Origin of the sequence: Dermacoccus sp. CCH2-D9, from assembly GCF_001556795.1 — a bacterium.
GTDB classification, from domain to species: Bacteria; Actinomycetota; Actinomycetes; order Actinomycetales; family Dermatophilaceae; genus Dermacoccus; species Dermacoccus nishinomiyaensis.
In genome coordinates this window covers 1-57,470 of the sequence record NZ_LSJT01000047.1, presented here as the reverse complement: position 1 = coordinate 57,470, position 57,470 = coordinate 1, and the positions used below count along the sequence as shown (strand labels likewise).

The window sequence follows — 57,470 nt, the reverse complement described above, 5'->3', positions numbered from 1 at the left end:
GCCGCGCCGATCGTGCTGAGCGTTCCTCACTCGTTCGGGATGTTGCGTTCCAGCTCGGCCAGCCAAGCGCGCGACGACGCGTCGGACGGCATGCGCCAGTCACCACGCGGCGACAGTGCGCCGCCGGCGCTCACCTTCGGCCCGTTCGGCAGTGCCGAGCGCTTGAACTGCTGGCTGAAGAAGCGCTTGTGGAACACCTCGAGCCACTTCTTGATCTCGGCGAGGGAGTAGGCGGGGCGCTCGTCGTCGGGGAAACCGCTCGGCCAGCGCCCTTCGTCAGCGTTCTGCCAGGCGTGCATCGCGAGGAACGCGATCTTGCTCGGGCGCGCACCGTGCGTCAGCACGTGGTACAGCGTGAAGTCCTGCAGGTTGTAGGGGCCGATGGAGTCCTGCGTCGACTGCGGCTTCTCGCCCTCCTTCGTCGGCACGAGCTCGGGCGAGATCTCGGTGTCGAGGATCGACAGCAGCGTCTCGCCGACCTCGGCGGAGAACTCGTCACCCGAGGCGACCCAGCGGATGAGGTGCTGCATCAACGTCTTCGGCACGCCCGCGTTGACGCCGTAGTGCGACATCTGGTCGCCGACGCCGTACGTGCACCAGCCGAGCGCGAGTTCGGACAGATCGCCGGTGCCGAGGACGATGCCACTCTTCTGATTCGCGATGCGGAACAGGAAGTCGGTGCGCAGGCCGGCCTGGACGTTCTCGAACGTCACGTCGTAGACGGGCTCGCCGCTGCCGGCGGGGTGGCCCATGTCCTTGAGCATCTGCGTCGCCATCGGCCGGATGTCGACCTCCTCGAACGTCACGCCGAGCGCTTCGGCGAGCTTGTACGCGTTCGACTTCGTGTGATCGCTCGTCGCGAAGCCGGGCATCGTGTACGCGAGGATGTCGGTGCGCGGGCGCCCGACACGGTCCATCGCCCGGGCGGCGACGATGAGGGCGTGCGTCGAGTCGAGGCCACCGGAGACGCCGATGACGATCTTCGGCGCGCCGATCGAGCGCATGCGCTGCTCGAGGCCCGAGACCTGAATCTCATACGCCTCGTAGCAGTCCTGCGCGAGCTGCGCGTCGTCGGCGGGGACGAACGGGAAGCGCTCGATCTCGCGGAGCAGGCCGCGGTCACCGTCCGGGGCGCCGAGTTCGAACGGCACCTCACGCAGCGGACGCGCCGGGCCGATGCCCGGACGGTTGTCGTCGTAGCTGTTGAAGCGCATGCGGGCCTGGCGGATGGCGCCCAGGTCGACGTCGGCGATGCTCGTGCGCGGGCCGCTCGGGAATCGCTCGGATTCGGCGAGCAGCGTGCCCTGGTCGTAGATCATCGTCTGCCCGTCCCAGGCAAGGTCGGTCGTCGACTCACCCTCGCCGCTCGCGGCGTAGACGTACGCGGCGAGGGTGCGGAACGACTGGCTCTGCACGACGAGGCTGCGCTGCGACGACTTGCCGATCGTGATCGGCGAGCCCGACAGGTTCATGAGGACGCTCGCGCCGGCCGCGGCGGCCTCGGACGACGGCGGGATCGGCACCCACACGTCCTCGCAGATCTCGACGTGGATCGCGAGGTCGGGCAGGTCGACGGCGCGGAAGATGAGGTCGGGCCCGAACGGCACCTCGCCCAGGTCGCCGAGGTCGATGTACTGCCCGCGCTGGTCGAGACCCGGTGCATACCAGCGCTTCTCGTAGAACTCCTTGTAGGTGGGCAGGTGGCTCTTCGGCACGACGCCGAGCACCTCGCCGTCCTTGATGACGACGGCACAGTTGAACAGCCGCGTGCCCTTGCGCAGCGGCGCGCCGACGGCGAGCACCGGCGTCAGACCTTCGGAGCCGTCGACGATCGTCTTGATGGCCGCGAGCACGTCGTCGAGCAGCACGTCCTGGAAGACGAGGTCGTCGATGCTGTAACCGGTGAGGTCGAGTTCAGGGAACACCGCCGCTGCGACGCCCCGGTCGTGCAGCTCGCGGGCGACTTCGAGCACGCGCGCCGCGTTCGTCGTCGGATCAGCGAGCGCGACGGGATGCGTCACCGCAGCAACGCGCGCAAAACCGTGAGCATAGAGCGAGCGGAAGTTCATGCCGTCAGTGTGTCAGCCGGGGGTGCCAACCGCGAGCGTCAGGCAGGCCGGACTCGTGGTGATCTCGGAAGCACGCAGCGACGGCGCCGTCGTCGTCGCCTGTTCAGGGGAGGCCGGGTGCGTGGCGAACCTCGCGAGCAGATGCGCCCGCTTCACTCCGCCGGCTGGCCCTCGCTGTGGCGCGTCGACCACAGACCCGCGGCGAGGCTTGCGCCCCACACCAGGAACAGCGGATCCCAGATCCAGGCGTGCCCGATCATCGCGGCACGGTCGAAGCCTCCGTCAGGGCGAACGGCGCCGAGCAACACGGCGTTGGCGAGCACCGTGTTCGCGCCACCCCACGCCACGAGCACGACGCTCCCTACCCAGCAGACGGGGCGCGTCAGACGACGCAGCGGCCAGCCCCGCCTCGCCAGCCAGAGCGGAGCGACCGCACTCACGCCCTTGACCAACGCCACCGGGTACAAGACCCACATGATGTCGGCGAACTGAGCCACGAAGCTGTCACCCATCGTCCACAACAACCCCCGCTCACCCAGCGCCCAGTAGAGCGTCACCGCGGCATGGATGACGCCGGCGAGTGCGGCGAGGACGAACCAGCACGACGCTGACGAGCGGCGACCTGACGGTTGGACGGTCACGCTCTCACCTGCCCGTCGAAGGGATGATCATGCCCGCTGAGTCAGCTGACGGTAGGTGCCGACGCTGCTGCCGGAACATGCAGATGGGCGTCGAAATAGTCGTGGATACGCTGCTAGGCGCGCTCGGCGTCGTCGCGGCTGCCGCCGAAGCCGGCCACGTGCCACAGCGGCGCGAGCGTCGGAATACAAATCGGGCACGATGACGACGTACCCCCACGACGCCATGCGTTCCGCGTGCGCACGCATGTCGTCGTTCACGCCGAAGATCTCCATCACCATGACGACGCCGGGCCACGGCCCGTCCCCGCCAGGGCGCGCAAGGTAGGCGGAGAGGCGCTCAGAGCCACCCTGCTGCCTCGAAGCCTGAGCCAGATCAACGGTGCGCATCAGGACGTCAGCCATGCCGTGACCGTACTCCAGAGGCCCCCACGCCCCGCTACGCCGCGACGTGAACATCGAACGAACACCCGTGCGACGAGCGGGCACAGCCGCGTCGAATGCGCCGTGCCAGAGCCGGAGCGGGCGACGTCCGCCGCCGATCAGCCGCGAGGTGTTCCGTCACCGCCCTACATCTGTAGTGTGACGTGAGACACGTTCACAGCCGTTGGAGGCCCCATGTCCACCCTCACCACTCGGATCCCCCGCCGCCTGGTCGAGCACGCCAAACCCGGCGTGCGCTGGAGCCTGCAGCACGCCATCCCGCGCAGGGCGCTGGTGCGCGTCGCGTCGCAGGGCGACCCGCAGGGGGTGCTGAGCACCGAGACGACGGGCCTGCTGGCGGAGGAGCTCGCGCCGATCCTCGCGCGCATCCGCAGTGGCGGAGCCATCGTGGGCGGCAAGCTCTCGACGCTGACAGGCGAGCACGACGCCGTCAACGAGGTGCTGACGAGCAACGACTTCCGCACCGGCTTCCCCGGCGACACCTCGCGCGCGGTCCGCGGCGCGCTGACGTGGGCGGCGAGCACGACGATCGGGCCGCTCGAGCCGCCGTCCCTGCTGGCCACGGACGGCCCCACGCACACGCGCAACCGCAAGCTCGTCACCCGCGTGTTCACCGCGCGCGCCGTCGAGGCCCTGCGCGAACGCACCGAGCAGGTCGCCACCGAGCTGCTCGACGACCTCGAGGCCGACGCGCGCGCCGGGCATGACGTCGGCTCGTCGCGCGCTACTGCGAGCAGCTGCCCGTCACCGTCATCGCCGAGATCCTGGGGGTGCCCGAGAGCGAGTACGAGACTGTGCTGCGTCTCGGCGGGCACGCCGCTTCGAGCCTCGACCTGGGGCTCGACTGGGCGACGTTCCGCCGCACCGAGAGCGCGCTCGACGAGTTCGACGCGTGGCTCGAGACCCACCTCGCCGCCAAGCGAGCGCAGCCGGGTGACGGCCTGTTCAGCGCGCTCATCCAGGCGCAGGACGACGGCGTCGGTCTCAGCGACCGGGAGCTCAAGTCGGTGGCCGGGCTCGTCCTCGCCGCCGGTTTCGAGACAACCGTCAACCTGCTCGGCAACGCCATCCGGCTCATCGTCGGCCACCCCGAGCAGCTCGCGGCGCTGCGCAGCGGCGAGGCGTCCTGGCTCAACGCCGTCGAGGAGACGCTGCGTTTCGACCCGCCCGTGCTGCTGACGGCGCGCACGGCGACGTGCGACACGCGCGTCGCGGACGTCGACGTCGCCGCCGGGACGCTCGTCGTCACCGTCCTGGCGGCAGCCAATCGCGACCCGAAGATCTTCGACGACCCCGACGCGTTCGACGTGCACCGCGAGAACGCGCGCGAGCACCTGGCGTTCTCGGCCGGGCGCCACTTCTGCCTCGGCGCGGCCCTGTCGCGGATGGAGAGCGAGGTCGCGCTGCGCGCGTTCTTCGACCGCTTCGACGTCGAACTGCTGCCGGGCGCCACCCGTCGGCCCACGCGCATCCTGCGGGGATACGCGACGCTGCCGGCGCGGTTGGCGGCGCGCGCCTGATCGGAAGGTACGACGAGAAGCACGCGAGGCCGACCGCGGCGCGATCGTCGCAGGTGCCGCGCACGACCCAGGCGCCCCGGCGGACAGCGCGGCCCCCGTCATCACCACCCTAGAATCAAGCGACCCCGACGTCAGCCGAAAGCAGCCTCAGTGACCATTCCCGACGCACCTCCCGGATCGACGAAGAGCCGCCGCATGATGGAGCGGCTGCTGGCCGCGCGTCAGCAGCTCATCAGCTTCGTCGTCGTCGGCGGGCTCGCCTTCGTCGCGGACGCCGGCGGGTTCAACGTGCTTCGCTATGCCGGCCCCGATGGGCACGGCATCATGTACGACCAGGCCGTCACGGCGAAGCTCGTCTCGACGGCGCTCGGCGTCCTCGTCGCGTGGCTCGGCAACCGCTACTGGACGTTCAAGGACACACGGCGCGAGCAGGTGCACCACGAGGTGCTCATCTTCCTCGCCGTCAGCGCCGTCGGCGGACTCATCGCCATGGGCTGCCTCGGATTCAGCCACTACGTCCTCGGCCTGACGAGCAAGCTCGCGGACAACATCTCTGCCAACGGCGTCGGGCTCGTGCTCGCGACACTGTTCCGGTTCTGGGGCTACAAGACGCTCGTGTTCGTCGCGGGCAAGCCTGCTGAGGACGTCGAGGTCGAAGCTATTGACGCACCGCCGGCCGCATGAGTGACGCGCACGGCGGGTGGACGACGACGGGCTCCCGCGAGGTCTACTCGAACCCGTGGATCGCCGTGCGCGAGGACGCCGTCCTACGACCCGACGGCGGCGAGGGCATCTACGGCGTCGTGACGATGCAGCATCCGTCGGTGTTCGTCGTCGCGATGGATGACGACGGGGCCGTGCTCATGGTGTCGCTGTATCGCTACGCGACGCGCGGCATGTCGCTGGAGGTCCCGGCAGGCGGGTGCGACGGCGACGACCCGCTCGACGCAGCACGCCGCGAGCTGCTCGAGGAGACCGGTTTCGTGGCATCCGAGTGGCACGAGATCGGGCGGATGAACGCGCTCAACGGCGTGTGCGATGCACCCGAGTTCGTCTATCTCGCAACGGGTCTGACGATCGGCGGCCGCGCGGACGTCGAGCCGCCCGGCAGCGTCGGTGCCCTGGGTGACGGCACCGTGGCCGACGCAGCCGACATCGCGAGCGCCACCGTCGACGTGGAAGCCGAGCAAGCTGCCGAGGGCATCGACGCCGTCCGCTTCGTACCATGGGACGAGGCGATGAGCCTCGTCCGTGACAGCACCATCAGCGACGGCGAGACCGTCGCGGCCCTCATGTACGCGGCACTCGCGACGGGGCGCATCTGAAACCCGGAGATCGTGTCCTGCGCGCCCTCGGAACGCAGCAGCACACTCCAACCCGGCCCACCCGTTCGCATCCGAACGACACCTTGCGTCAATCGCGCCCCAACTCGTCAGTAACGCTCTACCGTCGAGACGGACGCTCGCGCTCGGGCGTCCGACCTGCGCTTCACCAGACCCGAGGAAGACATGCCGACCGACGTCGAAATCGCCGCTGCCACACCGATGCTGCCGATCGAGGAGATCGCCGCGAAGATCGGCATCTCCGCGAACGAGATCTTCCGGTACGGCCCGCACAAGGCGAAGGTCTCGCTGCCATACGTGCAGGGCATGCAGCGACGCGAGGGCAGCAAGCTCATCCTCGTCACCGCGACGAGCCCGACGCCCGCCGGTGAGGGCAAGACGACGACCACCGTCGGCCTCGTCGACGGCCTCGCCCACATCGGTGAGACGGCCGCCGCTGCGCTGCGCGAGCCGTCGATGGGCCCCGTGTTCGGCATGAAGGGCGGCGCCGCCGGGGGCGGCAAGAGCCAGCTCAACCCGATGACGGACATCAACCTGCACTTCACCGGCGACTTCGCCTCCATCGCCGAGGCGCACAACCTGCTCGCGGCGCTGATCGACAACCACCTGCAGCAGGGCAACGAACTGGGCATCGACCCGCGCCGCATCACGTTCAAGCGCGTGCTCGACATGAACGACCGCGCACTGCGCGACATCGTCATCGGCCTCGGCGGCCCGACGAACGGCGTGCCGCGCGAGTCGGGCTTCGACATCGTCGTCGCCTCCGAGGTCATGGCGATCTTCTGCCTCGCCACGTCGATCGACGACCTCAAGGAGCGCCTCGGCCGCATCGTCGTCGGCCACACCTACGACACGGAGCCCGTGACGGCCGCCGACCTCGGCGCCCACGGCGCGATGACGGCACTGCTCGCCGACGCGCTCGCGCCCAACCTCGTGCAGACGCTCGAGGGCAACCCGGCATTCGTCCACGGCGGCCCGTTCGCGAACATCGCGCACGGCTGCAACTCGGTGACGGCGACGAACACTGCTCTCGCGCATGCCGATTGGGTCGTGACGGAGGCCGGCTTCGGCGCCGACCTCGGCGCCGAGAAGTTCATCGACCTCAAGTGCCGCTTCACCGGCCTGCGCCCCGACGCCGCCGTCCTCGTCGCGACGATCCGCTCGATGAAGTACCACGGCGGCGTCGCCGTCACCGACCTGACGAGCGAGAACGTCGACGCGATGCGCTCCGGCATGAGCAACATCGAACGGCACCTGCACAACCTGCGCGAGGTGTGGGGCCTGCCCGTCGTCGTCGGCCTCAACCGCTTCCCCAGCGACACCGACGCCGAGATCGCCGCGTTCGTCGAAGGCATCGAGAAGCTCGGCGCGCGCGTCGAGGTGTGCACCCACTTCTACGATGGCGGCGCCGGCGCGGCGGGCCTCGCGCGCGCCATCGTCGAGGCGACCGAGGGCGGCACGCCCGATCTCCACTTCACCTACGACGACGGTCTGACGCTCGTCGAGAAGGTCGAGAAGATCGCGACGACGATCTACGGTGCCGGCTCGATCGCCATTCCGCCGGTGGTGGCGAAGCAGATCTCACAGTTCGAGGCCGAGGGCTACGGCCACCTGCCCGTCTGCATCGCCAAGACGCAGAAGTCGTTCACGACCGACGACGCGATGCGCGGCGCCCCGTCCGGCCACGTGCTCGAGGTGCGCGAAGTTCGCCTCGCCGCCGGCGCCGGCTTCGTCGTGTTCGTCTGCGGATCCCTCATGACGATGCCCGGCCTGCCCAAGAAGCCCGCCGCGCTGGCCATCGACGTCGACTCCGAAGGCCACATCACCGGCCTGTTCTGACCAGCCTGTTCTGAACCGCCTGATCTGACCAGACGATTCCAGGCCTGCGCCGGGCCGGCCCTCGGCCGCCCCCGCCGTTCCGCGTCGCGTCGCGGCGCCGCCCGCCCTCTCGCGTGCAAGTGCACCCGGGTGCACTTGCACGCAGGTGCATGCGGGCGCATGGGTATAGGCGACGCGTCGTCAGGGAACGAGTTTGCGCAGGATCCGCGCGAGGTCGACGCGATCAGCCGCGTCGAGACGGTCGACGAATACCTCGCACACTCTCGCCACATGAGGGGGCGCGGCCTTCTCGATGGCTGCGCGCCCCTCACGCGTGATGACGACGCGCGCGCCACGCGCGTCCTCGGCCACGTCATGGCGCTCGACGAGACCACGCTTGGCCATGCGCGTCACCTGGTGAGAGACGCGGCTTCGTTCCCACTGCAACCCCGCGGCGAGTTCGGAGAGGCGACGTTGCCCGTCGGGTGCGTCGGTGAGATGAACGAGTACCTCGAAGTCAGGCTCGGAGAGGCCACTGGCCTTGAGGTCGCGCGCGATGACTACGTGCTGACGAGCATGAACACCCAGCCAGGCGCGCCACAACGCTTCCTCGTCGGAGCGCAGCCATCGACCGTCGTGATTCATACCACTCACCCTAGCGCCTGGTTGACACGTCACCTACCGAGCATGCCAAGCTTTAGGTGACACATCACCAACCTTGTGAGGGCCGATGCGCACCACCGGCAACCTGTTCACCCTGCCCGCCCCGATCCGTGACGCCGGGCTCCTGCTGGCCCGCGCCCTGCTCGGAGCCGTCCTCATCCGCCCACGGATGGCAGAAGCTGCACACGAACGGCATCGACGCCACCACCGCGATGTTCGAGAAGATGAGCGTCCCGGCGCCGCACGCCTCCGCATGGTTCGCGGCCCTCACCGAACTCATCGGCGGCGGCATGCTCGTGCTCGGCGTGCTGACGCCGCTCGCCGGCCTCCTCGTCGCCGTCGACCTCGCCGGTGCCTGGTGGTTCGTGCACCGCAGCCACGGCGTCTTCGTCGACGAGAGCGGTTGGGAACTCGTCGCCGCCCTCGGCCTCGCCGCCTTCGTCTTCGCGATCGTCGGCCCCGGCCGCTGGAGCGTCGACGGCCTGCTCAACCGCCTGCGCAGCCGCGGAGCCACCAGCGACGAGAGCCGCACTCCCAACGCCCTCACGCACGAGGACACCGCCGCGCGCGGCGCTCACGTCGCCGGCGCAGCCACCGACGGTACGGCTGACGACACGCGCGCGACGGCGCCGGCCTGAGTCTGCTCCGAGCCGGCGGCCCCACCCGCCGTACCGAAGAGACGAGGCCCCCGACCTGCACGAGCAGGATCGGGGTCTGGCGCGTCAGAGCCCGGCGCTGACGACGATGGGAATACTCACGCAGCGACTCGGTGGCCGATCGTCGAGGTAGACCCGACCCCAGCGGGGACGAGGGCGCTCACAGGTCGGTCAGACATCACGCCACTCAAGGCAGGACGCGGCTCAGGGCAGAACGCGCGGGCTGTATTTCGCCGCGCGAGCTTCGGCCAGCTGCGCCTGCTTGGCGCCGGCCTTCGCGAACGCCGCCTTGCGCGCCTTCGCCGTGTTCTGCGCCATGAGCAGGACGAGCTGTTCGGCGCGCTCGCGCCGGAACGTCGTGCGTGCCGACGTGTTCCATGACCGGTTGAACAGACGCTTGGCGGCGGCCAGCTGGTCGGGAGACTTCTGCGTCAGCTCGTGCGCCAGATCCATCGCCGCGGCGAGCGGGTCGTCAGCCACCTCCGACGCGAGGCCCAGTTCGACCGCGCGTTCACCGGAGAGCATCTCGGCGGTCATCGTCAGCTTCTTCGCGACGTCGATGCCGACGAGTTCCTTGAGCGACTGCACGCCCGACATGTCGGGAATCAGCCCCCACTTGCCCTCGAGCACCGCCCACTGTGCATCACTTGTCGTGTAGCGGTAGTCGCCGGCGAGCGCGATCTGCAGCCCGCCGCCGTAGCAGTGCCCGTGCACCGCGACGATGACGGGCACCGGCACGCGCCGCCACGCCCAGCAGGCCTCCTGGAACGTGTTCGTGCCACGCCACGGACGCGGCAGGAAGACGGGCACGATCTTCGCTGGCTTCGCCATCACCTCACCGAAGTCGAGGCCCGCGCAGAACGACCGCCCCTCCCCCGAGATGACGACGGCGCGCACCCCCTTGTTGCGGCGCACGTGATGCGCAGCGGCGACGAGCTCGCCGAGCATCGGCAGCGTCAGGCCGTTCAACTTCTCCGGACGGTTCAGCTTCACGTGCGCGATGCCGCCCGTGATCGTCGTCTCCACATTCGCCATCCCGCCAGCCTAGTGACGCGACCCGCCCGCGTGGGGCGATTCGTCGACGACGGCACGCGACGTGGCGTGCGGGCACGGATCCGGCGCAGCCATTCCGAGCACCGGGCCCAGACGTCACGACACGTCGGCGCGACGGCGGTCGACCTCGTGCCCTCGACCCCGAGGCTCTCAAGGACGTGCGCCTCGTGCTGGGCACCGGAGAAGAGTTCGAACGCGATGACCATGATTCACGGCACGATCGTGCAGATCGCGAGGACGACAGCGAGCGAGACGCCGTGCGCGGCGAGGAACACCGCGAAGCCGAGCACGACGAGGGCGAGCGCCAGGATCGCGGTGTGCAGGCCCGCCCACAGCTGCGTCGTGAAGTAGTAGGCGAGAAACAGGCCGACGACGAAGACACCGACGGGCACCGCCAGCGCCGCCGCGGCGACGACGGGGTCGACGTGCATGCCCGAGACGTTCTCGAACGCCTGCGTCATGACGTGCAGACCACCACCGACGGCCGCGAGCACCGGCCAGATGAGGAAGTGTGGCTGTACCCGAACCCGAACGAGCGGCTGCGGCGTCGGTGCAGCACCGCACCGAAGTTGGGGATGAATTACGCCCACCAGAACCCGAACGCGGCGGCCGCTGATGGCGACGAGCACGGCGCCCGTCCAGTCGATGCCCTGGCCCTCGGTGTCCTTGATGCCCGGGAGCGTCAGGACGGTACCCGTGACGATCTCACCGATCGTGATGATCGTCAGCAGGCCGCGCCGTTCGACGATGTGATGCGCGTGCCATGGCGTCCCGGTGCCGCGTTCGGCGACGGCGGGCCCGGCGAGTTCGATGGGCGTCACGAGCATGCCGAGCGTGAAGATGACGACACCGATGATCTGCACCATCGTCAGCAGCCGATACAGCCAGTCGTCGGTGTCGTAGGCACTCGCGAACCATGAGTAGTCGATCCACGCCCAGATGAGGCCGAAGCTCGTGAAACACAACGATCCGACGCCCGCCGCGATGTGCCCGTGCGAGTGCGCGAGCTGCGACGCGCCCGTGGCGACGGCGAGCGTCAGGTCGAAGAGCAGCTCGAGCGTGCTCGCGACGCGTCCACCCTCGTGCGGTCGCGCCCGCTCATGGGGCGCAGACGCGAACGCAGACTGTCGGGACCGACACGACTGGGCGCGGCTTCACTCATGCGCATCATGTGACGGCAGTGCGACGCCGCCCCGCGCCATGCCCACTTCGACTCCTGGCGCGTCCGCGGCTCAGGCGGCGATCTCGACGAGCGAGCCGTCCACCACCTCGTACGTGCGGGCCCCGACGAGCGACGGCGCGTAGGCGTGAACGCTCAGCGCCGGGGCATCGCCGACGGGGGCCGTGCGGTGCACGAGATCACCGGCGAACGTGCGGCTCTCCCCCGCCTCGACGATCGCGCTGACGGTGGTGCCGCGCACCCAGCGCTTCTCGCGCAAAGCTCCCTTGACGACGACGAACGCGCCCGTCGCGCGCCCGTGGTCGTGCCATTCGCTCGTCGACCCGGCCGGCCAGCTGATCGCCCACATCTGCAGGTGCGGCGTGCTCGCGAGCTCGACGCGGCGTCGCTCACCGCCGTCGGGCAGGTCGTCGAGGTGCGCGGCGAGCGACTCGTCCGAGGCGAACAGGCGCGCGACGCGCATGAGTTGCTCGTCGGTGAAGCTCGTGATGCCGGGGGCATCGGCTGCGGTGTCGGGTTGCGGGTGGCGGTTCATGCTGAGGCTCCGAGAGCTGGGGGTTGGCGTGAAGGGCGCCTGATGGGGCGCGATGGTGGCCTGATGAAGAGCGGGTAGGGCACGCCGACGGTGCGTCGTGGCCCTCCCCGACCTGACGACTTGTCCCCCCACCGTCTCACGTCGAACGTCGACGGTGGGGGCAGCGCGCCGACGAAGTCGCGTCGACTGCGCGTGTTCGCGGCGAGCGAACCCGAGCAGCACGAGCCAGCGCGTCGCGTCGGGGTCGTCGATCAGTCGAGTTCGAACGCGACGTCCGTCAGCGAGCGGCGGCGACGCGGCTTGTTCTCGCGCTCGATGTTGGCGGTGAGGTCGTATTCCTCGACGCGGCCGGCGAGCGTCGTGACGGCGGCGTGCTCACCGTCGCGTTCGGCGTCGGGCCAGGCGCGGCCGACGGCGATGCCCGCCATCGGCGCCCATGCCTCACCGAACGCGGCTCGCGTAGCGATGGCGTCGTGGTCGAACCCGGCGAACTGGTGGACGGCGAGGCCCATCGCGTGCGCCTGCAGCGTCAGGTACGCCGTCGCCTGGCCCGTGTCGTGTGCGGCGGTGGCACCGAAGACGAACTCCTTCGACGTCTCCGGCAGCTTCGCAACCTGCACGAACGAGACGGCGAGCATCGACGCAGCCGGCGCCCAGCGTCGATTGCCGCGCGCGAGCGTCTCGACGATGGCGGTGAACGTCGGGTCCCACTCGTCGCCCTGACGGCGACCGACGAGGTAACGGTAGGGCTGCGAGTTGCCGGCGCTCGGCGCCCAGCGGGCCGCGTCGAACAGCGTCGCGAGGTCGGTGTCGGAGAGGTCGTACGTCGGATCGAACACGGCCGGGCTGCTGCGGCGGGCGACGACGTCGAGCACGGCGTCGGCCGGGGCCTCGCTCGTCGAGGGGAGAGCATCGTGAAGAGTCATGCCACCACCCAAGCACGTCGCGCTGACAAGCACGGAATCCCGGCGCTGTGGGGAGGCTGAGAGTGCTGCGGAACGGAAGCGCCCGCCACCGCGGATGCGATGACGGGCGTCTCCCTCTTCCCCAAGAGTCCTGCCGCCGATGCGTGCCGGTTCAGGCGTGCAGGGAGCGGGCGCGGCGCCGGTGGGTAGAACACCGGGCGCCGCCGAACGTCGACGCGGGAGGGGTCGCGCGGCGTTCAGGTCGATGGGACGAGGGGGTCCGAGAGCTCTGCGCGGGGCGTGATGTGGGGATCACGCTGCGGCACACGGCTTCAGGGGTGAGCCTTCAGAGGGAGGCTTCGACGCCGTTGGAGAACATCGAGTCGTGCAGGCGCACCTTCGTCAACTTCGTGCCCTTCGGCGCGTCGAAGACGAGGATGCCCTTGAGCGTGTTGCCGGGGTTGATCTCGGTGTAGAGGGTGTCGTTGCCCTCGATGTAGATGGTGCCGTCCGAGGTCGCCTCGTAGCCGACCCCGTTCGCGTCGTAGGCCTTCTGACCATCGGCCATCATCGTCTCGGCCTCGGTACCGACGTTCTTCACGGTGACGTGGACGGCTGCCCTGAGCCTTCTTGTTCACGTACTGGCTCCCGATGCTGGGGACGTCGCGCTCGACCTTGGTGATCGTGAATTGGGTTCGAGCGTCTCCACATTGGCTCGCTGACGTTCATCACTCCGGCGAGGTTTGACCGTGTTCACCACATCGATGGAGTTCAATCGCCTTCACCACGCGCTCGACCTTCAACCGCATTTCATCCGGACGATTCTTGGAGCTACGACGAGCCGCTCGATCGAACGACCTCTCGCCTGATCATTCACGGGCCGTCACGTAGATCCCTCATGCGCCGCCATCGGTGGCGAATTGGCACATCGAGACCGTCGGCAGATTCCTTGACCCAGGACGAACGTGATTGAAATCTCAATCACAGCCTACCGCTCGACCGCGCGGCGATTCACACGTACGTCCAACTTGGCGCCACAATTGGGCAAACGCCTCGCCGAACGCGCGGACACACCCACCAGCGTCTCGGCGGTGGAGCCCCCACCCGTCTCTGCACAGCCACTTCACCCGATGGGCGAGATCTCAGTCTGATATTTCACATATCATAGGCGCGGGTCTCACCCTCGGTCCGGCCTCAGCCCGACACGATCGCAGCCGTATCTCGGCCAGCCGCAAGGAAGCAGAAGTACATGAACGCTCGCCCGGTTCGCGCACCCCTGCGCGCCACCACGATCACGACGACGGCCGCCATGGCCCTTTTCGCCACGGGAGTCGCCGCCCTGGCCACGCCCGCTGCCGCAGCCACCCGCCCCGTGGAGATCCAGGCCACCGTCCTGGTCCTCGACGACGGACAGCCCATGGTGGGCGCCATCGTCGACCGCCTCAGCAAGGAGGGAGTCGCCTACCAGAAGATCGACCTCACCTCCGCGTCCCGCCCGCAGCTGACGCCGTCCTTTTTCGCGAGTCAGGGGTTGCTCACGACCCGGGCGAAGTTCATGGGTGTCGTGACGCCCAGCGCCGAACCGGCGAGCCTCACCGCCGCCGAGCGGGCCACCCTGGCGCGATACGAGAGCACCTTCAAGGTGCGCGAGTTCAGCGCGTACAACTGGCCCAGCGCGGGCATCGGCCTGGAGAACCAGTACAGCGGCGCCGTCGACGGCATGGCCGCCGACCTGTCCGGCGCAGCGAAGACCAACGGCTTCGAGTACCTCAAGGGATCGGTCACGTTCGACGACCTCTCCCCCGGTGTTTCCGAGAGCTACGGATACATCGCGAAGAAGGCCGCCACGAGCAACGGCGCCACCTATACGCCGTATCTCACGCTCCCCGTGCCCGGAACGGGCAACAGCGGCTCCCTCCTCGGCGTCTACGCCAAGGACGGGCGTGAGCAGCTCATCAGCACCGTCGCGTCCAACGCGTCGCAGCAGCACTGGAAGGTGCTCTCGCACGGCATCGTCTCGTGGTTGACCCGAGGCATCTCGACGTCCTACTCGCGCAACTTCTTTGCGGTCCAGGTCGACGACGTCCTGCTGCCCGACGCCGAGTGGAACGCCGAGGGCAACTGCACCGTCGGCGACGACTGCAACCCCGCCACCTACCCGGAGACGGCGCCCGGCGCCACCTCGCGCATGACGGCCCAGGACGTCGACCAGCTCGCCGCCTGGCAGCGCACCAACGGCGTCAAGCTCGACGTCGCCTTCAACGGCGCGGGTGCGGCCGACCAGAAGGCCGAGACCGGCTCCGACGCCCTCGAGGCGTCGTTGCTGGCCAACAAGAACGAGTTCCGCTGGATCAACCACACGTGGTCGCACCCCTACCTCGGCTGTGTTCACGACGACTCGACGACGCCGTGGCAGTGCGCGAAGACGTCGACGGGTGGCATCAACTGGGCCTCGCAGGCCACGATCGCCTCCGAGATCAGCAAGAACGTCGCGTACGCCAAGACGAACACGCTGCCCAACTTCGACGCCGCGAGCCTCGTCACCGGCGAGCACTCGGGTTTGAAGTCGCTGCCGCAGATGCCGGCCGACAACCCCTACCTCGCGTCGGCCCTGACGCAGCAGCGCATCAAGTGGATCGCCTCGGACGCCTCGCGCGAGAGCGAACCGCGCGTCCTCGGCTCCGCGACGACCGTGCCGCGCCACCCGATGAACATCTACTACAACACCTCGACGAAGGCTAACGCCGTCGACGAGTACAACTGGCTCTACACGAGCCGCGCCGACGGCGGATCCGGGCTGTGCGAGGACAACCCGGCCACGAGCACGTGCATCACGCCGCTGACGCAGGACGGGTTCGACTCCTACATCGTGTCCAAGGAGAAGCAGATCGCCCTGGGGCACGTGCTCGACAACGACGCCCGCCCGCACTACGCCCACCAGAGCAACCTGACGGGCGACCGCATCCTCTACCCGGTCGTCGAGGGCATTCTCGGCTCCTACCGCGGCGTCTACGCCGACAACGCTCCCATCGTCAACGTCACGACGGCCGAAGCGGGCACGCAGCTCGTGCGTCAGCAGACGTGGCGGGCCAGGAGCTCGCAGGTGCAGGCGACGATCTCCGGCACCAAGCTGCAGCTGTTCAACAACTCCTTCTCCGCGATCGACGTGCCCGTGACGGCACCGTCCGGCACCCGCTCGGGCCTTTCGACGTTCGGGCAGAGCTACGGCGGGCAGTCGTCCGACTGGGTGCGCCTGCGCGGCCTCGGCCTCAAGACGTTCACCCTGCCCACCGCGACCGGTTTCGCCACGAGCGCCTCGTGGGACACCTCCGCCGCCGCGACGCCCGCCACCCCGAGCGCGCCTGCCCTCACACCGGGCACGGCGAAGGACGGCACGTCGACGCGAGTGATCGCCCAGCCGGTCGCGGACAGCGACCTGATCGCGGCCGCCGGCTGAGACCCGCATGCACGTGGCGTTGCTGAACGAGGGGACGTACCCGGTCGTGCACGGCGGGGTCAGCACCTGGTGCGACCAGTTGGTGAAGAACCTACCCGAACACGAGTTCTCCATCGTGACGCTCACCGGCACGCAGCACGAGAGCGTGTGGTCGCTGCCCTCCAACGTCCGCTCGTTCCAGGCCAAACCCATGTGGGGTGAGGTGAGGCGTCGGTGGTCGTTCGAGGCGCTGCGAGCCTGGGGTGAGTCGTCGGAGATCGACTCCGCCTACCGCCAGTTGTGGTCGGCCGTGTTGCCACCTGCAGGTCGCTCGGTCGACCTGCAGGCGGCGACGGCAGGGCTGCGCGTCCTCGCTGCCGAGTACGCCCAACCCCTCATGGCGCACTTCACGGGCGGCCTGGGGACGAAGGCGCTCATGGGCGCCTGGGCGTCGCACGTGAAGGGCACGGGCCTACCACCGCTGTCGGGGTCGCAGGCGGCGGACGTCTCGCGGCACGTCGACCGTTTTCTCGCGGTGCTCAACGTGTCATGGCCGAGCGTCGACCTCATCCACGCCACGACGAACGGTCCGGCAGGGCTCATGGCACTCGGCCGGCACTGGCGGGACGGCACACCCATCGTCCTGACCGAGCACGGCGTGCACCTGCGCGAGCGCTACCTCGCGCTGCGCGCCGCGAACTTCCCCTGGACCGTGCGCTACGCCCTTATGGCGATGACGCGCGCCGTCTGCCAGACCGTCTACAACCACTGCGAACTCATGACGCCCGTGAGCGAGTTCAACGCAGGATGGGAGCGCGAGCTCGGAGCGAAGGCGCAGCGCGTCATCACCGTGCCCAACGCCGTCGACGCCACGGCCTTCCCACCCGTCGAGGGCGAGCCGGACGTGCCGACCGTCAGCTTCGTGGGTCGCATCGACCCGCTGAAGGACCTGGCCACCCTCATCGAGGCGTTCGCGATCGTGCGCGACTCGGTGCCGGATGCCCGCCTGCGGCTCTTCGGCCCGACGCCAGCCGGCAACGAGGCCTACCGGGCGGAACTCGACGCGCTCGTCGTCGCATGCGGCCTCGAGGCGAGCGTGACGTTCGAGGGCGCGGTGCCCTCGGCCCGACCCGCGATCGAAGCGGGCCACGTGGTCGCCCTGTCCAGCATCTCCGAGGGGCTGCCCTACACCGTCATCGAGTCGATGATGTGCGGCCGCGCGACCGTGAACACCGACGTCGGAGGAGTCAACGAGTGCGTCGGGCGCGACGAGACGTGCGGGCTGCTCGTACCGCCACGCGACGCCCAGGCCCTGGGTGAGGCGCTCGTGCGCCTGCTCGTCGACGATGCGGAACGGCAAGCCATGGGACGCCGTGCGCGCGAGCGCGCCCTGTCGACGTTCGACCTCGCGAAGTTCACCGCACGCTACCGGTGCATCTACCAGCGCAGCGCCGCCACGGTGCCCGAGGCAGACCTCGACGACGTCCGCCGCGCCCTCGAGGCAGCCGACTCGAGCGCCACACGTGAGGACGCCGCCGCGACCCACGCCGCACCCACCACCACGGAGGCCGAGTCGTGTCGATGACGCTCAAGGAAGCGACCGGGACGAGGGCGACGGGCGACGACGAGACGCACCCCGAGCTCGCCGCCTCGGTCGACAACACCGTCGACCTCTTCGACGCCGCCGCTCACCTCGAATCGATGGGGTTCGGGGGCCGCAGCTCGGTGCGCCACGGCTATGCGAACACCTTCGCGCACGCTGACGCGCTCGTGCGCACGCGCCTGGCCGGCGCCGTCGTCCTCACGGGCCGCGAGCGCACGGACGAGGTGCGCACGTGGAGGCGGGCCTGGAGCCAGGCGCTCGCCCGATCCCTCACGATGCTGTGCGGCGTCCTCATCTGCATCGCGACTGTCACGTCGTACAACACGAACGCCGTCTTCACGGCGGGCGCCGTCGGCTGGCTCGCGGGGCAGCTCGTCAGCGCGACGATGTGGCAGGGGCTGTCCTCTGCGAGTCGCCTCAAGGCGAAGGTGAACGGCGCCTGCGTCGGCTCCGTCTCCCTCCTGCTCTCCGCGGGCGCCTGCCTCGTCGTGGATTCGTGGGTGCCGCTGCTGTGGGCCCTGTGGAGTTGTGCGATCTCGGCTCTCGTCGTCATCGGTTCGCCCGTGCAGCTTCTCGTCGCCGTCCTGCCCTGCGCCGCGCTGACGGGGGTACTGCTCGTCGTCGAACCGGGCGCGGCAACGGTCGTCAGCCGCGTCATCGTGGTCGGGTTCGCCGCGGTGACGGGGTACATCGTCACGAGCGCAGCCCGGGAGCAACAGCAGCGCGCGCGAAGTCTGGCGCGCGAGGTGCTCCATCCCGTCCTGGCGTGGAGCACCCTTCAGACGCTCGCGCTCATCACCCAGTTGATGGTGCTCGTCGCCCACGTCGGCAACGCGTTCACGCTGCCCATGGCGATCGCTGGTCTCGCGGCCTCCGCGGCCTGCGAACCGGTGCTCGACAGTGCCCTGCTCGGCGCGAAGCGCCTCGCGTTCCTCACGGACAGCTGGCGTCAGTTGCGGTGGATGACGGCCGGGCTCGGCATTCTCGCCGTCGGCCTCGTCTGCGGCGTAGGGCTCATCGCCGCGTTCTGCATGCTCGCTGCCGCGGGCGGTGACCGCAACGACGCCCACGTCTTCCTGCCCGCCGTGCTCATCACCGCCCTCGCCACGACCGGCTCCGGCGTTCAACTGCGCACCGGCAACGCCCTCGGCGCTGCCGCAGTGGCGGTGGGCAGCCTCGGCCTCGTCCTCGTCTGCCTGCCCGCCGGCGACGCCGTCGGCCTCCTCCTGGCCTCGCTCGTCCTCTTCGTCACCGTCAGCGCCGTCACGGCCCGACGCACCTCCCACTCCGCGAATTGGTGACCCCCGTGTTCCACGTCCTTCAACCCACCCCGGCCGTGCCCTGGTACATCCACCCCGCGCAGGCTCCGCTCGCCTGGCAGCGCCTCGCCGAGGGCGCGTTCGGTTTCGGCTTCGTCGTCGTCAACATCGAGAACGGGCCCGGCCGCGGACCACAGGATCCCTACTACCGCGAACCGCTCGCGCGCGGGCTCGCCACGACGACGGTCGGGTACGTCAACGTCGGCTACGGCCAGCGCCCCTGGGGTGACGTGCTCGAGCAGGTCGAACAGTGGCAGCGGTGGTACGGCATCCACGACGTCATGCTCGACTGCGTCCCGTCGCAGGATCGTCAGGGCGCCTGGTCGGTCGAGTGGATCGACGCGCTGCGGCGTGCCGGGGTCGAGCACGTCATCGCCAACCCCGGCGTCGTGCCAACGCGACGCCTCGTCGAGACGGCCGACGTCACCTGTGTGGCCGAGGCTGCCTGGCAGGACTACGCCCACCTGCAGATGCCCGAGTGGTTGCAGGCGGTCAGCCCGCACAAGCAGTGGCACCTCGTGCACGGCGTGCCACCCGAGCACCTCGCCTCCGTGCCGGCCCTGGCCGCGAGCCGCGGGGCGCACTTCAGCTGGGCCACCGACCGTGGCCTGCCCAACCCGTGGGACGTGCTGCCCGCGCCGTACGCCGACTGTCACCCTGAACTCGTGAAGGCACGATGAAGACCTCGCTCCCCGCAGCGGGCGCGCTCGTGCTCGCGCTCACGACGAGTGCGTGCGCGGCCACGGACGACCAGGCCCTCCCGCCGTCCGCGAGTGCCGCCGGAACGGCCCCGAGCGCCGCAACGTCGAACGGCAAGCCGGGCGCCACGTGGTGGAAGCCCGCGCGTGGGCAGAGCTGGCAGATCCAGTACAGCGGCGCGCTCGACACCTCCGTCAAGGCATCGGTCTACAACCTCGACTGGGAGGGGACGAGCACGAAGACCGTCACCGCTCTGCACCGGCGCAACATCAAGGTGATCTGCTACATCAACGCCGGCGGGTACGAGCAGTGGCGTCCGGACGCGAAGAAGTTCCCCGCGTCGACGCTCGGCAAGCCGCTCGATGACTGGCCGGGCGAGCGCTGGCTCGACGTGCGCCAGCGCGCCAAGCTGGCGCCGATCATGGCCAAGCGCATGGACGTGTGCAAGGCGAAGGGCTTCGACGCCGTCGACCCTGACAACATGGACGGTTACGCCGCGACGAGCGGGTTCCCCATCAAGCAGTCCGACGCCGTCGCCTACCAACGTCAGCTCATCGCCGACGCGCACAAGCGGGGCCTGGCGATCGGCCTGAAGAACAGCCTGGAAATCCTCCCGCAGTTGCAGACGAGCATCGACTTCGCCGTCAACGAAGAATGTGTCGCCTACGACGAGTGCGACCGCTACGCGCCGATGCTCGCGGCGAACAAGCCTGTCTTCAACGTCGAGTACTCCGGTTCCGCGGCCAGCGTGTGCTCGCGCGTGCCCAAGGGCATGAGCACGATCATCAAGCCCCTCGAGCTGACGGCCAAGCGCACCGCCTGCTGACGTACGCTCGGGGCTGCCTCGGACGTGCGGGCCTGAGCGCACGCGTTATGCGTGCGGGCTGGAGCGCTCACGGCCTGCTGCCGTCGTTAGCGTGAGGATGCGGGCGGTCGGTCGACTCGGCGCACGCCCGGCTGATGCGGCCGGGTCCCCACACCGAATGGGGTGAAACCCGGCCGCGTTCTCGCGTCTCAGGCGCCCACGTAGGCCTTGAGGTGCTCGCCGGTGTGCGTCGTCGCATCGGCGACGAGGTCGGCTGGGGTGCCCTCGAAGACGACGCGCCCACCGTCGTGTCCCGCGCCGGAGCCGAGGTCGATGATCCAGTCCGCGTGGGCCAGACCCGAATGCACGACCTCGACCGGCAGATGGCCGAGAAGGAGGAGCGCGAGGCGCTCGCTCGCGAGGTGCACGACGTCCTGGGCCACCGGTTGAGCCTGCTGTCGATGCAGGCCAACGCGCTCGAGATCGAGGCGCAGGAGGCCGGCGCACCCGACGTCGAGAAGCGCGCCCGGCAACTCCAGGAGGGCGCGGCAGGGTCGATGGACGACCTGCGCTCGCTGCCCGCGATGCTGCGCACCGGCCAGTCGGCGCCCGATGAGCACCACGCTCTCGCCGATATCGCCGAGCTGGTGCGAGAGTGCATCGACGCGGGCACGCCCGTCAGCTCGAACGTGTTCGTCGATCAGTCGCACCCCCTGGACCCCGTCATCTCGCGCAGCGCGTACCGCATCACCACCGAACTGCTGACGAACGCGCGCAAGCACGCGCCGGGCTCTCTCGTGCAGCTCGACATCCGCGGTGACGCGCGCGGTGGCATCACGATCTCGACGGCCAACCCGCTGCCCGATGTCGCGAGCGCTGCCCGATCGGATGGTTCGGGAACCGGCCTGACGGGCGTGGCGCGGCGCGCTCAGGACGTCGGAGGATCGTTCTGGACAGGCCCGTCACCCGACGGTCGCCGCTTCACCGCGAGCGCCACGCTGCCGTGGACGATGCCGCGTGTCTGACGACGGCTCGATCCACGGCACCACACGTGTCGAATGCGACGAGAGTACGAAAGCAGTTGAGCATGAACGACATTGACCGTCCCGACGGCGCATCCCTTCCGGCCCATGCCGGCGCTGAGCGCGCGATCCGCGTCATGGCCGTCGACGACGACCCGATGGTGCTCGACCTCATCCGCGTCATGCTCAAGGCCGCGCCCGGTATCGAACTCGTCGCGACGGCGAGCGACGGCGACGAGGTGATCGGGGTCGTCACAGCACATCACCCGGATGTCGTCCTCATGGACGTGCGCATGGAGCGCATCAACGGCATCGACGCGACGCGCGCACTGACGAAGCGGCCGAACGCACCGCGCGTCATCATTCTCACGACGTTCGACGAGCAGGAGTACGTGCCGCAGGCAATGGACGCCGGTGCCGTCGGGTTCATCCTCAAGGCGTCAGCGCGCGAGGCGCTGTACGGCGCGATCCGCGACGCACACGAGGGGCGCAGCCCCATGTCGCCCGCGAGCGCCGCGCATCTGCGCACCGGATACCTCGACGCCGGGGGCGCCGCGCGCATGGACGCTCGCGCGAAGCTCGCACGGTTGAGTGACCGTGAGCGCGAGATCGTCGAGATGGTGGCGCAGGAGATGTCGAACCCCGCCATCGCCGCCGCATTGTTCTTGAGCGAGAGCACGGTGAAACAACACCTGACGTCGGCCGCCACCAAACTCGGCGTGACAGGCCGTGTCGGCATCGCGATGGTCTTGGCCCGAGCGGAGTAGCGCGAGGCAGTTCTCGCCTGGGCGCAAGTGGGCGACAGGCTGGGTAGCCGCCCCCGGCGTTCGCGCCGTTCAGGGAACAGCGTTGGCCGCCGTCGTCGCTGCGCGCACGATGGGAAACAGGGCGAGCAGGAGCGCGACGGCCGGCAGAATCCCCACCCACGGCACGAGTGCTTTCGGGCCGACGAAGAGCAGAGCAACGCACGCGAGGTCGACGAGAAGGACGAGGGGCAGCACGCGTCGCGTCACCCGCAGCGCGGCGACGTGCCCGGCCCGCCACGCGGCGTCGCTGCGTTGGGTGGCCTTGATGCGCATGCCCGCCATCCCGTTCCGTTCGACCGGGCCGGTGGCTGCACCTTTCACCGTTGCGTAGACGATGAGCAGCACGAGGGGCGACATGATGATGCCGATGAGCGAGCCTGCGGCCGATTCATCCATGCGCCGATCCAAGCACGCTGCACCTCGCCCGGGGCGGGAGCCCCTGGGCGATCCGCATGACCAGATGCGGGTGACGTGACGCGCACGGACGCGCGAACCGTTTGGGTGAGTAGCTCGTCAGCGAGCCGAGTCGAGGCGCGCCATGTGAGCGTCGCTGAGCTGCGGAGCAGCCAGTGCGGCGTCGAGCTGCGCGAGCGAACTTGCCCCGACGATTGGGCGCATCGACGGGCTGCCCTGCACGAGCCAGGACAGCACGACCTGCCCGGGCTGCGCGCCCAGTTCGTCAGCCACCGACCGCAGCGCCGAGAGGCGACGCGTCGTCCCCGGGTGGTCGTAGACCTCGGGCAGCGGCCGGTCGTCACGGTCATACGCACCCTGGATCAGCGGGCTGTAGGCCCAGCACTCGAGGTCGTCATGCGTCTCGAGATAGTCGATCGTCTCGTCGCTGACGAACCCGAAACGGTGATCCTTGCCCGGCACCTGCGTGTCGGGGCGCGGGCGGACGTACGACGTCGTCAGCTGCAGCGCCGTGAACGGCTCGACGCCCTGCTCGGCGGCCAGCATGCGTGCCTGCTCGACGCGCCACGTCGGGTGGTTGCTCACACCGAGCCGGCTCACCTTCCCTCGCGCAACAAGGGAACCCAGCGCCGCGACGACGTCGGGCATCGGCGTCGAACGATCCTCACCGTGCGCCCAGTAGACATCGACGACGTCGATGCCGAGACGTTCGCGGCTTCGCTCGAACTGGGTGGCGATGACGTCAGGCGCGAGGCCCTCCCATTCGGTGAAGTCGCCGGCCCGCGCCGGTTCCTGACCCACCTTCGTCGCAATCGTCAAACCTTCGCGGATGCCGGCGTTGGCGCGCAGCCACGCCCCGATCGTCTGCTCGCTCTGGCCGCCCGCACCCGTCGGATTCGCCCAGAACGCATAGCAATTGGCCGTGTCGAGCGTGCGCCCACCGGCGTCGACGTAGCGATCCATGAGGGCGAACGACGTCGCCTCGTCCGTCTTCGTGCCGAAATGCATCGTGCCGAGGACGAGATGCGGGGCGATCCAAGAAGTCATGCGCCCATCCAACACGCAGCCGGCCACGCACCTCAACGTGGAGGGGCGGCCTCGAGACCCCCTGATCCCGCCGGTCCACAGGAAACCCCTCGCCGCACACGTCGGGCCAAGAAGTGCCTCGTGCGATCTCGTAGCCCGGCGGCGGCGCGCGAAACACACGAGATAGAGCACTGCCGTGCGGTGCGCCGGCACGCCATCACCACCGGCCTCGACGGAACCACCACACCCCGCGCGCACGTCACACCAGCACACCATCGAGGGAAGCAAGACATGCGCCGGTCCATCATCATCACCATCGCCGTCGCGGTGCTGGGCATCATCGGCGCCGTGTCGGCGTTCGCGCTGTCGTCCCGAATCGGTGCCCCAGGCGGGCACGGCGGATCGGAGCCGGCACAGCCGGACCCGGCGATCGCGCGCGACATCGAGAACGCCGTGCGCCACCAGCCTGGTGTGGCGAATTCGCGCGTCGTCATGAAGGTGAACTGCATCGACGGCTGCCAGGGCCGTGACCATGAGTTCACCGTCGACGTCACGCTGACGGACGACGCCAGCGCACGCCACGTGCTCGACGTCAACCGCACGATCAACGAGCTCTACCCGCGCACGGCTCCGCCGGAGTGGGCACGTTCTCCCGGGCGAATCCGCTTCAGCCTGCACTCGCCGCAGGACGGTGCTCTCATCGTGCCGACCTCCAACGGCAGCCACGGCACGGCTTCGTCACCGACCAGGGCCAGCGCGTTGACGAGCACGCAGGTCGACGCGTTCGTGGCGGCTGCCCGCGTCAACCCGTCGTCGTCGGCGTCATGGTCGTCGTCAGGCAGGGACGACGCGCCGTCGTTCGTCGTTCGCTCCACCATCAAGACCAGCGATTGCGCGACGCTCGACGCGACGGCCGCGAACACCGTCACCGCGCTGTCGGCGATACGCCGCAAGGGCACGCCAGCGGAGTTTCACTTCCGGTGCGAGCACGCCGCGGGTGAGGTGCCGATCGGCGCGACGACGCACACGACCGGATGGTCGACGATGACCGACACCCTGTCGCGACTCATGACCCCGCCGGCGGGCAGCAGGTCGTACCGACGTGACGGCGTCTACCTGAAGCACAAGCACCACAGCGCCGTCCTCACGGTGACGGGCCACCCGTCGAATGCGACGTCCGAGGTGAAGAACGACGCGACGACGGTCGTGGCGCAGCTTCGCGCACTCGAGGTGCCTACGCCCACGCTGGACCTGCGGCCCGCACCGTGACCGGCGGCGCTCGACGGTGAACGCATGACGCGTCATGAACACGCGAACGCCCGGCACCCCTCGTCGGGGCGCCGGGCGTTCGTCGAGGCTCAGGCCTGGGCTGCGGTCTCTTCGCTCTCGGCGCGACCGCAGTTGCACCCGCCGCAGCCGCAGCCGCCACCGGCGCCCACGCCAGCTTCGCGGGCCTTGGCGTCGGCCTCCATCTTTGCGCGGATGTCGTCCATCGGCAGCTCACGGATCTGACGGATCAGGTCCTCGACGGCCGCCGCGGGCAGCACGCCCGAGTTGGAGAACACCATGAGGCCGTCGCGGAACGCCATGAGCGTCGGGATGGACTGGATGTTCGCGGCCGCCGCGAGCTCCTGCTCGGCATCGGTGTCGACCTTCGCGAAGACGATGTCGTCGTGCTTCTCGCTCGCCGCTTCGAACACGGGCGCGAACTGACGGCACGGGCCGCACCAGGCCGCCCAGAAGTCGACGAGGACGATGCCGTTGTTCTCGATGGTCTCGGTGAACTTCTCACCGGTCAGTTCGATGGTTGCCACAGGCCTTGCTCCTCGAAAAAAGATTGTGGTTCGTCGGCCATTCAAACAAACACCGGAGGCAATCTCTTCCCGCCGCGCTCGCCCGCCAGAACCGCTCGCCGCGCGGGCCGTGGAACCGGCGCGCGGGCGTTGCCGTCCAAACACCATGACAACGACACGACGCTGGCCGCTGACGGTGGCGCTCGCCCTGGTGGTGGCGCTGATCGCGGCCGGTGTCGCCGTCGTCAACCTCACAAGGCACGATTCCTCGTTCCGCGAACCGACCCAGCCGGCGCCTGCCTACGCACATGCTCTCGAGGAGCAACTCGAAAAGCGGCCCGGCGTGGCACGGGTTCGCGCCGAGGAAGCGATCGAGTGCATCGACGGCTGCAAGGGTCAGCGCTACGGGTTCGACGTCGCCATCGACCTCACGGACGACGCGACGGCCGCGAACGTTCGGGACGCCGCGGCCTTCGTCCGCAGCCGCTACCCCGAGGGCGCGTACCCAATGGCGGCAAACATCCCAGCGTCCATCCACTTCTTCACCGCCGGGTTGAACGCGAGCGGCGACAACAGCCTCGCCGTGACCACCTCCGGCCCAGCCCTGACGACGGCGCAGGCGCAGGCCTATCTCGACGTGGCGCGCACGAACCCGCGGACGGAAGCGCGCTTGCTCCCCGACCGCGCACAGCCCGCGGCGAAGGCGACCTTCGTCGTGGAATCCGACGTCATCGCAACGAAGTGCGAGGATCTCGACCGAGTGACCGCTCCGACAGTCGCCGTCCTGCGCAAGGTGGCCGGCACCGACGGCATAAGCACGCATCTGACCTTCCGGTGTGCGCAGACGTACGCCACCGTCGCCGTGGGTCCGACGACGCGGACCCACGGATGGTCGGATGCCGCGACGGCCTTGAGCACACTGGAAGCGACGCCGCAATCGAGCGCCGCGGAGAGGCCCTACGTTCGCCTCGGCGTGCGAGACGGCGCAACACGCCTGACGGTGAGCGCCCGCTCCGACGACGCGGTGAGTCCGGAAACCCGCCGTCGTGCGGGCGTCGTCATCGAGCGCCTTCGCACGGTGGGCGCGGTGAATCCTCAGCTCGATCTCGACTGAGTCGCCCTCGCCTGACTCGACGTCGACGTCACGCCTCCAGGCGAGGCGGGCGGCGCCGATAGCTCGCTGGCGTCGCCGACATCCGAATCGGGTTGGCGACCTGCGCGACGCCCTCGACGTCGACACGCATGTCGAGGCCGACCGACTCGGCAAGCGCGAACGCCTGCGCGAGATCGTTGACGGGCCCGGCGGGCACACCGGCGTCCGCGAAACGCTCGGCCCATTCCTGCGCCCCATGTGCCGACAGCGCCTCGAGCATCAGCGGGACGAGGTCGTCGCGATGCTCGACCCGCGCGGAGTTGGTCGCAAAGCGGGCGTCCTGCGTCCACTCGTCGTGACTGAGCACCTCTGCGGCGCAGGCGAACTGGCGATCATTGCCGACGGCGATGGCGAGCGGCCGATCCGCGGTCTCGAACACTTGATACGGCACGAGCGACGGGTGACGGTTGCCCATGCCGCGCGGCACGGCCCCCGTCATGACGTGCGCGCCGGCCTGATTCGTCAGCGCCGACAGCAGGGACGACAGCAACGACACCTCGACGCGTTGCCCCTCCCCCGTCGCGTCGCGATGCCGCAACGCCGCGAGCATGCCGACGGCAGCATGCAGACCGGTGACGACGTCGACGAGCGCGACGCCGACCTTCGTCGGCTCGTCGGACGGCCCGGTCACCGACATGAGGCCACCGACTGCCTGCACGAGCAGGTCGTACCCGGGCAACGACGACTCACCGAAACCGGTGATCGAGACGTACACGACGTCCGGGTTCCACTCGCGCACCTGCTCATACCCGAGCCCCAGCCGCGCCATCGTCCCCGGCAAGAAATTCTCGACGACGACGTCGGCGCGCGTCACGAGATCACGTGCGGCGGCGAGATCGTCCGCCTCGCGAAGATCCCAGAACTCGCTGCGCTTGTTGCGGTTGACCGACAGGAAGTACGTCGCCTCCCCGTCCTCGGTGAACGGCGGACCCCAGGCGCGCGTGTCGTCACCGCCGTCAGGGCGTTCGATCTTGACGACGTCGGCGCCCAGGTCGCCGAGCAGCATCGTCGCGTAAGGGCCGGCCAGGACACGGCCGAAATCGGCGATGAGCAGGCCGTCGAGAGCTGATGGCACGGAGGCTCCTCGGGGAAGATCTGGACGAACGAACGTGGACGAGATTCGCCGATGGGGACAGGAACCGCAGAGGGGGACGAGATGTGCAGATGTGGACGAGAATCGCGGTGCGGCCAGCGGTGCAGTCAGACGCGAAAGCCACCTTCATCGACGGCCGATACAACCTGCACCCTATGTGGTGATCGACGCCACGGGTGTGCGTGCCGCCACACGATGTCATACCCGCGAGTAGCGTCCGAGTAGGCTGACCACCGAACCACGCCGCTTGCGAAGGAGGGCCCGATGCGCATCGCGCTGTCCTCCTATCGCAGCAAGCCGCACAGCGGCGGCCAGGGCATCTACGTGCGTCACCTCAGCCGCGAACTCGCCGCTCTCGGCCACGACGTCACCGTCTTCTCCGGCCCTCCCTACCCCGAACTGGACGACGCCCGCCTTGTGGCTGGCCGTGCGACTGACCGGGCGACGGGTCCAGCGAGTCGCCAGACGTCGTTAGCCAAGCGGGCCGGCGCGACGGCGAGCATCGAGCCGGCGAGCATCGAGCCGACGAACCCCGGCAGGCTGCGCCTCGAGAAGCTGGCGAGCCTCGACCTCTACAACGATGACGACCCGTTCCGTCACCCCCATCCGCGCGAACTGCGCGACCGCATCGACGTCGTCGAATACGCGGGGATGCTGTCGGGTTCGTTTCCCGAACCACGCACGTTCGGGATGCGACTGGCGCGCGAGATGCGTACGCGGTCCAGAGAGTTCGACGTCCTGCATGACAACCAGACGCTCGCGCCGGGCCTGCTCGACATCGCGCGCGGCGGCCTGCCCGTCGTCACGACGATCCACCACCCGATCAGCGCCGACCGCCGCCTCGAGATCGAGGCCGCGACGAACCCGTGGCGCAAGTACACGAAATGGCGTTGGTACCAGTTCGTGCCGATGCAGGCGCGCGTCGCCCGCGCGAGCAGCCGCATCATCACCGTGAGCGAGACGAGCCGCGACGACATCGTCCGAGAATTCGGGGTCGACCGCGAACGCATCAGCGTCATCCCCGTCGGCGTCGACGTCGAGACGTTCACGCCCGACGCCGGCGTCGCGAAGAGTGCACCTGGGATCGCCGTCGAGACGTCCGCCCCGGGCGTCGACGTCGAGACGTTCTGGCCTGACGGTTCGGCGCGCCACCGCGTGCCCGGACGCCTGACGACGATCACGAGCGCGAACGTGCCACTCAAGGGGTTGAGCGTGCTCATCGACGCGCTCGCTTTCCTACCGCAGGACGCGTGGCGCGAACTCGTCGTCGTCGGCACACCGAACCGCGCGGTCGAGACCCAACTCGAAGCCCTCGGGTTGTCCCCTCGCGTCCGGTTCGTCAGCGGCATCAGCGACGACGACCTCGCGGGTCTACTCGCGAGCGCCGCCGTCCACGTCGTGCCGAGTCTCTATGAAGGTTTCTCGCTGCCCGCGGTCGAGGCCATGGCGTGCGGCACACCCGTCGTCGCGACGCGCGTCGGCGCGCTGCCACAACTCGTGCACGGCACCGACGGCGAGACGTCGGCTGTCACCGGCAGCGCAGGCAGGGCTCCCGCCACCCACGGCGGGAGCGCCGGCCCACGCGCCCACGCGACGGGCGAGGCGGACACGAGGGCTGACGCCGACGGCTCCGACGCCGGCATCCTCGTCGAGCCAGGTGATGCGCGCGCTCTCGCGGGCGGCATCGTCAGCCTGCTCGAATCCGAGGAGACCCGAACACGATTCGGACGCGTCGGTCGCCGTCGCGCCGTCACGACATACTCATGGCGGGCTGTCGCCGAGGCGACGGCCGCCGTCTACACCGAGGAGATCGCCCGATGCTGACCGTCGACTTCAACCGCTTCACCCTGGGCCCGGGCATGACGGTGCTCGACGTCGGGTGCGGGCAGGGGCGTCACAGCTTCGAGGCGCTGCGTCGCGGCGCGGACGTCACGGCGTTCGACTTCAGCCGGTCCGACCTCGACGAGGTGCAGACGATGTTCGACGCCATGGCCGCCGAGGGCCAGGTGCCTGCGAGCGGCGCCTACCGCACCGTCCAGGGTGACGCCCGCGCGATGCCGTTCGACGACTCGAGCTTCGAGCGCGTCATCGCCTCCGAAGTGCTCGAGCACATCGTCGAGGATGACGCCGCCATCGACGAGATCGTGCGCGTGACGAAGCCCGGCGGCCTCGTCGCCGTGACGGTGCCGCGGTACTGGCCCGAGAAGATCTGCTGGGCCCTGTCGACGCCCTACCACGAGGTCGAGGGTGGCCACGTGCGCATCAACAAGGCGAGCGAACTCGTCGGCAAGCTCGAGAAGCGTGGCCTGACGACGCTCGGCACACACCACGCGCACGCGCTGCACTCGCCGTACTGGTGGCTCAAGTGCGCGGTCGGGGTCGACAACGACACCAACCCCGCCGTCAAGGCGTATCACCGCATGCTCGTCTGGGACATGATGAAGGCGCCGGCGCTGACGCGTCAGGCCGAGAAGGCGCTCAACCCCGTCATGGGCAAGAGCTTCGTCGTGTACCTGCAGAAGCAGTACTGAACCCCGTCGCGCCGATGACGCCAGCCCTCACCAGTCAACAAGTCTGCGAGACAGGCCTGTTCATTGCTCACCTCCAGGGCGACGACGGCGCGCTGCCGTGGTTCGTCGGCGGGCAGTGGGACGCCTGGAACCACACCGAGGCACTCATGGGCCTGACGATCGCCGCCCATGTTTCACGTGAAACCGGATCACCACGTGTCAATCACACCGCCGAGCAGCTGAGCGAACGCGCCCGTCTCGGCCTACAGCACCTGCGCGAAACGCAGCGTGAGGACGGCTCGTGGCCGATGCGCGTGAGAGACGGCGTCGTCGAACAGGACGAGAGCGACACGAACCAGTGCGCCTACCCGGCCGTCGGCGTCTGGCATCTCGCGCTCGTCACCGGCGCAGGGCGCGGCGACGGCCCCGACCGCGGCATCCTCGCCGAGAACTGGCCGATGGTCCGTGCGGCGATCCGACACGCTCTGACGGCCCAACGCGACGACGGCACGATCGCCTGGGCGATCAACCGTCGCGGCGGCCTCGGCGACCATGCGTTGCTCACCGGCAACGCCAGCATCCTGCAGTCGCTGTGGGCCGCGGCCGCCATCGCGGATACCCTCGGCCACATCGATGACGCTGCATCCTGGCGCGAATCCGGCGCCCGGCTCGCGGCAGCGGTGCGTCAGGTCGAACTGTTCGCCGACCGTCGCCGCTTCTCGATGGACTGGTTCTACCCCGTCCTCGGCGGCGCGCTCGTCGGCGACCACGCTGCCACGCACCTGCGTCGCGACTGGGATCGCTTCGTCATCGAGGGCCAGGGGGTCCGCTGCGTCGACGACCGACCGTGGGTCACCGGCGGGGAGAGCGCCGAACTCGTCATGGCGCTGTGTTGCCTCGACGGCACGCCGCACGAAGATCGCGCGCGACGCGAGGCCCGCGCCGTCTTCGCGGACCTGCAGCACACACGCGACACGAGCGGCGGCTATTGGACGGGGTACGTCGTCGACGACGACGCCGTGTGGCCCGTCGAGCAGACGGGATGGAGCGCCGGCGCGATGCTGCTCGCCGCCGATGCCCTCGACGGCCTCACGCCCGCCGCCAACTTCTTCCACGCCATGACGTGGCCGGCCCGCACGCCGAGCCATAGCGCCGCCAGAGACCACGAGGAGCCCCGATGAGCACCCCGCCCCTTCCCCAGGACGTCCTCGACGCCTTCCACGCGACGACCGGTTTCATGCCCGACGACGAAGGTCAGGCCCTGTACGAGGCGGCCGCGAGAGCCCGTCCCGGCACCTGGCTCGAGATCGGCACGTACTGCGGCAAGTCGACGGTGCTGCTCGCGCAGGCGGCGCGCGTCGTCGCCGGATCGTCCGACGCCGCAACGCAGGTGGTGACCGTCGACCATCACCACGGCAGCGAGGAGAATCAGCCCGGCTGGGAGTGGCACGACACGTCGATGGTCGATGAGCACTCGGGGCTGCTCGACACGCTGCCCGCATTTCGTCGCACGTGGGACGAGCACGTCAAGGACGTCGTCAGCATCGTCGTCGCGACGACGGCGCAGGTCGCGACGTGGTGGCGCACCCCCGTCGAGTTCCTCTTCCTCGACGGCAACCACGTCGAGGAGATGGCGCAGCACGACTACGCGGCGTTCGCGCCGCACGTCAGCGTCGGCGGGTTGCTCGCGGTGCACGACGTCTTCCCCGACCCGGCCGACGGCGGGCAGGCACCGTGGCATGTCGTCGAACGCGCCCTGGGCGACGGCTTCGAGCAGGTGTCGCAGACGGGCTCGTTGCGCATCCTGCGGCGCCGCTGACCCCAGCAACCTAATTTCGGCCTCCGCCACCGAATTGTTGCCCCTTGCACAACTTATGAGTCGGATCTCATAATGCATGAATGAACGGGGCGCCTGCGGCCGTCACCGTCAGCCGGGGGCGGAGGCCGATGAGCAATCCGATGACGAGCTTGGTGCTCGACGAGGGGATGAGCGTCGAACTGCGGGGGCAGTTGGCGCTGTGTGAGGACGAGGTCGTCCTGACGGGCTGTGGGGTGCTGCCGTTCGGTTCGCCGCCGCATCTGACGTGGGAGCAGACGCCCTTCGTAGCACTGGCCACCGACTGCGCGAAGAAGGCGCGGCCGCTCGTGGGGCAGCCCGTGTTCGGGCGTGCGACGTGGACCGGGTACGAGATCAGTGCGTGCGAACTCGAGCCGGGGGACGCTTGGGCGCACGCACACGACATCCCCGGTCCGCTGACGAAGGACCGCACCCCCGTCAGCGCGCACGTGCGCTCCGTCGAGGCCGGCCTGTTCTCGAGCGGCGCCATGCTGCGTCGCGTCCGTTTTCTCGACGACGGGCGACCGCGCGTCATCGCCAGCGCCACTGACGTCGAGCTCACGACGCGACTGCTCACACCCATCTACGGTGATGCGCTCGAGGTGCATCGCAGCCGCTGGAGCGTCAGCGAGGTGCGTGGCCTCGACGACATCCTCAACGATCTGCCCGAGGACAAGGTGCTCAAGATCGAGTACCGCATGGACGGTGACGGCACGATCAGCCGCAAGCTGCGCGTCAACTACGTCGACGATGATCTCGCGCGCTCCCTCGCCCCATTTCCGCCCGAGATGCTCGCCGTCTACGCCGTCGTCGAACCCGAGGGCGCGCCGCAGGATCGTGACCCCTGGTTTCCCGCGCGAGCCCGGCATCTCGTGCGTTCGGCCGGCACCCCCGATGTGCCGGCGCGCGAACACGCGCGCGTGTAGCGCGCGAGTGGCCCGGCACCCGGCGATGCAGACAGCGCGCCGCCGCGCAGGCCTCACAGGCCTGCGCGGCGGGCTTGTCTCGTGATTCAGCGACGACGGGTGGCGACCAAGCTCGTCGCCGTCACCGTCAGCAGCGACAGGACGATGACGCTGAGCGAGACGGCCGTCGACGGCGTCCACACCCATGACCAGACGTCGTGCGCCCAGTGCGCGATGAGCTTGTAGCCGATGAACGCGAGGATGACGGCGAGACCGTAGCCGAGGTGTACGAGCCTGCCGAGGACGCCCTCGACGAGGAAGTACAGCGCGCGCAGACCGAGCAGCGCGAACGCGTTCGTCACGAAGACGAGGTACGGGTCGGACGTGATGCCGTAGACGGCGGGCACCGAGTCGAGCGCGAACAAGGCGTCCGTCGCGAGGACGGCCAGCGTCACGACGGCCAGAGGCGTCAACGCGCGACGGGCGGACCGACCGGTGGCGCCGGCGTCAGCATCTTCTCGCACGAGCATCGCGGAGCCGCGGTAGCCGTCGGTGACGGGGAAGAAACGGCGGATGACCTTGACGATGCGCATGTCACCCGGGTCGACGGTGTGGTCGTCGCCCTGACGGGTGTCGCGCCAGACCTTCACGGCCGTCCACAGCAGGAACGCGCCGAAGATGACGAACATCCAGGCGAAGTTCGTGAGCAACTGCGCGCCGAGCGCGATCATGATGGCGCGCATGACGAGGGCGCCGGCGACGCCGATGAGGAGCACCCGCTGCTGGTACATCTTGGGCACGGCGAACGCCGTCAGCAGCATCATGAACAGGAACAGGTTGTCGACGCTGAGCGACTTCTCGACGAGGTAGCCGGTGTAGAACTCGGTGCCCGTCGTCGAGCCGTGCGCGCTCCACAACCAGGCGCCGAACGCGACCGGCAACGCGATGTAGAACGTCGACCAGGCCGTCGCTTCCTTGAGCGATACCTCGTGAGGTTTGCGCGTGACGAGGAAGTCGAGCGCGAACAGGACGATGAGCCCGATGAGCGTCACGGCCCAGAGAGTGGGGGTGGCCAGGGAGTGCATGGAACTACCTCAGATCGCATGAGTGACGAACTGAGGTCTCCTTCGCCGCGGAACGATCCGCCGCTCTCGAACCGGGAGCGCGCATGATCGCGCTCGTATTGACCGGAGCCGAGACGTGGGAAGTACTCCCCTCGCCAACCATCATAGCCGATCTGCGGACCCTGCCCCACTCGACGAGCAGACTTTCTTGATTCGTTCCAGAAATCGCGGCATCATGGAGGCATGACGACGACGCCCGCCATCGATCCGCGCACCATGCTGCGTCAGGTGAACCTGCGGATCACCGGCCCGCGCGTCGCCATCCTCGATGCCCTCGAGACGCGCCCCCACTCGGATGCGGAGACCGTCATCCAGGCGGTGCGCGACAGTTACGGCAAGGTCTCGACGCAAACCGTCTACGACGCCCTGCATGCGATGACGGCGCACGGCATCATCCGCCGCATCGAGCCGGCCGGCCAATCCGCGCTCTACGAACGACGCGTCGGCGACAACCACCACCACCTCGTGTGCCGACAATGCGCGACGATCGTCGACATCCCCTGTGCCGTCGGCGACACACCGTGCCTGACGGCGGCGCACGAGTCCGAACTCAGCGAGGGGTTCGACATCGACGAGGCCGAGGTGACGTACTGGGGCGTCTGCCGCGCGTGCCGCGAGGAAGCTGCCGCAGCTTCCGCTGCGTCACCCGTCGTCGGCTGAGCCGCGCCCGAGGTTGCCGGGTCGCACGCGGGAGAGCAGGGGGGCATCCGCGATCCGGTTCATCCCGACATTCGCGGGGTCGCCCGTGAGACGGTGGCTGACGTGACGAGCACACCCACCCTGCGTCCCGAGGTCGATGCGTCCGACGTCGAAGCCGCCGCCGAGCGCCTCACCGACCTGCTCCACCCCACGATGCTGTTCGAGAGCAGCCGCCTGTCGACGAAGTTCGGCGCGAGCGTCGTGCTCAAGCGCGAGGATCAGCAGCCGGTGCGCTCGTACAAGATTCGTGGAGCGAGCAACCTCATCGCGCAGCTCGACGACGACGCGCGCGCGGCGGGCGTCGTCTGCGCGTCGGCCGGCAACCATGCCCAGGGCGTCGCATACGCGTGCTCGCGCCTCGGCGTGAAGGCGACGATCTTCCTGCCGCGCACGACGCCCCGTCAGAAGCGTGAGCGGGTTCGAGTGCTCGGCGGGCCGTGGGTCGAGACGGTCGTCGAGGGCGACACGTACGACGTCGCCGCTGGCGCTGCAGGCGAATTCGCTGCGACGACCGGGGCGACGCTCGTGCCCGCGTTCGACGACGTCCGCACCATCGCGGGGCAGGGCACCGTCGCACTCGAGGCGTTCGCGCAGTGCGAGGCGCAGTACGGCAAGGTGCCGGATGTCGTCGTCGTGCCCGTCGGTGGCGGCGGGTTGCTGGCGGGCATCACGGCGTGGGTGCGCGAGCGCCATCCGTCGACGCGCATCGTCGGCGTCGAACCGGTGGGGGCGCCGTCGCTGCAGGCGGCGCTTGCTGAGGGACGCCCGGTGGCGGTGCCGGTGACCGATCCGTTCGTCGACGGCGCGACGGTCGGTCTGCTCGGCGCGCACACGTACCCGATCATCGCTGCCGGCGGCGTGCCGTGCTTCAGCGTGCCGGAGGGGCAGATCTGCACGGAGATGCTCGACCTGTATCAGAGCGACGGCATCATCGCGGAGCCTGCCGGCGCGCTCGCGCCCGCAGCGTTGCCGGGTGTCGACTTCGCCGATGGCGAGCTCGTCCTCGCGATCCTGTCGGGCGGAAACAACGACGTGTCGCGTTATGCGGAGGTCGTCGAGCGTTCGCTCGTGTTCGAGGGCCGCAAGCATTACTTCATCGTCGAATTTCCGCAGGAACCCGGGCAGTTGAGGCGTTTTCTCGACGGGGTGCTCGGGCCTGACGACGACATCACGCTGTTCGAGTACACGAAGCGTTCCAACCGCGAGACGGGCCCGGCGCTCGTCGGCCTGGAGTTGGGCGACCCGTCGTCGTTGCCCGATCTACTTGCGCGGATCGATGCGTCGCCGGCGCGGGTGGAGCGGGTGGATCCCGACTCGCCCCTGTTTCGGATGGTTCTCTGAGGATCTAGTGAACGAAGGTAGGACCGCAGCGTCGTGTCCTTCGAGTACGGCATGGGTGGGGTCACCGCAGCGAAGCGAGGATTGCTCCAGCCATGCCGGGCGCGGGCGGACGCGCATGTCACAGCGAGGATCCTGCCGAAGTGAACGTTGACGAAGAGAACCGAGAAGAATGGTTCTGTAGTTCTCTGACGATCACTCGATGTTGCCCGGGATCTGGGGCACGGGAGCCCCGAATCCCGGGCAACATCGCGGGTCGGCGTGGTTCGATGGGGTCTTCACGCCCCATCCAAGAGCGTCGCGGAATCACAGCGGAGGTCAACATGGCAGCAGAGCAGTTCGAGGTCGCGGCGAGTGACGGCGTCGTCATCCGCGGTCAGCGGTGGTTGCCGGACGGAGAAGCGCGCGCCGTCGTGCAGATCGCTCACGGCATGGCGGAGCATTCGGCGCGCTACGAGCGGTTCGCGCAGGAGTTGAACGCGGCCGGGTACGCCGTCTACGCGAACGATCACCGTGGGCACGGGCGCACCGCCGAGGGTGGTGTGCTCGGTCATTTCGCTGACGATGACGGGTGGGCGCGCGTCGTCGACGACCTGCTCCAGGTGACGCGGCGCGCGCAGGCCGAGGTGCCGGGTCGCCCCGTCGTCCTGCTAGGGCACAGCATGGGTTCGCTACTGGTGCGTACGTTCGCGGCGCAACACGGCGATCTACTGGCGGGTCTCATCGTCTCCGGAACGCCCGCCGATCCTGGGCTGCTGGGCCGCGTCGGACGTCAGGTCGCGCGCGCCGAGGGCCGTCTGCGGGGGCGCACGCACGCGAGCAAGCTCCTCGACACGATGTCGTTCGGGGCGTTCAACAAGCAGTTCGCGCCTGCGCGCACGGACTTCGACTGGCTCTCGCGCGACGAGGCCGCCGTCGATGACTACGTCGCCGACCCGTTGTGCGGGTTCGTCTGCACCGCCGCGTTCTACGCCGACATGCTGGGCGGGCTGCGCCTGGTCAACCGGCGTTCATTCGCGGCCGGCACGCCGTCGGATCTGCCGGTTCTCGTCATCTCCGGCGAGGCCGACCCGGCCGGCGACAACGGCAAGGGCGTGCGACCCGTCGCCGATCTGCTGCGCGGCGTCGGGGTGCACGACGTCACCCTGACGCTCTACCCCGGCGCGCGCCACGAGATCCTCCACGAGACGAACCGCGACGAGGTCGTCGCCGACATCCTCGCCTGGCTCGACGCCCACGTCTGAGCCGCCGGGGGACGAGAGGTCGTCACCCCGGCAGTTGCCTGCGCCACCGGTCGGCCTGGCCACCATCTTCAGTGATCTGTTCGTGGCGCCGTGGCGCGGCTTGCGAAAGTGGACGAAACTCGCCGATGGGGACAGGAATCGCCGATGTGTCCGGGAATCGCGGAGGGCGGCTTGGAGGATTTGCCCCACAGAAACGTTACCGACCAGTAGCGTAGGGGGCGGCATGCCCCCGCGAGGAAGGAAACGCTCATGGCTGACACGCAGCGCACCGAGGTGAACGGTCTGCAGGTCGCGACGATCCTGTACGACTTCATCAACGATCAGGTCCTGCCCGGCACCGGTGTCGACGCCGACACGTACTGGAAGGGCTTCGCCGACGTCGTCGCCGAGCTCGGCCCGAAGAACCGCGCCCTGCTCGCCGAGCGTGACGACCTCCAGGCCAAGATCGACGAATACCACCGCGCCAACCCGGGCAAGCCCGACTTCGACGCGTACAAGAGCTTCCTCACCGAGATCGGCTACCTCGTCGATGCTCCGGCCGAGTTCAGCATCACGACGCAGAACGTCGACCGTGAGATCACCGACCAGGCCGGCCCGCAGCTCGTCGTGCCGATCCTCAACGCCCGCTTCGCGCTCAACGCGTCGAACGCCCGCTGGGGTTCGCTCTACGACGCGCTCTACGGCACCGACGCGATCGACGAGGCCGACGGCAAGGAGAAGGGCACCTCGTACAACACGGTGCGCGGCGACGCCGTCATCGCGTTCGCGAAGAACTTCCTCGACACTGCCGTCCCGCTCGCCGAGGGTTCGTACACCGACGTCACCGGCTTCGGCGTCGACGGCGGCGAGCTCGTCGTCCACCTCGACGGTGAGCGCACCACGTCGCTGAAGAACGCCGACGAGTTCGCCGGCTACGTCGGGCTGCCTGCGCAGCCGGAGGGAATCCTGCTGAAGCACAACGGTCTTCACCTGGAGATCCAGATCGACGCCGAGTCCCCGATCGGCGCGACCGACCCGGCCGGCATCAAGGACGTCCTCGTCGAGTCGGCCGTCACGACGATCATGGACCTCGAGGATTCCGTCGCCGCCGTCGACGCCGAGGACAAGGTGCTCGGTTACACGAACTGGCTCGGCCTCAACAAGGGTGACCTCGCCGAGGAGATCACGAAGAACGGCAAGACGTTCAAGCGCGAGCTCAACCCCGACCGCGAATACGTCTCCCCCGGCGGCGACACGTTCAGCCTGCCGGGCCGCTCGTTGCTGTTCGTCCGCAACGTCGGCCACCTCATGACGAGTGACGCCGTCCTCGATGCCGACGGCAACGAGATCGGCGAGGGCATCCTCGACGCCCTCGTCACCGTCCCGGCTGCGATCCACGGCTTCGCCGACAAGGACGGCGTGAGCAACACGCGCACCGGCTCGATCTACATCGTCAAGCCGAAGATGCACGGCCCGCAGGAGGTCGCGTTCGCGAACGAGCTGTTCGAGCGCGTCGAGAGCGTCGTCGGGCTGGCGAAGAACACCGTCAAGATGGGCATCATGGACGAGGAGCGCCGCACGACGGTCAACCTCTCCGCCTGCATCGACGCCGCGAAGGAGCGCGTCGTGTTCATCAACACGGGCTTCCTCGACCGCACCGGCGACGAGATCCACACGTCGATGCTCGCGGGCCCGATGATCCGCAAGGGCGAGATGAAGGGTTCCACGTGGATCAAGGCGTACGAGGACAACAACGTCGACGTGGGCCTCGCTGCCGGTCTCGCGCACAAGGCGCAGATCGGCAAGGGCATGTGGGCGATGCCCGACCTGATGAAGGACATGCTCGAGCAGAAGATCGGCCAGCCGAAGGCCGGCGCGACGACGGCGTGGGTGCCGTCGCCGACCGCCGCGACGCTGCACGCGCTGCACTACCACCAGGTCGACGTGTTCGCCGTGCAGGAGGAGCTCGCGAAGCGCAAGGCCGCGTCGGTCGACGACATCCTGCAGATCCCGCTCGCGGAGAACACGGACTGGTCGGACGCCGACAAGCGCGAGGAACTCGACAACAACTGCCAGTCGATCCTCGGCTACGTCGTGCGCTGGATCGACCAGGGCGTCGGCTGCTCGAAGGTGCCCGACATCCACGACGTCGCGCTCATGGAGGACCGGGCGACGCTGCGTATCTCCAGCCAGCTGCTCGCGAACTGGCTGCAGCACGGCATCGTCACCGAAGACGAGATCGTCGAGTCGCTGAAGCGCATGGCGCCGGTCGTCGACCAGCAGAACGCCGGTGACGCGAAGTACGAGCCCATGGCGCCGGGCTTCGACGGCATCGCGTTCAACGCGGCCAAGGAGCTGATCCTCGAGGGAACGAAGCAGCCCAACGGCTACACCGAGCCGATTCTGCACCGTCGTCGGCGAGACAAGAAAGCCGCGCGCTGAGGATCGAGCGAGCGGAGTCGAGGGTGTGGATGCCGAGCTTGCGAGGCGTTCACACCTCGGCGTAGGGAGCGTTGACGAAGCGCGCCGTGGGCTCAGTGACGATCAAGCCCGACCGAGGTAGGTCCGCGCCGGAGCGTGCGACGGCCCGGCCCTGACGAATCGGGCGCTGAGGAACTGAGCCAAGGAGTAGTCCGCGCGCAGAGGATCAAGCGAACGGAGTCGAGGGTCGCCTGACCCTCACGATGGCGCGTAACTCACAGGTAGGCACGCAACTGCACGCCTGCGCGTGAGTTACGCGCCATCGTGCGTGCTGGGGTCGGCGCGGGGCGCCCGAGGGCTGTGCGCGACCTGGGTTCCGTTGAAACGCCTAGCATTCGGACATGAAGCGCATCGACGTCCATGCTGACGGGCCCGCGAGTGTCGACGCGGCGTGGCACGCCTACGTGCACGTCGATCGGTGGCGTGACTGGTCGCCGCACATGCCGCCGGTCGAGGCGGATGCCGTGGTGATCCGTCCCGGCGCGGAAGGACGGTGGCGTCTCGGGCCGGTGACGGTCGGGCGGTTCGTCATCACCGACGTCGATGCGGTGGCGAGGACGTGGAGCTGGCGCGTCAGCGTCCTGGGGCTGACGACGACGGGCGAGCACCGCGTCGAGGTTCGTCGGGGCGGGTGTCGCTGCCACATGGCGATGGATCTGCCGCCCATCGTCGGGCAGGCCTACCGGCCGCTAGCGTGGTGGGCCCTCCATCGGCTCGCTCGCAGCTCGTGAGGCATCGAGGGACACGAAGGGGGTGTGGAGAAACGCGTCATCCGTGACGCGTTTCTCCACACCCCTGGTGTCTTCTCTTTGCGCCTAGATGCACCCGGGTGCATCTAGGCGCAAAGAGAGAGGACGTCAGACAGCGACGTTCTCCTCGAGTTCCTCCTCGGTCTCGGGGTCGAGCTCGTCGCGCTCGTCCTGATGCGCCTGCTCGGCGTGGCGTCCGACGGGGCTGGACGCAGCTTCCTCGAGCTCACGGGCTCGCGCAACACGTCGCTGTTCGACCGCGCATCCGGCTGCGAGACAGAGCAACCCGACGACCAACCAACCGAACAGGATGGTGAGCGGACCGGCGATCGAGGCGTCCGGGAAGTAGATGATGCGACGCAGCGCCTCGACGAAGCCGGAGCCGATCCAGAAGTCGTGCAGCCAACCGAAGAAGCTCGGCTGCATGACGGGCGCGAACACGCCGCCGGACGAGGTGAAGTTGAGCGCGACGAAGATCGCCGAGTACAGCAGCGTCGCAAACCGTCCGACGATCGGGTGCAGGCCGACACCGACCGTCAGCACGCCGGCTGTGTAGAGCAGCGACAGCGCCCACGTTGCGAGCACGTGCCCACCGAACATGTCGTAACCCCACGCCGCGATCGCGAGTTCGATCGTCGAGATGACGACGGCGGCGCCGGCGGCGAGGGCGATGCGCTGGGCGAATGGGCGGCTCGCAGCCGCCGCGCCGATGGCGATCGACGTGGCGTACGCGGCGACCGTCAGGGCGACGAGGAAGAAGAAACCGTTCTGGCCGGCGGGGTCGTCCTCGGTGAGGGGCGCGACGTCCTTGACGGTCAGCGCATCGTGCTGCTTCTCCGCGACGGGGCGGAACATCTTCTCGACGACGGACTTCGTCGTGTCGGACGCGCCACCGGCGGTGAGCAGTTCGGCCTTGCCGTCACCGGGGACGTAGGCCGCGGAGATCTTCAGGTGCTTCAGCTGATCCGTGGCCTGCTCGGGCGTCGCGATCGTGCGGACGTCCGCCTCGTCGCCGAACGCGTCCTGCACCTTGGCCGCCAGCGGGCCGGCCTGCTGAGCCTGACCGACGACGGCGACGGGCACGTGGTGGGGCGACGGCTTGTGGAAACCACCGAGGTAGGCGGCGCACATGATGAGGCCCATGAGGATTGGAACGATGACGTGCGACAAGATCGTCCTCATCGGGGCCTGCGCGGTTGGCGGATGCGCGGTGGACATCTCTTCCCTTCGTTTAATTAGGTTATCTATATTTAATCGTACACCTGACTGCGAGGTGTGCGCGAGCTGTGGGGCCGGCGTCACATCGAATCGTTCCGAGGGCCTACCCGGTCAAACCGTTCTGCGTTTTCGCCGATCGCGGCCTGAGCCATCCGCGACAATGGCACGGTGACTGCGCACTTCGAATCCGTCGACGACGTCCGCGACCGCCTCGCCGAGGCCGGCTACCTCGCGAGCGACGCCATCGCGACGACCGTCTTCCTCGCTGATGCCCTCGGCAAGCCCCTGCTCGTCGAGGGGCCGGCCGGCGTCGGCAAGACCGAGCTGGCGAAGGCGGTGGCGGCGGCATTGTCCGGCGCGACGGGCACAGACGCCGACCTCGTGAGGCTGCAGTGCTATGAGGGCATCGACGAGGCCCGCGCCCTCTATGAGTGGAACCACGCCAAGCAGCTCCTGCGCATCACCGCCAACACCGCTCTGGCACAGGCGTCTTCGTCGGGCGCGGCCGCGTCCACATCGACCACGAACAGCGCCGCGGACGCTCAGCCGGACGCCTCCAGCCCCGCCGGCTCGCCATCGGGCGGCGCCGCCCACGACTGGGACGAGCTTGCCACCGACATCTTCACCGACGACTTCCTCCTGACGCGTCCGCTGCTGCGCGCCATCCGCAACACGCAGCCGACGGTGCTTCTCATCGACGAACTCGACAAGGCCGACGTCGAGGTCGAGGGCCTCCTGCTCGAGGTGCTGAGCGACTTTCAGGTGACGGTGCCCGAACTCGGCACGATCAGTGCGACGCAGCGACCGTTCGTCGTGCTGACGTCGAACGCCGCCCGCGACCTGTCGGAGGCGCTGCGTCGACGCTGCCTGTTCCTGCACATCGACTACCCGACGCCGGCGCTCGAGCAGCGCATCGTCGAACTCAAGGTGCCGGGTCTCGACGCGGCGCTCGTCGAATCCGTCGTGCGACTCGTGCACCGACTGCGCCAGATGCCACTGCGCAAGGCACCGAGCGTCGCCGAGACCGTCGACTGGGCGCGCACCCTCATCGCCCTCGGAGCCGACGGCACGGGCGATCTCGACGCGACGGTGCTGCGCGCCAACCTCGGCGTGCTGCTCAAGCACCAGGACGACATCGAACGCGCCTCCACGCTGCTCAAGCTCGATGCCTGACGACGCCGTCATCCCCGCCGGCGCGGGTGCGCCGGGCGCCGGGCGGCGAGCTGCGCACTCGGACACCGCGGGCTACGGACCGCGCGCGTCCGTGACGTCATCCGCCGGCCCGGGCATCGCGTCTGCGGGCGTGCTGCAGCGTCGACTCGTGTCGTTGGCGAACGCGTTGCGGCGCCACGGCGTCGTCGTCGGCACGAGCGACGTCATCGACGCGGGGCGCATCGTCACCGCTCTCGGGCTCGACGATCGCGAGCGTCTGCGCGAGGGTCTCGCGTCGGCGTTCATGCGACGCGGCGAGCAGCGGCGCGTGTTCGACGAGTTGTTCGACCTCTACTTTCCCGCCGCCCTGGGCGCGCGCACGCGCCTGACGGACCTCGAAGAGGACGGCGCCGCAGACAAATCCGGTGCTCACCCCGACGGCGAGCCCGAACCCGACTCGCTCGACGCACTCGACGACTTCGACCCCCTGACGGCGGACGCCGCGGCCCTGCGCGAGCGCGCCAGGGCGCTGCAGGAGATCCTCGCGCAGGCTCTCGCCGCTCAGGACGAGCGGGCGTTGAACGCCCTCGCAGCCACCGTCGTCACGGAGTTCGGCGTGCTGCGGCGCGAGGGTGAGAACGGGTTCAGCGCGAACCAGGCGATCGAGCAGTTCCAGCCGAACCTCGCCATCGCGCGCGCATCCGAGCTCATGCAGCAGGGCCCAGAAGCCGGCGGTTCTGACGGCGGCACGGCCGGTGGCAGCTCGGGCGGCGGGGGTGGTGGTAGCGGTCAGGCGATGGGTGCCGATCAAGGGTGGCAGCCGGAGCGCTTCACGCCGCGGCTCGATCGTGACGACGCCCGCGAGCGCGTCGCCGCGTTCCGGCGCCGTGTCGAGACCGAGACGCGGCGACGCAACGCGGAGATCCGTGGTGTCGAACGGCTGGCGGAGCACGCCGTCACGACGCCGCTCGAGCGTCGCGCATTCAGCCAGACGTATGCCGTCGATGCCGCGGAGATGCGGCGCGTCGTCGACCCTCTCGCCCGCAAGCTCGCAGCGCGGATGGCGGCCAAGCGGCGCCGCGCGTCACATGGGCGCATCGACATCCGGCGGACGCTGCGGGCGTCGATGTCGACGGGCGGCGTACCGATCGAGCCGGTGTTCACGCATCACGCGCCGAACCGTTCGGAGCTCGTCATCCTCGCCGACATGTCGAGTTCGGTCGCCGGGTTCAGCCGGTTCACGATCCTGCTCATGCAGGCGATGCAGGCGCAGTTCGCGCGCGTGCGCGTCTTCGGGTTCGTCAACACCGTCGACGAGCTGACCGCGGTCGTCAAGGAGGTCGGGCGCGACGGCGACCTCGTCGAAGCGCTCAAGGGCAACCGGCGCATGACGCGCGGGCACCGCAACAGCGACTACGGCCAGACGTTCGCCGACTTCGTCGAACACCACCTCGACGCGGTGACGCCGCGTGCCACCGTCCTCATCCTCGGCGACGCGCGCACGAACAACACCGACCCGCGCTACGACGCGCTGCGCACCATCGCGCAGCAGGCGAGGCACGCGATGTGGCTCAACCCGGAAGCCGAATCACAGTGGGGCCAGGGCGATTCCGTCGCACACCGATACGCCGCCATCGTCGACATGCACGAGGTACGCACCATCACCGATCTGCGGGAGTTCGTCGCCCGCGCCTTGTGACACCCGTGCCCCTCGAGTGCCGCCACGCCGACGACGTGCCATTACCTGCACGAGAAATGTGCAGCTGCCCCAGGATTGTTCAGCACATTCCTGGGGCAGCTGCACAGAAGTCGGGCAGCTGACGACGCACCATCAGCACCCTCGGCCACGACCTACTCGATGAAGCCCTCGCTCTTCAACCACTCCTCGGCGACCTTGCCGGGATCTTTGCCCTCGACGTCGACGCGGGCGTTGAGATCGATGAGGGTGTCGTTGTCGAGCTTCTTCACGACCGGTTCGAGGATCTGCGCGATCTGCGGATACGTGTCGTAGATCGTCGTCTTGACCACGGGCGAGACGTTGTAGTTGGGGAAGAAGTGCTTGCTGTCGCTCATGACGTCGAGGTGGAGACTCTTGATCCGCCCGTCCGTCGTGAAGACCTCACCCAAGTTGCAGACCTTCTGGTCGATCGCCGAGTAGATGGCGCCGGTGTCCATCTTGCGGATGTTGCCGGTCGGCACGTCCTTGCCGTACGTCATCCCGTACGCCTTGAGCATGGGTTGGAAGCCGTCGTTGCGGTTCGCGAACTCCGACTCGATGCAGAACGTGCGCTCGCCGACAGGCACCTTCTTGAGATCCGACAGATCCTTGAGCCCGTACTTCTTCGCGAAGTCCTGACGCATGCCCAGGCTGTACGTGTTGTTCATGGGCGCAGGTTCCAGCCAGGTGAACCCGTTCTTGGCGTCCTCCGCCTTCACGGCCTCGTACTGCTTGCGCGAATCAGCGATGGGGTCGGTCTTGCCCATGTAGGTGATCCACGCCGTGCCCGTGTACTCCATGATGAGCTGCACCTGCCCCGTCAGCTGCGCCTGGCGCGAGGCCGCAGAACCGGGGATGGCGGTGAAGTCTTTCACCTTCGCGCCGCCCGACTGCAGCATGATGACCGCGATCTTGCCGAGGATCTGCTGCTCGGTGAAGTCCTTGGAACCGACCGCGATGTCGAGCCCGTCGAGCTTCTTCACCGAGGCCAGGGGGCCCGCGAGCTTGGCACTCGTCGTCAGCCCGCCCGAGGTGCCGAGGCCGCAGGAACTCAGCGTCACGGCCGTCGTGACGGCGACGACGGCGCCCGTCGCTCGCCTCATTCGCTGGCGTGTCATCCGATCACATTCCCTTCGGCGTGAGCAGGGCTTCGAGCAGGCGCCCGGCCCATTCGAACGCGAGGGCGAGCAGCGCGATGAGGATGCCGCCGCTGACGAGCACGGGGTAGCGGAACAGCTTGATGCCGGTCGTGATGAGCTCGCCCAGGCCACCGGCGTTGATGAAGGCCGCGAACGAGGCCGTGCCCGCGACGAGCACGAGCGCGGTGCGCACGCCGGCCATGATGATGGGCGCAGCCAGGGGCATCTCGATGCGCAGGAGCGTCGCCATCTGGCTCATGCCCATGCCGCGTGCGGCTTCGACGAGCGTCTGGTCGACCTGCTGCAACCCCACCATGGTGTTGCGCAGCACCGGCAGGAACGCGTAGATCGCGAGCGCCAGCACCGCCGTCCAGAAGTCGAACGCGATCCACATCGCGAGCAGCACGATGAGGCCGATGACGGGCGTCGCCTGTCCCGCGTTCGCGATGGCGATGACGGGGCCGGAGAATCGCCGGAATCTCGGACGCGTCAGCAGCACTCCCAGCGGGATGGCGGTGACGAGCACCGCGACGGCAGCGGCCGCCGTCACCTTGAGGTGTTGCCAGAACAGGGTGCCGAGCAGGCTCCACTCGAGCTGGCGGGCCTCGATGTCGTCGAGGTCGGCGTTGAGGCGCCAGATCACCCAGCCACCGCCGACGAGCAGGATGAGGATGGGCAGGCCGACGATCATGCCGAACCGCTCACGCCCCAGGCGCTTCCTCATCGCTGCTCCCCCTCGTCGGCCTGAGCGTCGAAGTCCGTGGTCGAGGAGGTGTTGGCGACGACCGTCGAGCTCGCGTCAGCCTCTCCGTCGACGCGTTCGCTGAGTGCGGCCGCCTGCTCCTGCACCTGACGGATGTGCTCCATCACCTGCTGGAACGACGCGACGCCGCGGTACTCGCCGCGCCCGCCGGTGACGACGACGGCGCCGTGGCTCGAGGTGAGCATCGCGTCGAGGGCGTCGTTGAGGGTGGCACGCGAGTCGACGGTGATGAGGTTGACCCCACGGTTCTCGACCCGGGTGCCGCGCATCCGCTCGACGTTGATGAAGTCGACCGGGCGTCCGCGTTCGTCGAGCACGACGACGTTGGGGGAACCGCCACGCTGGGCGGCCTCGCGCGCCTCGGACGCGTCGGCTCCGACGGTGACGGTACCCAGCTGCGTCGCGCCGATCTCGTCGAGGCGTGTCAGCTGCAGCGACTTCAGCGCCGAACCCGAGCCGACGAAGTCCTCGACGAACTCGTTGGCCGGCGCCGCGAGGATGTTCTCGGGGGTGTCGTACTGCTCGATCCGCCCGCCCTCGGAGAGGATGAGGATGCGGTCGCCCAGCTTCAGTGCCTCGTCGATGTCGTGCGTGACGCAGATGATCGTCTTGCTCAGCTGGCGCTGGATGCTGAGCATCTCGTCCTGCAACCGCTGCCGGGTGATCGGGTCGACGGCGCCGAACGGCTCGTCCATGAGGATGACGGGTGGGTCGGCCGCCAGGCCACGGGCCACGCCGACGCGCTGCTGCTGCCCGCCCGACAGCTCGCGGGGGTAGCGGTCGCGGTAGCGCGCAGGGTCGAGACCGACCATGTCGAGCAGTTCGTCCGTGCGCGCGGCGATGCGCTTCTTGTCCCACTTGAGCAGCCCCGGCACGACGCCCACGTTGTCGGCGACGGTGAGGTGCGGGAACAGCGAGCCACCCTGGATGACGTAGCCGATCTTGCGGCGCAGGTCGTCGACCTTGTGGTTCTTGACGTCGTCACCGTCGATCGTGATGCGACCACTCGTCGGGTTGATGAGCCGGTTGATCATCTTGAGCGACGTCGTCTTGCCGCAGCCGGAGGGGCCGACGAACATGACCATCTCGCCGGCGGGGACGGTAAGGCTGAGGCCGCCGACGGCCGCCTTCGCCTGGCCCGGGTACTTCTTGACGACGTCGTCGAAGACGATCTCGGCGCCCGTGACGTCATGGCTGGCGGGCTGCTCGTTGACGGTCTCGGTGACGGGAGCGTCGTGGTCGGTGCGGAACAGATCAGGCACGGATACCCCTGGGAATCGTCAGTCGGCCGATGCCGACGAGAATGAGGTCGAGCACGAGGGCGAGGATGACGATGCCGATCGTGCCGACGAGGGCGAAGTTGATGGCGTTGACGCCACCGTTCTGAGACAGGCCGGTGAAGATGTAGCCGCCGAGACCTGGGCCGAGGGCGTAGGCGGCGATGGCCGCGACGCCGAACGACATCTGCGTCGAGGTGCGCACCCCCGCGAGGATGACGGGCCACGCGAGTGGCAGACGCACCTTGAGCAGCGTCGCCACCTTGCTCATGCCCATGCCGCGCGCGGACTCGAGCAGGTTCGCGTCGACAGCCTGCAGACCGACGACGGCGTTGCGCAGGATCGGTAGGACGGCGTAGAAGGTGACGGCGATGACCGACGGCACCGCACCGATGCCGACGAGCGGCAGCAGGATGCCGAGCAGCGCGAACGACGGCAACGTCAGGCCGATCGCCGAGAAGATGTTCGCGAAGCTCTCGAGCTTCTTGTTGCGGATGACGATGACGGCCAGGACGAGCGCGATGATCGTCGCGAGCAGCACGGATTGCACGACGAGCGACGTGTGCTGGTAGCTGCGGTAGGCGATGTCCTCCCACCGGTCGGCGATGAAATCCCACACAGGCCTCACCCTCCCTTCCTTGACGGTGACGCAGAGCGTCCTGGGCCGCCGTCATGGGCTGGAGAAGCCACACCCAGGCGGGCTGGATCGCCCGGATCACGCGGGCTGCAGTTCGCTTCAGCCTATGGGCAACCTCGGAAACACGAGCCGTTCGACGGCATTGTCAGGGTTGGACCGCGCCTCTTGACGCCGCCTCGACGCGTCGCCGTGCCGTGTGCTGACGGCGAATGCGGGGCGCAGGTAACGAATAGCTCACGATGCGCTGAATACGGCGAATCACCGTGCCGCCGGCGCGATCGGGCGGCGACACGGCTGTGCCTCGGCGCTGACCGATCGCTGCCTCTTCGACCCGATCCGGCGGTAGCGGCTTCGCGTTGACGGGTCCACGCCGCGTCACGAGACTGGGCGTCATGACTGTTCTCCCTGCCGGTGACCTTCCGTGGCAGACCTACCGCGACGTGCGGCTGCGGGCGTTGTCGACGAACCCAGAGGCTTTCGGGTCGACGTTCGCCCGTGAGAGCGAGTTCAGCGAGCAGGTCTGGGCCGAGCGCGCGATGAGCCCCGGCACGTACCTGTGGGTGCCGGACGCGGGTGAGCCGGAGGCGTCGAGTCAGGTCGCGCCGCGCGCCGAGGCTGATCGGCCTACGACCGGGCCAGGTGTACTTCGACGACCCGGCCGTCGTCGGCGCACTGGGGTACGAGGCACTCGAGATCGCGTTCCTCGTGCAGATGTGGGTGGAGCCGGCGCGCCGCGGCACCGGCGTGTTCGACGCGCTCGTCGACGCCGTCATCAGCGATGCGCGCCAGCAAGGGCTGCGCGCCATCGGGCTGCACGCCTACCGCGCCAACGAGCGCGCGGCTGCCGCGTACCGGCGTCGCGGGTTCCGGCTCGTCGAGAACCCGACAGCCGAGTGCCCGGCCGACGAGGCCGAGTACCTGCTCCCTCTATGACCCGCTGGAATCCTCCGGCCCCCAGCGGCCGCGCCCGTCCCATCCGCGATTCTTGGTTACTTCTGCGATGCAGGGAGCGGGGGCTCAGAAGAACCAGCCCTCCGGCAGCGGCTCGCCGTCGGGGCGCGCGCCGTGGGCGTGGCCGTCGAGCGGCGGGATGCCTGACGCCTCCATCGCCGCGACGTCAACGTAGTGCTCCCGCCCGAACGCGAGCGGGAAGACCTCGTCAGGCATCTCGAGGATGCCGCGCGCGTCCGACTGCGAGGCGTGCGCTGCGAGCGCCGCGCGCTTGTTCTCGAGCCAGGGCGTGACGTCGACGTAGAACGAGATCTCGCGCTCGGGCAGGCCGAGCGGGTTGCCGTCGTCCATGGGCTGATCGGGGTTGAACCCCTCCCCCTCGGGGTAGACGCCCGCCTCGACGGCCTTGCGATACATGACGCGCATGCGATCGCGGTTCATCGTCGATTCGAAAAGCCTCGGCGTCTCGCGCGTCAGCTCGAGCGCCCGGTGCATCACCGGGTGCACCTTGACGTGGTCGGGGTGGCCGTACCCGCCATGCCAGTCGTAACCGACGACGACGTCGGGGGCCTCTTCGTCGAGGATGTCGGCGAGCCGCTGGCCCGCTTCGGTGAGGTCGGCGCCGTGGAACGCCTTCTCGCCGGCGTTCTGCTCCCACCCCGTCATGCCGGAGTCGGCGTAGTCGAGCCACGCGACGCGCGCCGTGCCGAGCACCTGCGCCGACCCGGCGGCCTCGGTGCGTCGTCGATCGACGACGCTCTCGCCGGGCGCGAGGTCGTCGGGGGCATCCCCGTGATCACCGTTGGTCGCATACACGACGACGACACGATGTCCCTCGGAAACGGCTCGCGCCATCGCCCCCGAGGTCTGGCTCGCTTCGTCATCAGGGTGGGCGTGGAAGAAGAGAATCGTCGACACGCCCCATAGTTTCCGCCATCCGGCGGCATCAACCGCAATCGTGACCGGCGCGCGAGGACGATCTGTGGCCGCGGCGACCCGCGATCCCGGCCTGCGTGCACTCCACGAGTCGGCGCTGCGACGATCGAGGGCGTGCCTACCGGGCGGCCGTCTGCGTCACGTGACCAGCCACCGCACCCGCCGGGAACACGCCGGAGCCCCCCGGCTCGTGCGCCGGGGGGCTCTCGCGTCGAGGACGAGGCTCGTCAGAGGGAGCGTGCGCGGCGACGCAGCTGCATCGCGCGGATGATCTCGACGATGCCGGTGACGAGCAGGAACACACCCGCGATCCAGACGAGGGTCGCCATGGACGAGATGGGCGAGGCGACGAGCACGATGCCCGCGAGAATGCCGATGACGCTGGAGACGATGACCCACCCGCGGCCCTGGCCCTTCGTCGAAAGGCCGCGGGCGAGCATCGTCATCGAGTTCATGATCCAGCCGATGCCGATCCACAGCCCGAGCAGAGTGACGGAGTGCGTCTCGCTGCGGAAGCAGAGCAGACCGAGCACGACCGACAACGCGGACACGAGCAAGGATGCAGCGCGCACGAACCCCGGCATCGGCACCGCCAACCCGACGAACAGCCCCATGAGGCCGCTCAGCAGCAGAAAGATGCCGAACAGCACACCGATGACGACGGTGGTCGGCCCCGGCCAGATCAGGGCGATCAGACCGACGATGATGCTCACCGCGCCGACGCCAGCGATCGCCTTCCACGCGTGCGTGGCGAGACGATACAGCGGTGTCTCGACGATGGTGCCTTCGAGGCTCATAGTAACTCCTTCGCGACGGGTGGGTCACGAGAAAGCGCTCGGTGTGTGCCTCCCGCCCCACATCCCGATTGTCCCACAAGCTCATGGGCGAACCCTGGAAGCAGGACATGCCCTACAGACTCACCCGGCCCAGGCCATAGCTCGCGGCCGAGCTGTCACTGCAGGACTTTCTCGATCACCTCACGCAAGTAGGGCGCCGTCGCGCTGTTGTCGTCTGCCGCGACGTCGGCCGGCGACCCCGCGACGACGACGCGGCCGCCGTCCTTGCCCGCGCCCGGCCCCAGATCGATGACGTGGTCGGCCTGCGCGACCATGCGCATGTCGAGCTCGGCCATGACGACGGTGTTGCCCGCGTCGGTGAGGCCCTGCAGGTGGCGCATGAGGCGGTCGCTGTCAGCCGGGTGCAGGCCGGCCGTCGGCTCGTCGAGGACGTAGAGCGTGTCTCCGCGCGAGGCGCGCTGCAGTTCGGAGGCTAGCTTGACGCGCTGCGCCTCACCACCGGACAGCTCGGTGGCGGGCTGCCCCAGCCGCAGGTAGCCGAGGCCGACGTCGCGCAGCACCGCGAGGCTGTGATGGATCGAGCCTTCACCGTCGAAGAACGCGTGCGCCTCGTCGACGCTCATCGCGAGCACGTCGGCGACGGAGCGTTCGTGCCACGTCACCTCGAGCGTGCTCGCCTCGTACCGCGTGCCGTGGCAGTCGGGGCACGGCGTGTAGATGCTCGGCAGGAACAGCAGCTCGACCATGACGCTGCCCTCCCCCTCGCACGTCGGGCAACGACCGCCGGGCACGTTGAACGAGAATCGACCCGCCGTGTAGCCGCGGCGCTTCGCCTCGTCGGTCGCCGCGTAGAGCTTGCGGACGTGGTCGAACAGGCCCGTGTAGGTGGCCACGTTCGAGCGCGGCGTGCGTCCGATCGGTTTCTGGTCGATGACGACGACGCGGCGCACGCCCGGGGGCGCCTCGGTGACGCGTCCGCGAATGTCATCGACGTCGTCGCCGAGCAGCAGATCGGTCTCGGGGTCACCCGTCAGCTCGGGTTCGGGAGCGCCGCCGCTGCCGAGGTGCTCGCGCAGCAGCGCAGGCACCGCCTGGCTGACGAGGCTCGACTTGCCCGAGCCGGAGATACCCGTGACAGCGCTCAGGCATCCGACGGGGAAGCTGACGTCGAGGCCCTGCAGGTTGTTGCGCGTCACGTCCGCGAACGCCAGCCAGCCTTGCGGCTCGCGGGGCGAGCGCCGCGAAGAGGCGCCGGGGGCGTCGTCGTCGCGGGGAAACAGGTAGCGGCGGGTCTCGGACTCGGCGACGTCAGCGAGCCCGGACGGCGTGCCGCTGTAGAGCACTCGGCCGCCCTGCTCCCCGGCTCCGGGGCCGATGTCGACGAGCCAGTCGGCTTCGTGGATGACGGTGAGCGAGTGCTCGACGACGAACACGCTGTTGCCGCGCTCCTTCAGCCCGTGCAGGATGCCGATGAGCGCGTCGAGGTCGCGCGGGTGCAGCCCGGCAGACGGCTCGTCCAGCACGTAGACGACACCGAACAGCTTCGACGACAGCTGCGTTGCGAGGCGCAGGCGCTGACGTTCGCCGCCGGAGAGCGTCGGCGTCGTGCGATCGAGCGAGAGGTAGCCCAGGCCGAGGTCGATCATCGGTTGCAGGCGCGTGACGAGGTCGGCTGCGAGACGTTGCGCTGCCGCGCGCTTCTCGACCGAAAGATTTGGCGTGCGCCGCACGTCGGGCGCGGCATCGTGCGATGCTCCGCCACCTGCCACGCGAGCCTGCGTCGACGCTTCCCGAGCTTCGGCGTCGTGCACGTGATCGTCCTGGTGCGCGGCCTCGGCCGGGCTCCAGTCGTCAGCGGTGACGGCGCGCGCGATCTCGGCGAGGCGCTCGAGCGGCAGGTGCGAGAAGGCGGCGATGTCGAGCCCCTCGAACGTCACGGACAGCGCTTCGGGCTTGATCTTGGCGCCGTGGCAGGTGCCGCACAGCTCGCTCGTCAGGTAGCGCGAGGCGCGCTTCTTCGTCGTGGCGCTCTTGGCGTTGGCGAAGGTGTCGAGCACGTAGCGTCGCGCTCCGATGAAGGTGCCCTGATAGCTCGGCTCCATGCCCTGCTTCTGCGCACGCCTCGTCTGCTTCGGCGTCAGGCCCGCGTACACGCCGACGCTGGGGCGCTCCTCGGTGAACAGGATCCAGTCGCGATCCTTCTTCGGCAGGTCCTTCCAGGGCGTGTCGACGTCGTAGCCGAGCGCGACGAGGATGTCGCGCTGGTTCTGCCCCGCCCACGCGACGGGCCAGGACGCGACGGCGCGCTCGCGGATCGTCAGCGACGGATCCGGCACCATGCTCTTCTCGGTGACCTCGTAGACACGGCCGATGCCGTGGCACGTCGGGCAGGCCCCTTGGACGGTGTTCGACGAGAAATCCTCGGCGTAGAGCATCGCCTGCCCCGGCGGATACCACCCGGCGCGCGAGTAGAGCATGCGCACAAGGCTCGACAATGTCGTCACCGTCGCGACATCGGAGCGCGCGCCGCCCCCACCGCGCTGTTGCTGCAGTGCGACGGCCGGCGGCAGGCCTTCGACGACGTCGACGTCCGGCACGCCCGCCTGATCGATGAGGCGCCGCGCGTACGGCGCGACGGATTCGAGGTAGCGCCGCTGCGACTCGGCGAACAACGTGCCGAACGCCAGCGACGACTTGCCCGAACCGGACACACCGGTGAACACGACGATCGAATCGCGCGGCAGGTCGAGCGCCACGTCCTTGAGGTTGTTCTGCCGCGCGCCGCGGACGACGACGCCGTCACGCCACGCGCTCGGCTCCGCCTGATCGAGTGTTGATGCCTGCTCCTCATTCACGCCTGCGACGTTACCCGCCGGCGGCGACAACCCCGGAGTTCCGCGGAATCTCGAGACGCCGACACCCGGTTGTCGGAGGTCGGTGCCAGACTGCGAGCTTGACCGACATCACACCCTGCATCTGGCTCGACGACACGGCGGAACCGGCCGCCGAGCTCTAGCTCTCCTTGTTCCCGAACTCGCGGCGCGTCGACACCGTCCGCCATCCCGACGACCCGAAAACCCTGGGCCCAACGCCTCTCGCGCCGGGCGGGTGATGCTCGAGCAGGTCGAGCTCGACGTCCATCCGTTCACCCTGCTCAACGGCGGCCCGGTCTTTCCACAGACGGAGGCCTCAGCTTCCAGGTTTCCTGCGCCGGACAGGACGAGGTTGATCACTACTGGAACGGCCTGGCGGCAAACGGTGGCTCCGAGAGCCCGTGCGGCTGGTGCAAGGATCCGTTCGGCGTCAGTTGGCAGATCATTCCGCGCCGTTTCACCGAGTTGATGCAGACGCCCGACCCCGACGTCGTCGCACGCGTCTCTCAGGCGATGTTCTCGATGACGAAAATGGTCGTCGCCGGCCTCGAAACGGCGGCCGCCGGCTGAGCGGGGCAGGCACGACGAAGGCCCCCACCGCGGTGAGGGCCTTCGCTCGAGAGCTTTGGATCCCCCGACCGCCTGGTGCTCTGGGGTCATCAGGTTGCCGGGGGCTTCACCCATTGTTACCCAGGACTTAACCTCGCAACAGTCTTGGGGGCGAAATTTCTGCGAAATGTGAGCGGTGAGACACCGGCCAGGGCCGTGGGGAGGGGGAGGTGGCCCTAGCCGGTGTCGTGGGCGAGCGGTCGTCCATCCGCTCGCGATTCGCGCCGACGACGAGGAGATGGACGTCGATCGGTCACGAGGTTCCTGCGATCCGGCGTGGTGGCGCCCCGGTGCGCGCCGAACACCACGAACGTCGCGCGGCGTGTGGGGCGCTCATCTCGGCGTCACGATCTGCGTGACTCACCGGTGCAGGAGGTCTGTGGGGTCGGCGGGGTCGGGCCCCGTCAGGAGGCGACGATCTTGCCGTTGCGGATGACGTAGGCGGCGCGGCGGTCGAGTTCGAGACTCGTCGCGGCGTTCGTCGTCGACGTCACGGTGCTCGCGTGCCGGACGCCCGTCGCGACGCCCGCGGCGGAGGCGTCGGCGGCGCTCAGTGTGCCGATGCCCATGAAGGCGACGGCGGAGCTGACGGCGATGCCGCGTCCGAGCGACTTGAGGGAGCCGAAGATCGAGGTGGACTGTTGGCTGGTGTGCTTCGTGGTGTTCATGACGTTCACTCAACGCCCGGTGTCTATGGGCTTTCTGTGACGCTCTTGTGGCGTACCTACGGGCGTCGCAGACCGCCCGCGACTCAGCCATGGCCTACGACGCGCGCACGATTCGACCACGATCATCGGGCAGGAGATAGGCGTCCCCGCGACTCGGAGGGCGAATCAGGCAGAACGGAGAGCGCAGGCCCATGGCGGCAGAGCAGAGGCGCAGCGTCGCCGGGCGCACGCGGGCCAACCGCCCGGCCTCGTGAACCGTCCAACGCTCAGCCCTGCTCCGGGGAAGCAGTGCGATCGGCCCCGCCGCCTCAGCGCTCGACCCCACGAAGGCCTCCCGAGACAGCCGGCAGCTCTCTACCGTCATGAACCACGTAGGCTCGCCCTCGTGAAGAGCGAATTTGCCACCATCGCCGCCGGCGTCGTCATGCTCGTGTTCGGGCTCGCTCTCGTCGCGGCGCTGGGCAAGGGCATCGCCGGGGCGATTCGTCGTCGCAGCTGGCCCCTCGTCGACGGTCATGTGCGTCTCGGCACCGGCAAGGACGGGCGCGAGAACTCGCTCGCACGCATCCGCTACACCGCGCCCGACGGCAGCCGTCAGCTCCTCGAGACCCCGACGGGTGGCATGAGCACGAACGGCCGCGACGGCCAGACGCTGCCGCTGCTCGTCGACCCGCACGACCCGGCGCACGCCGTGCCGAAGGCGTCGGGCGGCACCCTCGCGACGATGGGGTGCTTCGCCGCGATCAGCCTCTTCTTCGCCGTGTTCGGCGCGTTCGCCATCATCACCGTCCTCACCTGATGACGGGCACGCAGGCGCCCCCTGCCACCTCGCCAACGGACGACCAGCTACGCGCGACGCGCCTGTTCCTGCTCGCCGCAGGCCTGTTCGTGTTCCTCACCGCCGAGATGTACCCCGTCGGCGCGATGCCCGACATGACGCGCGACCTCGGCGAGAGCGACGCCGCCGTCGGACGCCTCGTGACCTGGTACGCGGTCGGTGTCGGCGTCGCCGCCATCCCGCTCGTCATGCTGACGCGACGTATGCCGCGCCGCCGCGTCATCGTCGCGTGCCTGCTCGCCCTGTTCGTCTCGATGGCGATGGCGGCGCTCGCGCCGAACCTGCTCGTCGTGACGATCGCGCGCTTCATCGGCGCCGCCGCGCATGGCGCGATCTTCGCGGTCGTGCCCGTGGCCGCGGCGAGTCTCGCGCGCCGGGGCGCCGAGGCGAAATCAGTCGCGAGCGCCTTTCTCGGCGCGAGTGTCGGCGTCGTCGCGGGGCCGCCGTTCGTCGCCGCCGTCAGCGACCATCTGGGGTGGCGCGTCGCGAGCGGCATCATCGCGGCCATCGCGCTCGGCGTCGCGATCGCGAGCCAGCTGAAGCTGCCGCCCCTCGAACCGGAGGCGCCCGGCGAGTTCTCGCTGCGCCTGCCGCGCGCCATGGCGGGGCCGTTCTTCACGCTGTGCGCCGTCGTCGCGGTCGTCGTGACGGCGCACAACGCGGCGTGGGCGTTCATCGCGCCGATCCTGGCGGCGAAGGGCATCTCGGGCACCGCGTTCGCCGTCGAACTGTTCGTCTACGGCGTTGCCGGCGCGCTGACCACGGCGTACGCGAGCCGACACCTCGACGCGCATCCGACGCGCGTCACGATGCTCGCCCTCGGCTGCATGGTCGTCGCGCTGCTCGCGCTGACGTTCTCGCCTGCCGCCGCGGTCGCCGCCTTCGCCGCAGCTGCCTGGGGTGGTGCGTTCGGTGTGCTGCCGGTCGCGTTCCAGACGCGTGCGCTGTCGATGACGCCGGGTTTCACGGACGCGTCGACGCCGATCTACGTCGTCGCGTTCCAGGTCGGCATCAGCCTCGGCGCGCTCGTCGGCAG

At 69.0% G+C, this 57,470-nt stretch carries 52 protein-coding genes and 3 pseudogenes; 30 read left to right on the top strand and 25 right to left on the bottom strand.

Annotated elements, in window-relative coordinates:
• Positions 1–26 precede the first annotated feature (26 nt).
• From AX669_RS04265 to AX669_RS12945, 3 genes are all read right to left on the bottom strand, one after another.
• On the bottom strand, positions 27–2,069 hold the full coding sequence (locus AX669_RS04265) for an NAD(+) synthase (RefSeq protein WP_062256848.1): 2,043 nt from the start codon (positions 2,067–2,069) through the stop codon (positions 27–29).
• 152 nt (positions 2,070–2,221) lie between these two features.
• On the bottom strand, positions 2,222–2,710 hold the full coding sequence (locus AX669_RS04260; protein ID WP_062256846.1) for a DUF3995 domain-containing protein: 489 nt from the start codon (positions 2,708–2,710) through the stop codon (positions 2,222–2,224).
• A 27-nt stretch (positions 2,711–2,737) separates the two neighbouring features.
• Entirely contained in the window at positions 2,738–3,112 is a 375-nt protein-coding gene (locus tag AX669_RS12945) for a dienelactone hydrolase family protein (RefSeq protein ID WP_131941803.1), read from the bottom strand.
• Positions 3,113–3,921: 809 nt separating this feature from the next.
• Between AX669_RS12945 and AX669_RS13575 the strand changes: the two genes are divergently transcribed.
• The 4 genes from AX669_RS13575 to AX669_RS04240 all read left to right on the top strand — a co-directional run bounded on the left by AX669_RS13575 (position 3,922) and on the right by AX669_RS04240 (position 7,853).
• Positions 3,922–4,671, top strand: coding sequence for a cytochrome P450 (locus AX669_RS13575; protein ID WP_197418851.1), 750 nt, complete (start codon positions 3,922–3,924; stop codon positions 4,669–4,671).
• 150 nt (positions 4,672–4,821) lie between these two features.
• On the top strand, positions 4,822–5,355 hold the full coding sequence (locus AX669_RS04250; protein ID WP_006946334.1) for a GtrA family protein: 534 nt from the start codon (positions 4,822–4,824) through the stop codon (positions 5,353–5,355).
• Complete coding sequence (locus AX669_RS04245; RefSeq protein ID WP_062256844.1) at positions 5,352–5,996, top strand: NUDIX domain-containing protein; 645 nt, start codon at positions 5,352–5,354, stop codon at positions 5,994–5,996. Before AX669_RS04250 ends, AX669_RS04245 begins: the two co-directional genes overlap by 4 nt.
• Positions 5,997–6,179: 183 nt before the next feature.
• Positions 6,180–7,853, top strand: coding sequence for a formate--tetrahydrofolate ligase (locus tag AX669_RS04240; RefSeq protein ID WP_062256843.1), 1,674 nt, complete (start codon positions 6,180–6,182; stop codon positions 7,851–7,853).
• 180 nt (positions 7,854–8,033) lie between these two features.
• Here the strand turns inward: AX669_RS04240 and AX669_RS04235 are convergent, their stop codons facing one another.
• Positions 8,034–8,477, bottom strand: coding sequence for a MarR family winged helix-turn-helix transcriptional regulator (locus tag AX669_RS04235; protein WP_006946314.1), 444 nt, complete (start codon positions 8,475–8,477; stop codon positions 8,034–8,036).
• A 128-nt stretch (positions 8,478–8,605) separates the two neighbouring features.
• Here AX669_RS04235 and AX669_RS04230 point away from each other — a divergent pair, with 128 nt between their 5' ends.
• A complete protein-coding gene (locus AX669_RS04230; protein WP_006946321.1) occupies positions 8,606–9,133 on the top strand; it encodes a DoxX family protein in 528 nt (175 codons plus the stop codon).
• Between the two features lie 222 nt (positions 9,134–9,355).
• On the opposite strand, the gene AX669_RS04225 is transcribed toward AX669_RS04230, so the two are convergent.
• The 6 genes and pseudogenes from AX669_RS04225 to AX669_RS04205 form a co-directional block, all read right to left on the bottom strand.
• Entirely contained in the window at positions 9,356–10,186 is an 831-nt protein-coding gene (locus tag AX669_RS04225) for a crotonase/enoyl-CoA hydratase family protein (RefSeq protein ID WP_062256842.1), read from the bottom strand.
• A gap of 227 nt (positions 10,187–10,413) precedes the next feature.
• Complete coding sequence (locus AX669_RS04220) at positions 10,414–11,031, bottom strand: low temperature requirement protein A (protein WP_255356521.1); 618 nt, start codon at positions 11,029–11,031, stop codon at positions 10,414–10,416.
• A 9-nt stretch (positions 11,032–11,040) separates the two neighbouring features.
• Positions 11,041–11,259 (bottom strand): annotated as a pseudogene (locus tag AX669_RS14045) (low temperature requirement protein A); the annotation flags it as partial.
• A 177-nt stretch (positions 11,260–11,436) separates the two neighbouring features.
• A complete protein-coding gene (locus AX669_RS04215) occupies positions 11,437–11,919 on the bottom strand; it encodes a cysteine dioxygenase family protein (protein ID WP_062256839.1) in 483 nt (160 codons plus the stop codon).
• A gap of 251 nt (positions 11,920–12,170) precedes the next feature.
• Positions 12,171–12,845, bottom strand: coding sequence for a nitroreductase family protein (locus tag AX669_RS04210; RefSeq protein WP_062256837.1), 675 nt, complete (start codon positions 12,843–12,845; stop codon positions 12,171–12,173).
• Positions 12,846–13,170: 325 nt separating this feature from the next.
• Positions 13,171–13,431, bottom strand: a pseudogene (locus AX669_RS04205) (DUF4352 domain-containing protein); the annotation flags it as partial.
• Positions 13,432–14,073: 642 nt separating this feature from the next.
• On the opposite strand from AX669_RS04205, the gene AX669_RS04195 reads away from it, so the two are divergent.
• Genes AX669_RS04195 through AX669_RS04175 form a run of 5 tightly spaced genes read left to right on the top strand, consistent with a single transcriptional unit; the run spans position 14,074 to position 20,707 of the window.
• A complete protein-coding gene (locus AX669_RS04195; protein WP_156444924.1) occupies positions 14,074–16,281 on the top strand; it encodes a hypothetical protein in 2,208 nt (735 codons plus the stop codon).
• Between the two features lie 13 nt (positions 16,282–16,294).
• Positions 16,295–17,845, top strand: coding sequence for a GT4 family glycosyltransferase PelF (gene pelF / locus AX669_RS04190; RefSeq protein WP_160126259.1), 1,551 nt, complete (start codon positions 16,295–16,297; stop codon positions 17,843–17,845).
• Positions 17,842–19,164 (top strand): hypothetical protein, encoded by a 1,323-nt coding sequence (locus AX669_RS04185; RefSeq protein ID WP_131941815.1) that lies wholly within the window; start codon positions 17,842–17,844, stop codon positions 19,162–19,164. The genes pelF and AX669_RS04185 overlap by 4 nt, the downstream gene beginning before the upstream one ends.
• Positions 19,165–19,169: 5 nt before the next feature.
• The gene (locus tag AX669_RS04180; RefSeq protein WP_160126260.1) at positions 19,170–19,862 is read left to right on the top strand and encodes a spherulation-specific family 4 protein; all 693 of its coding nucleotides are present in this window, start codon (positions 19,170–19,172) and stop codon (positions 19,860–19,862) included.
• Positions 19,859–20,707, top strand: coding sequence for an endo alpha-1,4 polygalactosaminidase (locus AX669_RS04175; RefSeq protein WP_062256826.1), 849 nt, complete (start codon positions 19,859–19,861; stop codon positions 20,705–20,707). Before AX669_RS04180 ends, AX669_RS04175 begins: the two co-directional genes overlap by 4 nt.
• Before the next feature lie 188 nt (positions 20,708–20,895).
• On the opposite strand, the gene AX669_RS13570 is transcribed toward AX669_RS04175, so the two are convergent.
• A complete protein-coding gene (locus AX669_RS13570) occupies positions 20,896–21,054 on the bottom strand; it encodes a hypothetical protein (protein WP_160126261.1) in 159 nt (52 codons plus the stop codon).
• Here AX669_RS13570 and AX669_RS04165 point away from each other — a divergent pair.
• Together AX669_RS04165 and AX669_RS04160 are read left to right on the top strand one after the other, a co-directional pair.
• Positions 21,049–21,711 carry a sensor histidine kinase gene (locus AX669_RS04165; RefSeq protein WP_074046062.1) on the top strand — a complete coding sequence of 221 codons (663 nt, stop codon included), beginning with the start codon at positions 21,049–21,051 and terminating at the stop codon, positions 21,709–21,711. The genes AX669_RS13570 and AX669_RS04165 overlap by 6 nt on opposite strands.
• A gap of 62 nt (positions 21,712–21,773) precedes the next feature.
• The gene (locus AX669_RS04160) at positions 21,774–22,475 is read left to right on the top strand and encodes a response regulator transcription factor (RefSeq protein ID WP_062256820.1); all 702 of its coding nucleotides are present in this window, start codon (positions 21,774–21,776) and stop codon (positions 22,473–22,475) included.
• Positions 22,476–22,544: 69 nt separating this feature from the next.
• Here AX669_RS04160 and AX669_RS04155 read toward each other — a convergent pair whose 3' ends face one another.
• Together AX669_RS04155 and AX669_RS04150 are read right to left on the bottom strand one after the other, a co-directional pair.
• Positions 22,545–22,910, bottom strand: a complete 366-nt coding sequence (locus AX669_RS04155) for an SdpI family protein (RefSeq protein WP_062256818.1) — start codon at positions 22,908–22,910, stop codon at positions 22,545–22,547.
• A gap of 117 nt (positions 22,911–23,027) precedes the next feature.
• The gene (locus AX669_RS04150; protein WP_062256816.1) at positions 23,028–23,975 is read right to left on the bottom strand and encodes an aldo/keto reductase; all 948 of its coding nucleotides are present in this window, start codon (positions 23,973–23,975) and stop codon (positions 23,028–23,030) included.
• 270 nt (positions 23,976–24,245) lie between these two features.
• Between AX669_RS04150 and AX669_RS04145 the strand changes: the two genes are divergently transcribed.
• Positions 24,246–25,223 (top strand): hypothetical protein, encoded by a 978-nt coding sequence (locus AX669_RS04145; RefSeq protein WP_062256814.1) that lies wholly within the window; start codon positions 24,246–24,248, stop codon positions 25,221–25,223.
• Positions 25,224–25,312: 89 nt separating this feature from the next.
• Here AX669_RS04145 and trxA read toward each other — a convergent pair whose 3' ends face one another.
• Entirely contained in the window at positions 25,313–25,768 is a 456-nt protein-coding gene (gene trxA, locus AX669_RS04140) for a thioredoxin (protein ID WP_062256812.1), read from the bottom strand.
• On the opposite strand from trxA, the gene AX669_RS04135 reads away from it, so the two are divergent.
• Entirely contained in the window at positions 25,725–26,861 is a 1,137-nt protein-coding gene (locus AX669_RS04135; protein WP_143181534.1) for a hypothetical protein, read from the top strand. The two genes, trxA and AX669_RS04135, sit on opposite strands and share 44 nt — an antisense overlap.
• Before the next feature lie 28 nt (positions 26,862–26,889).
• On the opposite strand, the gene AX669_RS04130 is transcribed toward AX669_RS04135, so the two are convergent.
• Complete coding sequence (locus AX669_RS04130) at positions 26,890–27,975, bottom strand: CaiB/BaiF CoA-transferase family protein (RefSeq protein WP_062256808.1); 1,086 nt, start codon at positions 27,973–27,975, stop codon at positions 26,890–26,892.
• Between the two features lie 282 nt (positions 27,976–28,257).
• Between AX669_RS04130 and AX669_RS04125 the strand changes: the two genes are divergently transcribed.
• The 5 genes from AX669_RS04125 to AX669_RS04105 all read left to right on the top strand — a co-directional run bounded on the left by AX669_RS04125 (position 28,258) and on the right by AX669_RS04105 (position 33,266).
• Positions 28,258–29,817 (top strand): glycosyltransferase family 4 protein, encoded by a 1,560-nt coding sequence (locus AX669_RS04125; protein ID WP_062256806.1) that lies wholly within the window; start codon positions 28,258–28,260, stop codon positions 29,815–29,817.
• On the top strand, positions 29,811–30,524 hold the full coding sequence (locus tag AX669_RS04120) for a class I SAM-dependent methyltransferase (RefSeq protein ID WP_062256804.1): 714 nt from the start codon (positions 29,811–29,813) through the stop codon (positions 30,522–30,524). Before AX669_RS04125 ends, AX669_RS04120 begins: the two co-directional genes overlap by 7 nt.
• 14 nt (positions 30,525–30,538) lie before the next feature.
• Entirely contained in the window at positions 30,539–31,684 is a 1,146-nt protein-coding gene (locus AX669_RS04115) for a hypothetical protein (RefSeq protein ID WP_062256802.1), read from the top strand.
• Complete coding sequence (locus tag AX669_RS04110; RefSeq protein WP_062256800.1) at positions 31,681–32,322, top strand: class I SAM-dependent methyltransferase; 642 nt, start codon at positions 31,681–31,683, stop codon at positions 32,320–32,322. The genes AX669_RS04115 and AX669_RS04110 overlap by 4 nt, the downstream gene beginning before the upstream one ends.
• 128 nt (positions 32,323–32,450) lie before the next feature.
• Positions 32,451–33,266, top strand: a complete 816-nt coding sequence (locus AX669_RS04105) for a hypothetical protein (RefSeq protein ID WP_062256798.1) — start codon at positions 32,451–32,453, stop codon at positions 33,264–33,266.
• Between the two features lie 86 nt (positions 33,267–33,352).
• Here the strand turns inward: AX669_RS04105 and AX669_RS04100 are convergent, their stop codons facing one another.
• Positions 33,353–34,330 (bottom strand): TerC/Alx family metal homeostasis membrane protein, encoded by a 978-nt coding sequence (locus tag AX669_RS04100; RefSeq protein ID WP_062256796.1) that lies wholly within the window; start codon positions 34,328–34,330, stop codon positions 33,353–33,355.
• 222 nt (positions 34,331–34,552) lie between these two features.
• Between AX669_RS04100 and AX669_RS04095 the strand changes: the two genes are divergently transcribed.
• From AX669_RS04095 to AX669_RS04075, 5 genes are all read left to right on the top strand, one after another.
• Positions 34,553–35,029 (top strand): Fur family transcriptional regulator, encoded by a 477-nt coding sequence (locus AX669_RS04095; RefSeq protein WP_062256793.1) that lies wholly within the window; start codon positions 34,553–34,555, stop codon positions 35,027–35,029.
• A gap of 93 nt (positions 35,030–35,122) precedes the next feature.
• Positions 35,123–36,409: a threonine ammonia-lyase IlvA gene (ilvA, locus tag AX669_RS04090; RefSeq protein ID WP_062256791.1), complete on the top strand. Its 1,287-nt coding sequence runs from the start codon at positions 35,123–35,125 to the stop codon at positions 36,407–36,409.
• A 320-nt stretch (positions 36,410–36,729) separates the two neighbouring features.
• Entirely contained in the window at positions 36,730–37,650 is a 921-nt protein-coding gene (locus AX669_RS04085; protein WP_006946386.1) for an alpha/beta hydrolase, read from the top strand.
• 249 nt (positions 37,651–37,899) lie between these two features.
• Positions 37,900–40,071 (top strand): malate synthase G, encoded by a 2,172-nt coding sequence (locus AX669_RS04080; RefSeq protein ID WP_062256790.1) that lies wholly within the window; start codon positions 37,900–37,902, stop codon positions 40,069–40,071.
• Positions 40,072–40,451: 380 nt separating this feature from the next.
• Complete coding sequence (locus tag AX669_RS04075; RefSeq protein ID WP_062256788.1) at positions 40,452–40,841, top strand: SRPBCC family protein; 390 nt, start codon at positions 40,452–40,454, stop codon at positions 40,839–40,841.
• A 126-nt stretch (positions 40,842–40,967) separates the two neighbouring features.
• On the opposite strand, the gene AX669_RS04070 is transcribed toward AX669_RS04075, so the two are convergent.
• Entirely contained in the window at positions 40,968–42,041 is a 1,074-nt protein-coding gene (locus AX669_RS04070; protein WP_143181242.1) for a hypothetical protein, read from the bottom strand.
• Positions 42,042–42,245: 204 nt separating this feature from the next.
• On the opposite strand from AX669_RS04070, the gene AX669_RS04065 reads away from it, so the two are divergent.
• A complete protein-coding gene (locus AX669_RS04065) occupies positions 42,246–43,250 on the top strand; it encodes a MoxR family ATPase (RefSeq protein ID WP_006945167.1) in 1,005 nt (334 codons plus the stop codon).
• Entirely contained in the window at positions 43,243–44,928 is a 1,686-nt protein-coding gene (locus AX669_RS04060) for a VWA domain-containing protein (protein WP_006945025.1), read from the top strand. The genes AX669_RS04065 and AX669_RS04060 overlap by 8 nt, the downstream gene beginning before the upstream one ends.
• A gap of 152 nt (positions 44,929–45,080) precedes the next feature.
• On the opposite strand, the gene AX669_RS04055 is transcribed toward AX669_RS04060, so the two are convergent.
• The 4 genes from AX669_RS04055 to AX669_RS04040 are packed head-to-tail and all read right to left on the bottom strand — an operon-like array spanning position 45,081 to position 48,744.
• On the bottom strand, positions 45,081–46,064 hold the full coding sequence (locus tag AX669_RS04055) for a glycine betaine ABC transporter substrate-binding protein (RefSeq protein ID WP_038569779.1): 984 nt from the start codon (positions 46,062–46,064) through the stop codon (positions 45,081–45,083).
• A 4-nt stretch (positions 46,065–46,068) separates the two neighbouring features.
• A complete protein-coding gene (locus AX669_RS04050; protein WP_006945175.1) occupies positions 46,069–46,809 on the bottom strand; it encodes an ABC transporter permease in 741 nt (246 codons plus the stop codon).
• Positions 46,806–48,110 (bottom strand): ABC transporter ATP-binding protein, encoded by a 1,305-nt coding sequence (locus AX669_RS04045; RefSeq protein WP_006945041.1) that lies wholly within the window; start codon positions 48,108–48,110, stop codon positions 46,806–46,808. Before AX669_RS04045 ends, AX669_RS04050 begins: the two co-directional genes overlap by 4 nt.
• Positions 48,103–48,744, bottom strand: a complete 642-nt coding sequence (locus AX669_RS04040) for an ABC transporter permease (RefSeq protein WP_038569784.1) — start codon at positions 48,742–48,744, stop codon at positions 48,103–48,105. The genes AX669_RS04045 and AX669_RS04040 overlap by 8 nt, the downstream gene beginning before the upstream one ends.
• Before the next feature lie 657 nt (positions 48,745–49,401).
• On the opposite strand from AX669_RS04040, the gene AX669_RS04035 reads away from it, so the two are divergent.
• Positions 49,402–49,695: a GNAT family N-acetyltransferase gene (locus AX669_RS04035; protein WP_062256786.1), complete on the top strand. Its 294-nt coding sequence runs from the start codon at positions 49,402–49,404 to the stop codon at positions 49,693–49,695.
• An 84-nt stretch (positions 49,696–49,779) separates the two neighbouring features.
• Here the strand turns inward: AX669_RS04035 and AX669_RS04030 are convergent, their stop codons facing one another.
• The 3 genes from AX669_RS04030 to AX669_RS04020 all read right to left on the bottom strand — a co-directional run bounded on the left by AX669_RS04030 (position 49,780) and on the right by AX669_RS04020 (position 54,301).
• Positions 49,780–50,631: a PIG-L deacetylase family protein gene (locus AX669_RS04030; protein WP_006945163.1), complete on the bottom strand. Its 852-nt coding sequence runs from the start codon at positions 50,629–50,631 to the stop codon at positions 49,780–49,782.
• A 245-nt stretch (positions 50,632–50,876) separates the two neighbouring features.
• The gene (locus AX669_RS04025) at positions 50,877–51,446 is read right to left on the bottom strand and encodes an HdeD family acid-resistance protein (protein ID WP_082740578.1); all 570 of its coding nucleotides are present in this window, start codon (positions 51,444–51,446) and stop codon (positions 50,877–50,879) included.
• 155 nt (positions 51,447–51,601) lie between these two features.
• Positions 51,602–54,301: an excinuclease ABC subunit UvrA gene (locus AX669_RS04020; protein ID WP_062256782.1), complete on the bottom strand. Its 2,700-nt coding sequence runs from the start codon at positions 54,299–54,301 to the stop codon at positions 51,602–51,604.
• Positions 54,302–54,505: 204 nt separating this feature from the next.
• Here AX669_RS04020 and AX669_RS14165 point away from each other — a divergent pair.
• Positions 54,506–54,706 (top strand): annotated as a pseudogene (locus AX669_RS14165) (hypothetical protein); the annotation flags it as partial.
• 626 nt (positions 54,707–55,332) lie between these two features.
• Here AX669_RS14165 and AX669_RS04015 read toward each other — a convergent pair.
• Positions 55,333–55,596, bottom strand: coding sequence for a hypothetical protein (locus AX669_RS04015; RefSeq protein WP_136788648.1), 264 nt, complete (start codon positions 55,594–55,596; stop codon positions 55,333–55,335).
• Between the two features lie 385 nt (positions 55,597–55,981).
• Here AX669_RS04015 and AX669_RS04010 point away from each other — a divergent pair, with 385 nt between their 5' ends.
• Positions 55,982–56,395 (top strand): DUF3592 domain-containing protein, encoded by a 414-nt coding sequence (locus AX669_RS04010; protein ID WP_062256775.1) that lies wholly within the window; start codon positions 55,982–55,984, stop codon positions 56,393–56,395.
• A partial coding sequence (locus AX669_RS04005; RefSeq protein WP_062256773.1) for an MFS transporter occupies positions 56,395–57,470 on the top strand: 1,076 nt, incomplete at its 3' end. The genes AX669_RS04010 and AX669_RS04005, both read left to right, overlap by 1 nt.

Bases quoted from the DNA above. Each gene is read 5' to 3' on its own strand.
- AX669_RS04265 (WP_062256848.1), bottom strand. From the start codon at position 2,069: ATGAACTTCCGCTCGCTCTATGCTCACGGTTTTGCGCGCGTTGCTGCG.
- AX669_RS12945 (WP_131941803.1), bottom strand. From the start codon at position 3,112: ATGGCTGACGTCCTGATGCGCACCGTTGATCTGGCTCAGGCTTCGAGG.
- AX669_RS04245 (WP_062256844.1), top strand. From the start codon at position 5,352: ATGAGTGACGCGCACGGCGGGTGGACGACGACGGGCTCCCGCGAGGTC.
- AX669_RS04240 (WP_062256843.1), top strand. From the start codon at position 6,180: ATGCCGACCGACGTCGAAATCGCCGCTGCCACACCGATGCTGCCGATC.
- AX669_RS04235 (WP_006946314.1), bottom strand. From the start codon at position 8,477: ATGAATCACGACGGTCGATGGCTGCGCTCCGACGAGGAAGCGTTGTGG.
- AX669_RS04225 (WP_062256842.1), bottom strand. From the start codon at position 10,186: ATGGCGAATGTGGAGACGACGATCACGGGCGGCATCGCGCACGTGAAG.
- AX669_RS04220 (WP_255356521.1), bottom strand. From the start codon at position 11,031: ATGCTCGTGACGCCCATCGAACTCGCCGGGCCCGCCGTCGCCGAACGC.
- AX669_RS04215 (WP_062256839.1), bottom strand. From the start codon at position 11,919: ATGAACCGCCACCCGCAACCCGACACCGCAGCCGATGCCCCCGGCATC.
- AX669_RS04210 (WP_062256837.1), bottom strand. From the start codon at position 12,845: ATGACTCTTCACGATGCTCTCCCCTCGACGAGCGAGGCCCCGGCCGAC.
- AX669_RS04195 (WP_156444924.1), top strand. From the start codon at position 14,074: ATGAACGCTCGCCCGGTTCGCGCACCCCTGCGCGCCACCACGATCACG.
- AX669_RS04185 (WP_131941815.1), top strand. From the start codon at position 17,842: ATGACGCTCAAGGAAGCGACCGGGACGAGGGCGACGGGCGACGACGAG.
- AX669_RS04175 (WP_062256826.1), top strand. From the start codon at position 19,859: ATGAAGACCTCGCTCCCCGCAGCGGGCGCGCTCGTGCTCGCGCTCACG.
- AX669_RS04165 (WP_074046062.1), top strand. From the start codon at position 21,049: ATGCACGACCTCGACCGGCAGATGGCCGAGAAGGAGGAGCGCGAGGCG.
- AX669_RS04160 (WP_062256820.1), top strand. From the start codon at position 21,774: ATGAACGACATTGACCGTCCCGACGGCGCATCCCTTCCGGCCCATGCC.
- AX669_RS04155 (WP_062256818.1), bottom strand. From the start codon at position 22,910: ATGGATGAATCGGCCGCAGGCTCGCTCATCGGCATCATCATGTCGCCC.
- AX669_RS04150 (WP_062256816.1), bottom strand. From the start codon at position 23,975: ATGACTTCTTGGATCGCCCCGCATCTCGTCCTCGGCACGATGCATTTC.
- AX669_RS04145 (WP_062256814.1), top strand. From the start codon at position 24,246: ATGCGCCGGTCCATCATCATCACCATCGCCGTCGCGGTGCTGGGCATC.
- AX669_RS04135 (WP_143181534.1), top strand. From the start codon at position 25,725: ATGGTCTCGGTGAACTTCTCACCGGTCAGTTCGATGGTTGCCACAGGC.
- AX669_RS04125 (WP_062256806.1), top strand. From the start codon at position 28,258: ATGCGCATCGCGCTGTCCTCCTATCGCAGCAAGCCGCACAGCGGCGGC.
- AX669_RS04120 (WP_062256804.1), top strand. From the start codon at position 29,811: ATGCTGACCGTCGACTTCAACCGCTTCACCCTGGGCCCGGGCATGACG.
- AX669_RS04115 (WP_062256802.1), top strand. From the start codon at position 30,539: ATGACGCCAGCCCTCACCAGTCAACAAGTCTGCGAGACAGGCCTGTTC.
- AX669_RS04110 (WP_062256800.1), top strand. From the start codon at position 31,681: ATGAGCACCCCGCCCCTTCCCCAGGACGTCCTCGACGCCTTCCACGCG.
- AX669_RS04105 (WP_062256798.1), top strand. From the start codon at position 32,451: ATGAGCAATCCGATGACGAGCTTGGTGCTCGACGAGGGGATGAGCGTC.
- AX669_RS04100 (WP_062256796.1), bottom strand. From the start codon at position 34,330: ATGCACTCCCTGGCCACCCCCACTCTCTGGGCCGTGACGCTCATCGGG.
- AX669_RS04095 (WP_062256793.1), top strand. From the start codon at position 34,553: ATGACGACGACGCCCGCCATCGATCCGCGCACCATGCTGCGTCAGGTG.
- AX669_RS04085 (WP_006946386.1), top strand. From the start codon at position 36,730: ATGGCAGCAGAGCAGTTCGAGGTCGCGGCGAGTGACGGCGTCGTCATC.
- AX669_RS04080 (WP_062256790.1), top strand. From the start codon at position 37,900: ATGGCTGACACGCAGCGCACCGAGGTGAACGGTCTGCAGGTCGCGACG.
- AX669_RS04075 (WP_062256788.1), top strand. From the start codon at position 40,452: ATGAAGCGCATCGACGTCCATGCTGACGGGCCCGCGAGTGTCGACGCG.
- AX669_RS04070 (WP_143181242.1), bottom strand. From the start codon at position 42,041: ATGAGGACGATCTTGTCGCACGTCATCGTTCCAATCCTCATGGGCCTC.
- AX669_RS04060 (WP_006945025.1), top strand. From the start codon at position 43,243: ATGCCTGACGACGCCGTCATCCCCGCCGGCGCGGGTGCGCCGGGCGCC.
- AX669_RS04055 (WP_038569779.1), bottom strand. From the start codon at position 46,064: ATGACACGCCAGCGAATGAGGCGAGCGACGGGCGCCGTCGTCGCCGTC.
- AX669_RS04050 (WP_006945175.1), bottom strand. From the start codon at position 46,809: ATGAGGAAGCGCCTGGGGCGTGAGCGGTTCGGCATGATCGTCGGCCTG.
- AX669_RS04025 (WP_082740578.1), bottom strand. From the start codon at position 51,446: ATGAGCCTCGAAGGCACCATCGTCGAGACACCGCTGTATCGTCTCGCC.
- AX669_RS04015 (WP_136788648.1), bottom strand. From the start codon at position 55,596: ATGAACACCACGAAGCACACCAGCCAACAGTCCACCTCGATCTTCGGC.